This is a genomic window from Paracerasibacillus soli, from assembly GCF_042432965.1.
GTDB classification, from domain to species: domain Bacteria; phylum Bacillota; class Bacilli; order Bacillales; family Amphibacillaceae; genus Paracerasibacillus; species Paracerasibacillus soli.
The window spans coordinates 1-57,671 of the sequence record NZ_JBHLWL010000065.1 but is presented as its reverse complement, the minus strand read 5'-3'; the positions used below and the strand labels follow the sequence as shown (position 1 = coordinate 57,671).

At 36.1% G+C, this 57,671-nt stretch carries 54 protein-coding genes and 1 pseudogene (1 of these 55 running past the window's edge); 33 read left to right on the top strand and 22 right to left on the bottom strand.

The window, feature by feature from the left end; all coding sequences use genetic code 11:
- A protein-coding gene (locus ACFFIS_RS16435) for a GNAT family N-acetyltransferase (RefSeq protein WP_390188404.1) crosses the window boundary here: on the top strand, positions 1-212 show its 3' end. 235 nt of this gene lie to the left of the window's left edge; 212 of the gene's 447 nt are visible here — the last part of the coding sequence; its start codon lies off the left edge, out of view; it ends in the stop codon at positions 210-212.
- A gap of 93 nt (positions 213-305) precedes the next feature.
- Positions 306-989 (top strand): TraR/DksA C4-type zinc finger protein, encoded by a 684-nt coding sequence (locus ACFFIS_RS16430; RefSeq protein WP_320381304.1) that lies wholly within the window; start codon positions 306-308, stop codon positions 987-989.
- A 74-nt stretch (positions 990-1,063) separates the two neighbouring features.
- Here ACFFIS_RS16430 and ACFFIS_RS16425 read toward each other — a convergent pair whose 3' ends face one another.
- Positions 1,064-1,900, bottom strand: a complete 837-nt coding sequence (locus ACFFIS_RS16425) for a zinc ribbon domain-containing protein (RefSeq protein WP_320381306.1) — start codon at positions 1,898-1,900, stop codon at positions 1,064-1,066.
- Between the two features lie 219 nt (positions 1,901-2,119).
- A complete protein-coding gene (locus tag ACFFIS_RS16420; RefSeq protein ID WP_390188403.1) occupies positions 2,120-3,529 on the bottom strand; it encodes a S1C family serine protease in 1,410 nt (469 codons plus the stop codon).
- A 984-nt stretch (positions 3,530-4,513) separates the two neighbouring features.
- Between ACFFIS_RS16420 and ACFFIS_RS16415 the strand changes: the two genes are divergently transcribed.
- The 3 genes from ACFFIS_RS16415 (at position 4,514) to typA (ending at position 8,448) form a co-directional block, all read left to right on the top strand.
- Positions 4,514-5,197, top strand: coding sequence for a response regulator transcription factor (locus tag ACFFIS_RS16415; RefSeq protein ID WP_390188402.1), 684 nt, complete (start codon positions 4,514-4,516; stop codon positions 5,195-5,197).
- Between the two features lie 2 nt (positions 5,198-5,199).
- Complete coding sequence (locus ACFFIS_RS16410) at positions 5,200-6,528, top strand: sensor histidine kinase (protein WP_390188401.1); 1,329 nt, start codon at positions 5,200-5,202, stop codon at positions 6,526-6,528.
- A 96-nt stretch (positions 6,529-6,624) separates the two neighbouring features.
- Positions 6,625-8,448 carry a translational GTPase TypA gene (gene typA / locus ACFFIS_RS16405; RefSeq protein ID WP_320381312.1) on the top strand — a complete coding sequence of 608 codons (1,824 nt, stop codon included), beginning with the start codon at positions 6,625-6,627 and terminating at the stop codon, positions 8,446-8,448.
- Between the two features lie 25 nt (positions 8,449-8,473).
- On the opposite strand, the gene ACFFIS_RS16400 is transcribed toward typA, so the two are convergent.
- From ACFFIS_RS16400 to ACFFIS_RS16390, 3 genes are all read right to left on the bottom strand, one after another.
- Complete coding sequence (locus tag ACFFIS_RS16400; RefSeq protein ID WP_320381313.1) at positions 8,474-8,665, bottom strand: hypothetical protein; 192 nt, start codon at positions 8,663-8,665, stop codon at positions 8,474-8,476.
- A 299-nt stretch (positions 8,666-8,964) separates the two neighbouring features.
- Positions 8,965-9,909, bottom strand: coding sequence for an ABC transporter permease (locus ACFFIS_RS16395; protein ID WP_390188451.1), 945 nt, complete (start codon positions 9,907-9,909; stop codon positions 8,965-8,967).
- A gap of 1 nt (position 9,910) precedes the next feature.
- Entirely contained in the window at positions 9,911-10,846 is a 936-nt protein-coding gene (locus ACFFIS_RS16390) for an ABC transporter ATP-binding protein (RefSeq protein WP_320381315.1), read from the bottom strand.
- A gap of 222 nt (positions 10,847-11,068) precedes the next feature.
- Between ACFFIS_RS16390 and ACFFIS_RS16385 the strand changes: the two genes are divergently transcribed.
- The 4 genes from ACFFIS_RS16385 (at position 11,069) to ACFFIS_RS16370 (ending at position 16,444) form a co-directional block, all read left to right on the top strand.
- Positions 11,069-12,205, top strand: a complete 1,137-nt coding sequence (locus ACFFIS_RS16385) for a thiolase family protein (RefSeq protein WP_320381316.1) — start codon at positions 11,069-11,071, stop codon at positions 12,203-12,205.
- Positions 12,206-12,514: 309 nt separating this feature from the next.
- Positions 12,515-13,678 (top strand): CapA family protein, encoded by a 1,164-nt coding sequence (locus ACFFIS_RS16380; protein ID WP_390188400.1) that lies wholly within the window; start codon positions 12,515-12,517, stop codon positions 13,676-13,678.
- 1,556 nt (positions 13,679-15,234) lie between these two features.
- Complete coding sequence (locus ACFFIS_RS16375; protein WP_320381318.1) at positions 15,235-16,050, top strand: DUF368 domain-containing protein; 816 nt, start codon at positions 15,235-15,237, stop codon at positions 16,048-16,050.
- Between the two features lie 73 nt (positions 16,051-16,123).
- Entirely contained in the window at positions 16,124-16,444 is a 321-nt protein-coding gene (locus ACFFIS_RS16370) for a thioredoxin family protein (protein ID WP_320381319.1), read from the top strand.
- A 101-nt stretch (positions 16,445-16,545) separates the two neighbouring features.
- Here the strand turns inward: ACFFIS_RS16370 and ACFFIS_RS16365 are convergent, their stop codons facing one another.
- The gene (locus tag ACFFIS_RS16365; protein ID WP_320381320.1) at positions 16,546-17,187 is read right to left on the bottom strand and encodes a VOC family protein; all 642 of its coding nucleotides are present in this window, start codon (positions 17,185-17,187) and stop codon (positions 16,546-16,548) included.
- A 256-nt stretch (positions 17,188-17,443) separates the two neighbouring features.
- Here ACFFIS_RS16365 and ACFFIS_RS16360 point away from each other — a divergent pair, with 256 nt between their 5' ends.
- The 5 genes from ACFFIS_RS16360 (at position 17,444) to ACFFIS_RS16340 (ending at position 22,137) form a co-directional block, all read left to right on the top strand.
- On the top strand, positions 17,444-18,148 hold the full coding sequence (locus tag ACFFIS_RS16360) for a response regulator transcription factor (RefSeq protein ID WP_320381321.1): 705 nt from the start codon (positions 17,444-17,446) through the stop codon (positions 18,146-18,148).
- On the top strand, positions 18,145-19,494 hold the full coding sequence (locus ACFFIS_RS16355) for a sensor histidine kinase (protein WP_390188399.1): 1,350 nt from the start codon (positions 18,145-18,147) through the stop codon (positions 19,492-19,494). Before ACFFIS_RS16360 ends, ACFFIS_RS16355 begins: the two co-directional genes overlap by 4 nt.
- A 99-nt stretch (positions 19,495-19,593) precedes the next feature.
- Positions 19,594-20,313, top strand: a complete 720-nt coding sequence (locus tag ACFFIS_RS16350; protein ID WP_320381326.1) for a PepSY domain-containing protein — start codon at positions 19,594-19,596, stop codon at positions 20,311-20,313.
- Positions 20,314-20,661: 348 nt separating this feature from the next.
- Complete coding sequence (locus tag ACFFIS_RS16345; RefSeq protein WP_320381327.1) at positions 20,662-21,336, top strand: hypothetical protein; 675 nt, start codon at positions 20,662-20,664, stop codon at positions 21,334-21,336.
- A gap of 111 nt (positions 21,337-21,447) precedes the next feature.
- On the top strand, positions 21,448-22,137 hold the full coding sequence (locus ACFFIS_RS16340; RefSeq protein ID WP_390188398.1) for an alpha/beta hydrolase: 690 nt from the start codon (positions 21,448-21,450) through the stop codon (positions 22,135-22,137).
- A gap of 47 nt (positions 22,138-22,184) precedes the next feature.
- On the opposite strand, the gene ACFFIS_RS16335 is transcribed toward ACFFIS_RS16340, so the two are convergent.
- On the bottom strand, positions 22,185-23,039 hold the full coding sequence (locus tag ACFFIS_RS16335; RefSeq protein ID WP_390188396.1) for a DegV family protein: 855 nt from the start codon (positions 23,037-23,039) through the stop codon (positions 22,185-22,187).
- A 73-nt stretch (positions 23,040-23,112) separates the two neighbouring features.
- Positions 23,113-24,024, bottom strand: coding sequence for a DMT family transporter (locus tag ACFFIS_RS16330; RefSeq protein WP_320381330.1), 912 nt, complete (start codon positions 24,022-24,024; stop codon positions 23,113-23,115).
- A 389-nt stretch (positions 24,025-24,413) separates the two neighbouring features.
- Between ACFFIS_RS16330 and cshA the strand changes: the two genes are divergently transcribed.
- Positions 24,414-25,877, top strand: coding sequence for a degradosome RNA helicase CshA (gene cshA, locus ACFFIS_RS16325; RefSeq protein ID WP_390188395.1), 1,464 nt, complete (start codon positions 24,414-24,416; stop codon positions 25,875-25,877).
- Positions 25,878-26,116: 239 nt separating this feature from the next.
- Here the strand turns inward: cshA and ACFFIS_RS16320 are convergent, their stop codons facing one another.
- Entirely contained in the window at positions 26,117-26,896 is a 780-nt protein-coding gene (locus ACFFIS_RS16320; protein ID WP_390188393.1) for a rhomboid family intramembrane serine protease, read from the bottom strand.
- 232 nt (positions 26,897-27,128) lie between these two features.
- On the opposite strand from ACFFIS_RS16320, the gene acpS reads away from it, so the two are divergent.
- The 16 genes from acpS to ACFFIS_RS16240 all read left to right on the top strand — a co-directional run bounded on the left by acpS (position 27,129) and on the right by ACFFIS_RS16240 (position 41,500).
- On the top strand, positions 27,129-27,491 hold the full coding sequence (gene acpS, locus ACFFIS_RS16315; protein ID WP_390188392.1) for a holo-ACP synthase: 363 nt from the start codon (positions 27,129-27,131) through the stop codon (positions 27,489-27,491).
- A gap of 114 nt (positions 27,492-27,605) precedes the next feature.
- On the top strand, positions 27,606-29,123 hold the full coding sequence (locus ACFFIS_RS16310; RefSeq protein WP_390188391.1) for an NAD(P)H-hydrate dehydratase: 1,518 nt from the start codon (positions 27,606-27,608) through the stop codon (positions 29,121-29,123).
- A gap of 158 nt (positions 29,124-29,281) precedes the next feature.
- Positions 29,282-30,307 (top strand): LolA family protein, encoded by a 1,026-nt coding sequence (locus ACFFIS_RS16305; protein WP_390188390.1) that lies wholly within the window; start codon positions 29,282-29,284, stop codon positions 30,305-30,307.
- A gap of 829 nt (positions 30,308-31,136) precedes the next feature.
- Complete coding sequence (tnpA, locus tag ACFFIS_RS16300) at positions 31,137-31,535, top strand: IS200/IS605 family transposase (RefSeq protein ID WP_390188389.1); 399 nt, start codon at positions 31,137-31,139, stop codon at positions 31,533-31,535.
- 260 nt (positions 31,536-31,795) lie between these two features.
- The gene (alr, locus tag ACFFIS_RS16295; RefSeq protein WP_320381337.1) at positions 31,796-32,932 is read left to right on the top strand and encodes an alanine racemase; all 1,137 of its coding nucleotides are present in this window, start codon (positions 31,796-31,798) and stop codon (positions 32,930-32,932) included.
- A 260-nt stretch (positions 32,933-33,192) separates the two neighbouring features.
- Complete coding sequence (locus ACFFIS_RS16290; protein WP_320381341.1) at positions 33,193-33,477, top strand: CopG family ribbon-helix-helix protein; 285 nt, start codon at positions 33,193-33,195, stop codon at positions 33,475-33,477.
- 3 nt (positions 33,478-33,480) lie between these two features.
- A complete protein-coding gene (locus ACFFIS_RS16285; RefSeq protein ID WP_320381342.1) occupies positions 33,481-33,849 on the top strand; it encodes a type II toxin-antitoxin system PemK/MazF family toxin in 369 nt (122 codons plus the stop codon).
- 174 nt (positions 33,850-34,023) lie between these two features.
- A complete protein-coding gene (gene rsbRA / locus ACFFIS_RS16280; RefSeq protein ID WP_320381343.1) occupies positions 34,024-34,899 on the top strand; it encodes an RsbT co-antagonist protein RsbRA in 876 nt (291 codons plus the stop codon).
- Positions 34,900-35,256, top strand: a complete 357-nt coding sequence (rsbS, locus tag ACFFIS_RS16275; RefSeq protein ID WP_320381345.1) for an STAS domain-containing protein — start codon at positions 34,900-34,902, stop codon at positions 35,254-35,256.
- A 3-nt stretch (positions 35,257-35,259) separates the two neighbouring features.
- Positions 35,260-35,661 (top strand): anti-sigma regulatory factor, encoded by a 402-nt coding sequence (locus ACFFIS_RS16270; RefSeq protein WP_390188387.1) that lies wholly within the window; start codon positions 35,260-35,262, stop codon positions 35,659-35,661.
- A 138-nt stretch (positions 35,662-35,799) separates the two neighbouring features.
- Positions 35,800-36,810, top strand: a complete 1,011-nt coding sequence (locus ACFFIS_RS16265) for a PP2C family protein-serine/threonine phosphatase (protein ID WP_390188386.1) — start codon at positions 35,800-35,802, stop codon at positions 36,808-36,810.
- Between the two features lie 212 nt (positions 36,811-37,022).
- Complete coding sequence (locus ACFFIS_RS16260; RefSeq protein ID WP_320381347.1) at positions 37,023-37,367, top strand: STAS domain-containing protein; 345 nt, start codon at positions 37,023-37,025, stop codon at positions 37,365-37,367.
- Positions 37,354-37,830, top strand: coding sequence for an anti-sigma B factor RsbW (rsbW, locus tag ACFFIS_RS16255; RefSeq protein WP_320381348.1), 477 nt, complete (start codon positions 37,354-37,356; stop codon positions 37,828-37,830). Before ACFFIS_RS16260 ends, rsbW begins: the two co-directional genes overlap by 14 nt.
- Entirely contained in the window at positions 37,802-38,593 is a 792-nt protein-coding gene (gene sigB / locus ACFFIS_RS16250) for an RNA polymerase sigma factor SigB (protein WP_320381349.1), read from the top strand. The genes rsbW and sigB overlap by 29 nt, the downstream gene beginning before the upstream one ends.
- Positions 38,590-39,207: a PP2C family serine/threonine-protein phosphatase gene (locus ACFFIS_RS16245; protein ID WP_320381350.1), complete on the top strand. Its 618-nt coding sequence runs from the start codon at positions 38,590-38,592 to the stop codon at positions 39,205-39,207. The genes sigB and ACFFIS_RS16245 overlap by 4 nt, the downstream gene beginning before the upstream one ends.
- 121 nt (positions 39,208-39,328) lie before the next feature.
- On the top strand, positions 39,329-41,500 hold the full coding sequence (locus tag ACFFIS_RS16240) for a Tex family protein (RefSeq protein ID WP_390188385.1): 2,172 nt from the start codon (positions 39,329-39,331) through the stop codon (positions 41,498-41,500).
- Between the two features lie 55 nt (positions 41,501-41,555).
- Here the strand turns inward: ACFFIS_RS16240 and ACFFIS_RS16235 are convergent, their stop codons facing one another.
- The gene (locus ACFFIS_RS16235; RefSeq protein ID WP_390188384.1) at positions 41,556-43,073 is read right to left on the bottom strand and encodes a catalase; all 1,518 of its coding nucleotides are present in this window, start codon (positions 43,071-43,073) and stop codon (positions 41,556-41,558) included.
- Positions 43,074-43,465: 392 nt separating this feature from the next.
- On the opposite strand from ACFFIS_RS16235, the pseudogene ACFFIS_RS16230 reads away from it, so the two are divergent.
- Positions 43,466-43,681, top strand: a pseudogene (locus ACFFIS_RS16230) (SprT-like domain-containing protein); the annotation flags it as partial.
- 170 nt (positions 43,682-43,851) lie between these two features.
- A complete protein-coding gene (locus ACFFIS_RS16225) occupies positions 43,852-44,235 on the top strand; it encodes a SprT-like domain-containing protein (RefSeq protein WP_390188383.1) in 384 nt (127 codons plus the stop codon).
- A gap of 555 nt (positions 44,236-44,790) precedes the next feature.
- Here ACFFIS_RS16225 and ACFFIS_RS16220 read toward each other — a convergent pair.
- From ACFFIS_RS16220 to ACFFIS_RS16165, 12 genes are all read right to left on the bottom strand, one after another.
- Positions 44,791-45,498 (bottom strand): Crp/Fnr family transcriptional regulator, encoded by a 708-nt coding sequence (locus ACFFIS_RS16220; protein ID WP_033827380.1) that lies wholly within the window; start codon positions 45,496-45,498, stop codon positions 44,791-44,793.
- A 64-nt stretch (positions 45,499-45,562) separates the two neighbouring features.
- On the bottom strand, positions 45,563-45,796 hold the full coding sequence (locus ACFFIS_RS16215; RefSeq protein WP_320381355.1) for a heavy-metal-associated domain-containing protein: 234 nt from the start codon (positions 45,794-45,796) through the stop codon (positions 45,563-45,565).
- Between the two features lie 66 nt (positions 45,797-45,862).
- Complete coding sequence (locus tag ACFFIS_RS16210) at positions 45,863-46,162, bottom strand: iron-sulfur cluster repair di-iron protein, ric (RefSeq protein ID WP_320381356.1); 300 nt, start codon at positions 46,160-46,162, stop codon at positions 45,863-45,865.
- A 47-nt stretch (positions 46,163-46,209) separates the two neighbouring features.
- The gene (locus ACFFIS_RS16205; RefSeq protein WP_033827363.1) at positions 46,210-46,443 is read right to left on the bottom strand and encodes a heavy-metal-associated domain-containing protein; all 234 of its coding nucleotides are present in this window, start codon (positions 46,441-46,443) and stop codon (positions 46,210-46,212) included.
- Positions 46,444-46,636: 193 nt separating this feature from the next.
- Positions 46,637-48,490, bottom strand: coding sequence for a heavy metal translocating P-type ATPase (locus tag ACFFIS_RS16200; RefSeq protein ID WP_390188382.1), 1,854 nt, complete (start codon positions 48,488-48,490; stop codon positions 46,637-46,639).
- Positions 48,491-48,949: 459 nt separating this feature from the next.
- Entirely contained in the window at positions 48,950-49,513 is a 564-nt protein-coding gene (locus ACFFIS_RS16195; protein ID WP_033827366.1) for a Dps family protein, read from the bottom strand.
- 84 nt (positions 49,514-49,597) lie between these two features.
- On the bottom strand, positions 49,598-49,831 hold the full coding sequence (locus ACFFIS_RS16190; protein ID WP_033827365.1) for a heavy-metal-associated domain-containing protein: 234 nt from the start codon (positions 49,829-49,831) through the stop codon (positions 49,598-49,600).
- Positions 49,832-50,022: 191 nt separating this feature from the next.
- Entirely contained in the window at positions 50,023-51,876 is a 1,854-nt protein-coding gene (locus tag ACFFIS_RS16185) for a heavy metal translocating P-type ATPase (RefSeq protein WP_390188380.1), read from the bottom strand.
- Between the two features lie 514 nt (positions 51,877-52,390).
- Positions 52,391-52,975 carry a hypothetical protein gene (locus ACFFIS_RS16180; protein WP_320381359.1) on the bottom strand — a complete coding sequence of 195 codons (585 nt, stop codon included), beginning with the start codon at positions 52,973-52,975 and terminating at the stop codon, positions 52,391-52,393.
- Position 52,976: 1 nt separating this feature from the next.
- Positions 52,977-54,677, bottom strand: coding sequence for a site-specific integrase (locus ACFFIS_RS16175; protein ID WP_320381360.1), 1,701 nt, complete (start codon positions 54,675-54,677; stop codon positions 52,977-52,979).
- A gap of 5 nt (positions 54,678-54,682) precedes the next feature.
- On the bottom strand, positions 54,683-57,022 hold the full coding sequence (locus ACFFIS_RS16170; RefSeq protein WP_390188379.1) for a hypothetical protein: 2,340 nt from the start codon (positions 57,020-57,022) through the stop codon (positions 54,683-54,685).
- A 12-nt stretch (positions 57,023-57,034) separates the two neighbouring features.
- Entirely contained in the window at positions 57,035-57,607 is a 573-nt protein-coding gene (locus tag ACFFIS_RS16165) for a site-specific integrase (RefSeq protein ID WP_390188378.1), read from the bottom strand.
- Between the last annotated feature and the right edge of the window lie 64 nt (positions 57,608-57,671).

The following is a 57,671-nucleotide window of genomic DNA, read 5'->3' as shown; positions in this document are numbered from 1 at the left end:
TTACGAAATCATTTCGGAATAGTGGTTATGCCAGAGAATTGATGCAAAAAGCAATGGGTTATATCATAGAAGATATGGGGGAAACGAAAATTAGACTACAAGCACAACTTTATCTTGAAAAGTTTTATTCTTCATTAGGATTTACAAGAATCTCAAAAGAATACGTAGAAGACGGTATTCCGCATGTTGACATGATTTGGGAGCAATTGTAAGGAATCAAGTTCAGCCGTTTACACATATTATTAGTAGCAAACCTATTCAGAAGGAAAAAGCAAGTATGGTTCTGAAAAAAGGAGGCTATATGTATGGTTACAGGACAACAAGCTTACGAATTGAAACAAGGCTTATTACAGAGGCAAGCGGAATTAATAAAGCAGGTCCAAGATCATTTTGGTCTGAAGTTTGAAATGATTAAGGAATCAATGAGTGAGTTATCTAATTATGATAACCATCCAGGTGACCACGGAACAGAACTTTACGAACGTGGAAAAGATCTCGCTTTAAATGAACACGCTGAAAAGGAACTTCAGGAAATAAATGAAGCGCTTCATGCACTAGATGAAGGAACATACGGGTTTTGCTCAGTATGTGGAAAAGATATTCCGTTTGAACGCCTCCAAGCTGTTCCGACTACTGATCGTTGTATTGACCATGCAAATAACGATACGTTTGAGCACAATCGGCCAATTGAGGAGCAAGTATTCAGCCCAAATATTAATCCAGATGAAGTAACCGCAGAAACACAAGTTGGCTATGACGCCGAAGATGCTTGGCAGGAAGTAAGTCGTTATGGTTCAAGTGATTCACCGTCTGATTTTTTTGGCGATGAAGAGCATTACAATGGTACATTTGCGAATAGTGATGAAGAAATTGGTAGCGTAGAAAATATTGAAAGTTATTTGGCGGCAGACCAGCATGGGAAATATACTGGTGTTATGCCAAATCATAATAAATACGAAAATGAATATAAAGATGATGATATGAAATAACGAAGCTAGGATAAACAAAAAGGTCTGTCCCCATCATATTTGGGGGTCAGACCTTTATGTCCTAGCTTCATTTTTTATCCGAAAATATTATCTAAAAAGCCTTCTGCAGGCGACATAATAATCGTGCTAAGCATGTATCCAGAAGCTATTGTACCAATGATATAAATACCTAATAAAATGTAAACCCTGTCGATTCCTTTTGCTTCCTTTTCAAACAATATAAATGTCGGGATGAAGTATGATAGGCCCGAAATTCCAATTGTTATTAATGCTGCAGCAGAGAATACTTCTAATACAATAGCAAGCTGACCGATAATAGTTAAGAGCAAAAAGGAAATAGAATACGCTGTATACTTTGCAAATACTTCCTTAAAGTTTGCTGTATTACCTGTTAGCTTAATCGCGCCAAAGATAACTGCTACCATTAATGCAAGGAAAAGTAACAGCAAGCATAGCGGTTTTAAGAAGCCTCCGACAAATGGATTAGAATCAGTTCCTAAAAAGGACGAAATAGCAAACGTATCTTTTACATTAAAATACGTTAATAGGGCTGTAATTAACGAAAAGATTACCATTAAAATAATTGCCGGTATAAATTCCGCCGCAGTAGCATGTCTAGCACTGTTTGGGCTTTTTAAGTACTTAAGGAAAAAATGGCCGAAGTCTTTCGTCGTTGCTTTTAACTTTTCAACTGCTTCATTTTGCTGCGCTTGACTATTTGTAGGAGTAGATTGTATATCTTGCTGCACTTGCTGTATTTGTTCAGGTTCGCTATTTCCTGTATTGACTTGTAATGTTGGCTCTCTTGATGGTTCAGCAGTTGCAGCTGGTTCATCTACCATAATGTTGGCACCACAATGGGTACAAAATTTTCTTTGTGCTGTTTCCTTTCCACAATTTGAACAAATCATGTTAGGAATCCCTCCTTCGTTATTTGAATGTATTCATTATGTTTAATTCGACAAAAATTTTATAAATCCTCTATTTTTTATCGAATAATCCAAAAGGGGTAAATAGTCCTATAATGTTGTAGTATTGAAATACAAGCTCTATAGGAGTATATGTAGGGTAATTTGAAAAAAGAAGCAAGACAAAAAAATCGCCCCGTAAATTTGGGGCGATTAAATTTATTAATCAGCTTTTTTCTTTGTTAATTTTAGGTCGATTGTATGTTGCTTGCCATTCCTATATATTTCAATGTGCAATGTGTCATTGATGGATGCTTCCGTGTATAAAAACTTCCTAAGCTCGAGTATCGAGGTAATGTCATTTCCGTTAATTTTTGTAATGACATCATATTGCTTTAACCCAGCTTGTTCAGCGGGAGATCCTGGTTCAACACTTGCAATCACCATTCCGCCTTTTACTTCATCAGGCAACGAGATTTGTTGACGATATTGTGTTGGTACCTGACTTAGCGGAGCAGAGGCAATCCCGATAAATGGACGTTCCACTTCACCATTTGTTTCCAATTGTTCCATAAGTGGCATTGCAGCATCAATTGGAATTGCAAAACCAATTCCCTCTACTTCACTACGGGCGATTTTCATAGAATTAATACCGATAACATTTCCATTTTTATTTACGAGAGCACCACCACTATTTCCTGGGTTAATTGCCGCATCAGTTTGAATTACTTCAGTAATCCAATCGGGTTGCCCATCACCGGTAGTGTCAACGCTAATAGAACGATTTAAACCACTAACAATTCCTTTTGTAAGGGAGTTAGCAAATTCCATTCCAAGTGGATTCCCTATTGCGTAAACCGTTTCTCCAACATTTAATTGATCGGATGAACCTAATTTAGCTACAGCATTTATTTTCTTACTATCGACTTGTAGGACTGCTAAATCCGATAAACTATCGGAGCCTAATACTTTCGCTTGTATGCGTTCGTCATTATTCAATACGACTTCAACTTCTTGTGCATCTTCTACAACGTGTGCATTTGTTACAATATATGCTTTTCCATTTTCCTTTTTATAAATAATTCCGGAACCTGTACCTGCCTCTTCACTTGCTTCCCAAATACTTCTTTGTTGTAAGTTAATTACGCCAACAACAGCGGAAGAAGCATGGGTCAATCCATTTTCAGATATGTCGTTATCTTCCTCATCAGTGGCAATCGTCGTAACGGCATGCTGGCCATCCTGTTGCTGTGAAGTTGGTGTGTCTTGCTTTACTTGTATTGGAATCAAATTAAATAGGAGAAGAACGACAATAATGACGGCGGCCATTGCTCCGCCAATTATGCCACCAAAAAGTGCACTTTTTACATTGCCAGATCGTTTCTTATTAGAGTGCTGTTTCTGCTGAATTGACTCAGCTTTATCTTCTTGCTGTGTTTGATAAGGCGTATCCTGTGTTTCCTCAGTAAAAGAACTCCCCGAAGAAGTGACAGTTTGGTCTATCGTCTCTTGTACATTTTGCTTTTCTTTTTGTTCTATTTGCTCATTCTCAATATGCTCTTTTTCTATATGATCTTTTTCTAAACTATCTTGTTGATTAAACTGTGGATGTTGTTTGTTATCTTCGTTCATGTGTTATCCTCCTAACATGCTATGATATTATCATTATAACTATTGTGTTTGGAGCACCTTTGGTATAATTGTGGAATAAATGTGTAAAAAATATAACTTATTGTTTCTAACCCATTCTATATGTCATGATATATTTAGAAGAAGTAGAATTCAAGTGACCAGTATTATACAAATACTTTTTGAAACACCAGACACTATCTAATCATTCATACATAGTTGACCTAAACTGTTCAGTAGTGAAAACTTGTCTTTAAACTTAATTAGCTCGCTAACATCGCTACGGAAAAACACTACACCAGTGTTTTATATAGAGTCGTTTTATACCTGCTATTTTTCTGATACAGCGGTGTTTTCCGCTGCGGACCGTTGCTTTCCGCGGGCAACGCCTTGCCCCAACACTGGGGTATGCCGACGTTGGCCGCAAAGGCCGTATTTAGTCGGCCCACCTTAAATTGCTTCCTGTGGGGTTTCCGACGCACAGGACGTGCTAGCGCAGGCGTTACCACAGGACGTGGTGAACATAGCCCTGCGTTCATCTCGTGCTGTTACCGCAGGACACTACGACAGCGAAGCATCGCACGATAAAATGCAGTTTTTATCGCATTTTTGAGGAGTCTACGTATTCTGCCTACGCTAAGTGACATTATTTAATAAAGGGTAAATTCCCTACCAATGCATGAAAATCAATTGTGCACAAGTATTTTCCCTTTGAAGTATGTTTCTTAAAAGACTTACAAAGATTGACTAGCATAATCACGGCGGTTGTTTGGAGCGGAGGACCGTTGACTCCTGCGGGAAAAGCAACAGCTGAAAATCCCACAGGAAGCGTCCTTTTGCTTCCGAGGAAGTTGAAGCGTTGCCCGCGGAAAGCAACGGTCCGTAGCGGAAAACAACCTAGCACGTTACGAGACAGTTTGGTTTTATTATGTGAACTTCATAACCTTTTATAAAAGCAGCCTATGATAAAGGAACGGGGTGTGGTAAATGGATAATCATATTGCGATTGTGGAAGATGACCCAAATATACAAAATATAGTTTCTGCCTTTTTAAAAAAAGAAGGATATCAAGTTTCAATATTAGGCTCAGCCGAGGAAGGCTTGGCATTATGGAAAACCAATCCACCAGACATGTGGATATTAGATATCATGTTACCAGGCATGGACGGATATGAGTTTTGCAAAAAGATCCGTAATCAAAGTGAAGTACCAATTATTATTATTTCTGCAAAAGACGAGGAAATAGATAAAATACTTGGTCTTGAATTAGGCGGAGATGATTACTTAACAAAACCATTTAGTCCGAGAGAATTAGTCGCACGTGTTAAACGATTATTTAAACGAACAACCAAAAATAAAGCGAGTAAAATTTCGTATAACCACATTGTAAAAACAGGTAGCCTAGTTTTAAATACCAAAGAGAGACGTCTTTTTTGGCAAGCAGAAGAACAAGATGTAACGACAAAGGAATTTGATATGCTCCTTATTTTAGCGGAAAATGTGAATCGAGCCTTTTCACGGGAAGAGTTACTTATGAAAGTTTGGGGGACAGACTATTTTGGTAGTGACAGAGCTGTGGATGACCTTGTGAAACGGATACGTAAAAAAATAGCAGACCTCCCGTTAGAAACCGTTTGGGGATACGGGTATCGTTTGCGTAATGAGGAATAACCATGAGACTTCGATCACAATTAACAGTAGCATTTTCAACATTACTTATTGTCATTATGACAGTGACAGGCTATGTGATTTACTCTTTGATTTTAAACCTGCTCATTCAAAATGAACAGCGACAGCTTGAGCAAAAGGGAGAAATTCTCGTCAATGTATTAAATGAGCAATATGAATCACATGTGGAGGCGCAAGGATTCAATCAGTTTCTAAAAGAACAAGAATTGCAATTAATCCTTTACGAAGGTAAGACAAACTCAGTTTTATATTCTACCATGTCTAATCAAGTTGTTCATGGATTATATCAGCAAAACAAATTTTCAAACCGCTCTAAAGAATTATGGGAGTATGGGAATGATAAATTTGTAACATCACGAATTTTATTTTATCCAGAAGATATTGGCCTAGAGTTAATTTTACTTACCCCTTTAAAAGATTTACAAGCAGTGCAACATACATTTTTTATGCGTTTATTACTTGTGTTTTTTATAGGCATTGTCATTACGGTATTACTTAGCTATTTTTTAACAAATAAACTTGTGACACCTTTAACGAGGTTGAAACATCAACTGAAGAACATTGAGCAACGAAAATTTAAAGATATTCAACCTATTCAAGCAACAGGAGAAATAAAAGAAGTAGCCCAAAGTGTATATGATATGGCAAATGAATTACAACGATATATTAATTCGCAGCAAACTTTTTTTCAAAATGCAAGTCATGAACTAAAAACACCATTGATGACGATACAAGGCTACGCAGAGGGGATTAAGGAGCATGTCTTTGATGAAGCTGAAGAAGAAAAAGGCCTAGAAGTAATGGTTCATGAAGTGAATCGTTTAAAAAAGATTATTAACGAAATGATTTTATTAGCCAAATTAGAGAGTGAGAAACAAATATATCGAAAAAGTAATGTAGACATTACCTATTTATTGCAACAAATTAAAGAAAGAGTACTTCCAATAGTAACAGAAAAACAAATTGCATTTCATTATGAAAGTGAACCACTTATGTTGGTGGTAGATGAGGAAAAGTTGTTACGTGCTTTATTAAATTTAACATTTAATGCAATTCGGCACGCGAATACAACAGTTGTCTTAAAAGCATGGAAACATAATAGTGAGCTATATTTGACTGTGGAAGATGATGGCGAGGGGATTGAAGATGAATTAATGCCACATATTTTTCACCGATTTGTGAAAGGTAAGAATGGAGAAACTGGACTTGGTTTAGCAATTGCAAGAGCAATTGTTGAACAATCTAATGGTAAAATTACCGTTGGAAGGTCACCTTTAGGTGGCGCGATGTTTACGATTGTTTTTCAAATTTGAAAAGAATAATGTGATGTAGTACTATGAATGGTTACTTGAATGTGATATAATATAAAAGTTTTAATTCGGTTGTATGAAAGAGGAGCGACAAATAATATGTCAGTTAGAGAAGATTTAAGAAATATTGCAATCATTGCCCACGTTGACCATGGAAAAACGACGTTAGTTGACCAGCTATTAAAGTATTCTGGAACATTCCGCGAAAATGAGCAAGTTGATGAGCGTGCAATGGATTCAGGTGATATTGAACGTGAACGTGGTATTACGATATTAGCTAAAAATACGGCTGTTCAATACAAAGATACAACGATAAATATTTTAGATACACCGGGTCACGCAGACTTTGGTGGAGAAGTAGAACGCATTATGAAAATGGTGGACGGTGTTATTCTCGTTGTTGATGCGTATGAAGGTACAATGCCGCAGACACGTTTTGTATTGAAGAAAGCATTAGAACAAAAGTTAACGCCGATTGTAGTTTTAAATAAAATTGATCGCCCGAACACTAAGCCTGATGAAGTAGTAGATGAGGTACTTGATTTATTCATTGAATTAGGTGCAGATGATGAACAGTTAGAATTCCCTGTCGTGTATGCTTCGGCGTTAAATGGTATGTCTGGCTATGAACCGGATACAATTGAGGAAACAATGGATCCGATATTCAAGACAATTTTAGAGCATATTCCAGCACCAAAAGACACTGGTGAGGAACCATTACAATTCCAAGTTGCATTATTAGACTATAATGATTATGTTGGAAGAATCGGGATTGGCCGTGTATTTAGAGGGAAAATCCATGTTGGACAACAAGTAACGGTAATGAAACAAGATGGAACAACAAAATCGTTTCGTGTTACCAAGCTCTTTGGATTTAGTGGTTTAAAACGCATTGAAATTGAAGAAGCAAAATCTGGTGATATTGTTGCAGTATCAGGTATGGAAGATATTAACGTTGGAGAAACAATTTGTCCGCAAAATCATTTAGAAGCATTGCCAATTTTACGGATTGATGAACCAACATTGCAAATGACGTTTGTTGTTAATAACAGTCCATTTGCTGGTACTGAAGGAAAATGGATTACGGCTAGGAAAATTGAGGAGCGCTTAACAAAACAACTTGAAACAGATGTTAGTTTGCGGGTTACTCCTACAGAATCTCCAGATGCTTGGGTTGTTTCAGGACGCGGTGAATTACATTTATCTATTTTAGTTGAAAATATGCGCCGTGAAGGATTTGAATTACAGCTATCAAAACCTAAAGTTATTACAAAGGAAATTGATGGTGTACTATGTGAACCTGTAGAACGTGTTCAAATTGATGTTCCAGAAGAACATACAGGTGCGGTTATGGAAGCACTTGGAATACGTAAAGGTGAAATGCTTGATATGATTAACTATGGAAATGGACAAGTTCGTCTTGAATTTAAAGTGCCATCCCGTGGATTAATCGGTTATCCAACAGAGTTTATGACTCAAACACATGGTTATGGTATTTTGAATCATACATTTGAGGCATACGAACCGATGGTAAAAGGAAATATCGGTGGACGACGTCAAGGTGTGCTAGTTGCCCTAGAAAATGGAAGAGCTTCTGCGTATGGTATTACACAACTTGAAGACCGTGGTGTTATTTTCGTAGAACCAGGTACGCAAGTGTATGCAGGAATGATTGTTGGCGAGCATAATCGAGAAAATGACTTAACAGTAAACATTACAAAAGAAAAGCATTTAACAAACATGCGTACATCAACGAAAGATTCAACGGTTACAATTCGTAAATCAAGAAAAATGTCATTAGAAGAATCCATTGAATACTTGAGTGATGATGAGTACTGTGAAGTTACACCAACATCTATTCGCTTACGTAAAAAAATCTTAAATAAAAATGAACGTGAAAAAGCGGCAAAACGTAATAAATAAATCACAAAAGGGAATGAGCATATGCTCATTCCCTTTTACTTGTAGATTTTTGCTTTGATTCATTTGGAATATATTTTGTATAGTATGCTGCAAGCAATAAAGTAATAGCCGCTAATCCCCATGTAACGATACCGCTCCAGGGAACAGTTAAACGGAGTCCAACGACGATTATAATCGCTGTAAATAAGATAAATAGTGATGTTAGATAGCGCTTCATACTGAACACTCCAGGTTCGTATTATAAAACTAAAATCGCGTGTTCAATTGTAAGGTATTGGTCAACGCAATGAATAGATAATCCATTTAAACAGTAGTGATTCCATATAGACTGGGATTTAGTGAGTATATGGAAAAAGTAATTGTAGACTTGGCGTTTGTATAATCAATTACGACGATCATGCATAAAGTTTGAACACTCTCTTTATTATATACCACAAATAGTGCTTCGTATAAACGAAAAGCCAAGCCCATTTTTTAAAAAATTTACAAAGGGAAGAAAAAGGGAAATAGACTCCCTTATTGTCCCGCAACATCACGTTTTGTAAATACAATCCACGACAATGCCATGAATGCAGTATAATAAATCGCTAGTATTGTTAATGATAATGGTAACGTCATGCCTTCCAGCCACATTGTTCCATTTGCAACAGATTTTAAATCTGTGTTGGCAAACAAAATATACTTTGCCCAACTACGTTCTGCAAAAAACGCCACAATGGTATTTCCGGCCATCATTAGAAAAATTGCCAACCCGATTGCAAGTGTACTATTACGAAATAGAACGGAAATCATAAAGGCAAATGTTGTCATCATGACTAGATTCACTAAATTATATGCGTAATCACTTATTGCTTCATTGGCAATGGAAACTCCTATTAATTGTCCATCTCTTTCAACAGCCGCAATTGGATTGATGCTGTCAAAGCCAAACAATATACTTCCAATCAGAAGTGAGATAATAAATGTAAAAATGGTAGCAGTTAGTGCAAATAATAATACAGAAATATATTTAGACAATAAATTCTTTGAGCGAGATATTGGGCGAATGAGTAATAATTTGATGGTTCCCCACCTAAATTCGTTAGCGACAATACTAGAGCCGATGATGATGGTAAATAAACTTACAAGTGATAATAATCCTGCACTTTCCCTTAAAAAATACCATGTGTCTTCATTTGGTGGTTTTATATCATGTTCTAAATAATAGTTGTTCTCTGCCATTATCTCCATATTATATTCAATTAAAAACTCCTCTGTTTCTTTTGCATTTTCTGCAAGTAATTGTTCGTTTTCCTTCTGGAGTTCTGCTTGCCAATTCTCCTCTGTATATTTCACGGTCTCGTCAGCTGTCTGCATTAAAAAGGCAAAGCCGACGATGATAACGGCTAATAATATATACATGATCCAAGTTGACTTTCGAATATACATTTTCATTTGCTCATTATAAATTAATTTTAACATTTCACCCAATTTCACTCTCTCCAATCAAATCAAAGAATTTATCCTCTAACGTTTCTTTTGGAATGGTTACTTGATAAACCGAAATTTCCTTTTGTTCCGCGAGCGTTCCTATAATCTGAGGTATATTTTCCTTCTCGCACTGAAAGGAGATGAATTCTTCTAGTTGTTTAGATTTTAGGTTATGCTTTTTCTCTAATAGTTCTATTACTTTGTCGATTGGGGTAGCCTCAATCATAACTTGTCTCTGTTTCGTTTTTTGCTTATCATCTGTTGGCGTTTCATGGACTGTTTGTAATGCAATAAGTTCCCCATGTTTGATAATACCTATTCGGTCACACATCTGCTCTATTTCAGATAATAAATGACTAGAGATGATAACTGCAACATTCTCTTCAATAGCAATCTTTCGTATGTATTGTCGAATTTCCCTAATTCCCGCGGGATCAAGGCCATTAGTAGGCTCGTCTAGTATTAATATGGACGGCTGATGTAATAAAGCTTGTGCGATACCTAGTCTCTGACGCATCCCGAGAGAATATCGACCTACTTTTTCGTGTATTGGTTTTTCCATTCCAACGAGTTTGATTACTTCATTCACACGTTCCTTTGTTACACCGGGAGTCATTCGTGCAAAATGCATGAGATTTTGCCAACCGGTCATAAATGGATATAATTCCGGATTTTCCACGATTGCGCCAACTTCACGAATAGCTTGTTTATAATTTGTTTTGATACTATTACCAAGAATTTTAACATCGCCACTTGTTATACCAATTAGTCCGACCATCATTCGTATTGTTGTCGTTTTTCCTGCACCATTTGGTCCGATAAAGCCAAAGACTTCCCCCTTCTGAATTGAAAAGGATAATCCTTTAATTATTTCCCTTCGACCAATTGATTTGTGTACATTCACTAATTCCATCGCTGTTTCACTCAAACATATAACCTCCATTTCCTTTCAGCTTATGCATACGGATAACAAGTAAAATTTGTTTCAGATTTCCTATAAAATGTGACAACTATTTAAAAAAATGCTTATATGTAAATATTCTATCGGGTTTTATCAATTGTTTTTGCTATACTGGAGAAGAAGTGCTTGTATGCGTTTACAGAACATATATTATATGTGAGATGTTTATAATACGAGGGGTGTATAGAGATGCGGGAAGTTGTTATTGTTGAAGGGTGTCGTACAGCGATAGGAAGACGCAAGGGAGCATTGTCACATTACCGATCAGATGAACTTGCTGCAATTGTATTAGATGATGTCATGAAACGTTCCGGCCTGGATAAAGCGCTAGTCGAAGATGTGATTGTAGGTTGTGTCACGCAATCTAGCGAACAAGGTGGAAATATTGCACGGACAGCAGCTTTAATTGCTGGTTTTCCAATACATGTGCCAGGGGTTACAATTGACCGTCAATGTGGTTCAAGCCAACAAGCAATTCACTTTGCTTCACAAGCCATTGCTTCCGGGGATATGGATGTCGTGATTGCTGGTGGTGTTGAAAACATGACGAGAGTTCCAATGTTTTCTAATATGGAAGGTTATAAGCCTAGTGAACAGTTGACGAATAAGTATGAGATTGTAAATCAAGGAATTTCAGCAGAGAAGATTGCCGATATATGGGGATTCACACGTGAACAACTTGATGTTTTTTCGCTGCAGAGTCATCAAAAGGCATTGAAAGCATTAGAATATGGTGTGTTTAACGATGAAATTGTTCCAGTAAAATTAAGTGATGGGGAAGTATTTCGAGAAGATGAGGGACCTAGGACGGATACCTCTTTAGTAGCTTTGGCGGCTTTAAAACCAGTATTTATTGATGAGGGAAAAATTACTGCCGGAAATGCGAGCCAAATGAGCGATGGTGCAAGTGCTGTTTTGCTCATGTCTCGCGAAAAGGCAGAAGAACTAGGTTTAAAACCGAAAGCAAAAATTATCGCCCGCACTGTAGTGGGGTCAGACCCCACATTAATGTTAACAGGTCCAATTGATGCAACGCAAAATGTACTTGCCAAGGCGGGATTAACGATTGATGAGATGGATTTATACGAAGTAAATGAGGCATTCGCTTCTGTTCCTTTAGCATGGCTTGAAGAAACAGGTGCGAATCCCGACAAGTTAAATGTAAATGGTGGTGCTATTGCATTAGGGCATCCATTAGGTGCAACTGGGACAAAATTACTTATTTCATTAGTCAATGAGCTGGAAAGAATGAACGGAAAGTATGGATTGTTAGCTATTTGTGAGGGGATGGGAATGGCAAACGCAACGATAATTGAGAAAATTTAAGGTTAGAGTTTACTAGTTATAACTTGCTATATGAACCGCTATACGTGATTAATACGTCATGTATAGCGGTCTTTTACATTGCTGGAATGCATAGTTAACACAATAAAAGAACCTTTTGCGATGACAAATCAAATGCAAAGTATTCTGAAGTTATGAAGTGGATAAGAATATGTTAGATGTGTTGAAAATAGTTACTTTTTACTATAGCTTATAAGTAGTGTAAATTGTAATAAACTCTAGATCTTTTCGATTCATCCGTATTTTAAACAGCGCGTGAATCGCAAATCTTTACTTTTAAGGGGAAATTTTATGAGAATGAAAAAGTTTTTCGCCTTCAGTATTTTAACTATATGCCTAATTGTAGCATTGGTTTCATGCGAGAATGCAAAGAATGACCGCACTGAAGTAGTTTCTAACAATCACAAGACAATGACAACACATGAGTTAAAGCAAAAGGAAATGAGAAAGCTTAATCAGACAATCACACTAACCGCTATAGGAGATATACTTATTCACGCTAGGGTATATGATGTTGCGAAAACGGAACATGGTTATGATTTTACACCATTTTTTTCTCATGTAAAGTCATACTTGAATGATACGACAATCACATTTGCCAATCAAGAGACGATGATAGGTGGAACCGATCTTGGCCTGTCCACGTATCCTGCATTTAACAGTCCTTATGAAGTAGGTGATGCATTAAAGGATGCTGGAGTAAATATTGTATCGATTGCCAATAACCATACGCTTGATCGTGGTGAGAAAGCAATTCAAAATGCAATTAAGCATTGGGAAGCAATCGATATGATGTACACAGGTGCATATAAGAATAAGACAGATCAGGAACGTATACGAGTAATGGAAACAGAGGAAGGTGTGTCTGTTGCCTTTTTGGCATATACGTATGGAACGAATGGTATACCCGTTCCAAAGGGGAAGGACTATTTAGTTAACTTTATCAATAAAGAAATAATTGCTGGTGAGATTGCAAAAGCAAAAGAAATGGCAGATGTGATTGTACTAAGCTTGCACTTTGGAAATGAATATGAACGCTTTCCAAATAATGAACAAAAAGACCTTGTTCAATTTGCTGCCGACCAAGGGGTTGATATAGTATTAGGCCATCATCCTCATGTGCTACAGCCAATCACGTGGGTAGAAGGTAAAGAAGGAAATCAGATGTTAGCTGTTTATTCTTTAGGAAACTTCTTATCGGGTCAAAAGGGAATGTATCGCCAAATTGGTGGCGTATTTAAATGTACGATTACGAAAACATACAAAAACGGAAAGCCCAAAATTGAAGTGACAGCACCAAAGTTTATGCCAACATACGTGAAGGAAAATGAATGGAAACCGAAACCGATGTTTCAACTTACAGAAAGGGATTTACCTGGGGTGAGGCAAAAGTACAAAGACATCAAGAAACATATGTCCCAATGGTTACCGGAACTTGAATTCATTGAAGAATAAAGCCTGTGAAAAACGAAATGAACTGACCAGACCGATTTTAACTATTATACATTTATTATGTAATGCATGTGGAATCCGCAGATAGCGCGTCATTCACGGTAGATTCCTGAATAAAAGCATGTGGAATCTCCCGAGAGCGCGTCTATCACGGTAGATTCCTGAATAAAAGCGTGCGTAATCGCCCGAGAGAGCTGTTATCACGGTAGATTCTCAAGCAAAAGCATGTGGAATCCCCCGAGAGGGCGTCACTCACGGTAGATTCCTGAATAAAAGCGTGAGGAATCTCCCGAGAGAGCTGTTATCACGGTAGATACCGAAGCAAAAGCATGCGTAATCACCCGATAGCGCGTCATTCACGGTAGATACCGAAGCAAAAGTGTGAGTAATCGCCCGAGAGCGCTGCTATCACGGTAGATTCTCGAATAAAAGCGTGAGTAATCGCCCGAGAGCGCTGCTATCACGGTAGATTCTCGAATAAAAGTGTGAGGAATCCCCCGAGAGAGCTGTTATCACGGTAGATACCGAAGCAAAAGCATGAGTAATCGCCCGAGAGAGCTGCTATCACGGTAGATTCCTGAATAAAGCGTGCGTAATCCCCCGAGAGAGCGTCTATCACGGTAGATACCTGAATAAAAGCATGCGTAATCCCCCGATAGCGCTGTTATCACGGTAGATACCGAAGCAAAAGTGTGAGTAATCCCCCGAGAGAGCTGTTATCACGGTAGATACCTGAATAAAAGCGTGAGGAATCTCCCGAGAGAGCTGTTATCACGGTAGATACCTGAATAAAAGCGTGCGTAATCGCCCGATAGCGCGTCTATCACGGTAGATTCTCGAATGAAAGCATGTGAAATCCCCCGAGAGAGCTGTTATCACGGTAGATTCTCGAACAAAAGCGTGCGTAATCGCCCGAGAGCGCGTCTATCACGGTAGATACCGAAGCAAAAGCATGCGTAATCACCCGATAGCGCGTCATTCACGGTAGATACCGAAGCAAAAGTGTGAGTAATCGCCCGAGAGAGCTGCTATCACGGTAGATTCTCGAATAAAAGCATGCTAAATCCCCCGAGAGAGCTGTTATCAAGGTAGATCCTCGAATAAAAGCGTGTGAAATCCCCCGAGAGAGCTGTTATCACGGTAGATACCGAAGAAAAAGCATGCTTAATCCCCCGAGAGCGCTGTTATCACGGTAGATTCCTGAATAAAAGCGTGCGTAATCACCCAAGAAAGCGTCTATCACGGTAGATACCCAAGCAAAAGCATGTGGAATCGCCCGAGAAAGCGTCATTCACGGCGTTTAGATATTGGAATGGAAAGAATACGACCCTCTAGACCCCTCGAAAATGCCTTAGTAATTGACTTTGTAAAGACTTGTTCATCAATCTATCTTGTATAGCGGGAAATTAATTTGTAATTATCTACCTTGTTATAGAAAGTGGAACAATTAATTACAGTGATTAAATTAATGCTATTAAATGTAACCTATTTTTGGTATGATAACTCTATGCTTACATACAATTGGTAATAGAGGACAGGCATGAAGGAGTCAAAAGACAATGGATTGGAAAAATATTTATCGTGGATTTTTGATGGGGGCAAGCGATGTGATCCCTGGAGTGAGTGGGGGTACAATCGCATTATTACTCGGAATTTATGATCAACTTATTGCAGCTATAAATGGATTTTTAAGTAAGGAGTGGAAGAAGCATTTAAGTTTTTTAATTCCACTCGCTATAGGTGTTGGTGGAGCAATACTATCTTTAAGTAAGATAATTAATTGGTTGTTAGCAAATTATCCAGGTCCACTTAAATTTTTCTTTTTAGGACTTATTCTCGGGGTATTACCTTATTTATTCTATCAGGCTGAAGTAAAAACGACATTTAGAATGCAACATTATCTGCTGCTCATTATTGGCACAGTGCTTATTGCTTCAATTGCCTTTTTGGATACATCAAGTGGGGCAATCATTGAAAGTAGATCATTCTCAACTTATATCTTTTTATTCTTTTCGGGAATCTTAGGAAGTGCAGCAATGATATTACCTGGTATAAGTGGGTCGATGATTTTATTAGTAATTGGTGTGTACAGTACTGTTATAGACGCGGTGGATCATTTATATTTTGATGTTCTATTTGTTACGGGAGCAGGTATTGTCATTGGCCTACTCGTCATGAGTCGCCTCATACGCTTCTTCTTGGAAAGATTTCATACAGGTACATTTGCCTGTGTTATTGGTTTTGTTATTGGCTCTTTATTTATTGTGTATCCTGGTTGGCCAACATCGACAACATATGTGATGATAAGTGTTGTTACATTTGCACTTGGGCTACTTGTTGCCTATATTCTTGGTAAAGTAGAATATAAAGAGTAGAGCATAATAAAAGAAAAGCTGGACAGAACTTGTTACAATGAAGAAGATTAGCTAACAAGGGGTGTTATATCATATGGAACATATACAAACAGAAGAAAAGTTTAATGAGATTATTAAAAGTGAAGAGCCAGTTATTATTAAGTTTTTTGCAAATTGGTGTCCGGATTGTAAAAGGATGGACATGTTTATTGATAGTATTTTAGAAGAGTTCTCCCAATATAAATGGTATGAAGTGAATACTGATGAAATTGAGGGGATTGCACAAAAGTATGAAGTAATGGGAATTCCGAGTATTCTTATTTTCCAAGAAGGGGAAAAGAAAGCCCATCAGCATAGCGCATATACAAAAACACCTGAATCGGTGACGGAGTTTTTACACCAACAACTAGGGTAATAAAACGGCAAAAGTCAAAGGTGTGGGACAAAAGGGGTCAGACCCCAACTACAATAATTAGTAGTTGGGGGTCTGACCCTTTTGTTTTGTCCAATCACTTTTTATTCCAATTTAAAGGATAGGGGACCATTTTCTGTAAAACGTATCTTTGTATTGTGCAAGCGAATATAATTTTTATTTCTCAATCTAGCATGAAGTTGAAAAATATGTGTAAATCTTTCTTTTGTTGTTCCACTATATGTTACGCTTGTAATTGCTTGTGGGTTTTGCAGACCAGCAGGATTTAGTGGTTGCTCCCACTCAATAAGAAACGGCAATGATTCGATACGAAAATCAAAGGTTGGGAAAAGCATACGCCATTTTAAGATAGTTCCGTCTGGTTTTTTTCGCTCACCATGGAAAGGGCCTGTAAAAGGAATGTTTTCTTTCTTAAAGTGCTGTATATATTGCTCCATTTGGTTTGTACGTAATGCCATTTGAAATGGAATTGGACTTACTTCTTGCTCCAACGTATAGACGAGATGCTGAATTAATGGATTCTCCGCGCTGGATGCTTGTTGTAGATCGTTCACGCCTAACCATTCGATATAACTATCATTTGAAAAATATGCCAAGTAATTATAGGTTCCCCAATCTGCATGTTCTCCACCTCGCACAGCTTTGATGGAAAACTGTTCACCATATGTAGCACTTACTTCCTCAGCGTTTTTACCTGATATAATAATATGGTCTAAAGCTAACATAGTGTCCCTCCATTATATAATCATTCCCTTGTGCAAAAGTAGGAAATAAGATTAAAATAAATATATGATTGTATATTTTTAATAAGAGAGGACAAAAAGGCAGTGAATTTCGATACGGAATTTTCACTGGACATTTGAACGTCCTCTTTGTTGCGTAGATTATTTCTTAATTATTACGTATATACATATTCTTTTCAACCATAGTATCGCGCATGATGAAATATGTGAGTTTTAAAAAGAGGAACGGAGTGATGAAGTGAGTAAACCGGCAATCTTAATTGTAGAAGATGAGCAAAAGTTAAGTAGGGTCCTACAACTAGAGTTGGAATATGAGGACTATGAAACGGAAGTGGCTGATAATGGAAAAGATGCACTCGAACTAATTGAAAGCAGGGAATGGGATTTAGTTTTACTTGATATTATGCTTCCGAAATTGAGTGGGCTAGAAGTATTACGCCGTGTGCGCCGTACAGATGAAGCAACACCTATTATATTACTTACAGCTCGAGATCAGGTGTTTGATAAAGTGAGTGGTTTAGACTTAGGTGCAAATGATTATATTACGAAACCTTTCGAAATTGAGGAGTTACTAGCTCGGATACGGGCTCATCTACGTAACCGGCAGACGCTGCAGTCAGAAGATGTTGCGGAAGAACAAAGTCTTACTGTAGGGGATTTGTACGTAAATTTAAATAGCCGTGAAGTCCTTCGAGAGGATGTAGCAATAGAATTAACTCCTCGAGAATATGATTTATTAATCTATTTATTAAAAAACAAAAATATTGTTTTGACGAGAGACCAACTCATTGAAAATGTGTGGGGTTATGATTATTATGGAGAAACAAACGTTGTAGATGTATACGTTCGGTACCTCAGACAAAAGATTGATAAACCATTTACAGTAGCGTATATCCAGACAGTTAGGGGCGTTGGTTATACGATAAAGGATCATGATAGATGAAGCTGCAAACAAAAATTCAGTTATTTGCTAGTTTGTTTATGTTAATTTTTATATTAGCCGTTAATACATCCATTTATTTTATGTTCTATAAAATATCTTCTGATACAGAATTAAATTGGTTAGCAACAAGTACCGAAGACTTAGTGGAGGCATTGAATAAAAAATCAGACATTCCAAAGTCTGAATTATTAGAGGCCTATATGCCGAATAATGGTATGGTACGCATTATTAATGACAACTCGAAAGCACTTATAACAAAAACAAAAAAGTATGAATACACAAAGCTTACCAGTGACTTTTCAACGAAAGAAAATAATTATATTATTAGGGAAAAGTCTGAAGCACCCGTAGCTGTTATTGCAAAGCCAATTATATGGGAAAACGGCGATATTGTGATGTTACAGGTCTCTCAACAGTTAATGGCGTTAAAGGAAAATATGAGAACTTTGTTTTATGTACTCTTTTTTGCATCTTTACTCATATTGATTCCAGCTGTACTGGCTGGTGGAATTCTTAGTAAGTTTGTCCTACGTCCGATTACAGAGCTTATCCATGCGATGAAGGAAAATAAACAAACGAAAACATGGAAGAAGATTGAACTAGGGAAAAGGAAAAAGTCTCGTGATGAACTATATATCATGGAGGAAACATTTAATGAAATGATTGATTATTTGGAGGAAAACTTTGAAAGACAAGAGATTTTTGTGTCAGATGCTTCACACGAATTAAAAACTCCAATTTCTATTGTAAAAAGTTATGCACAATTATTAAGGCGTCGCGGCGTAGAAAACAAGGAAATATTTACGGAAGCTGTTGGCGCGATTGAATCAGAAGCAGACCGCATGCAAAAGCTTGTAGAGCAAATGCTATTATTGGCCAAAAGTGAGGTCGAATTTGAAAAGGAAAAGTTCAATTTGTTAGGGTTATGTCAAATGGCTATAAAAAGATTCACTGGTGCATATCATCGTGAGATTATATTTCACCCACAAGTTAAAGAGGCGCATATTTTAGGTAATAAAGAACAACTCCAGCAAGTAATTTATATTTTAATTGATAATGCTTTAAAATATAGTGATCGGGAAGTTAAATTAGAATTATTAACGGATGGAACGATGATAATTTTTAAAGTAATCGACTATGGACAAGGTATACCGGAGAAGGACCTCAAATATATCTTTGATCGCTTTTATCGTGTAGATAAAGCGCGTAGTCGTGAAACGGGTGGTACAGGGTTAGGGTTACCAATTGCTAAGGCTATTGCACAAGTACATCGAGGTGAACTGCTAGTTGAGAGTAAACCAGGTGAGGGAACGACATTTACATTAGAATTACCTCGCTCCCAGTAAAATCTTTACTAAATTCTCATGGTTTTCTAATCTAACTCACATTGGTTCTTCATTGTTTGTGTATATGATATAAGTAACAAATGAAATGGAGGGAACAAAGTGAAGAAGAAATTAATTTTAACGATTAGCATCTCTGCAATAGCACTCGTACTAGGATTTGGACTTTATCATACAAATGCATCACAACAGGATCCTAAATTATCATTTGATGACATAAAAGAACTTGTAAAGCAGCAATATCCTGGAGAGTTAACAGAAATTGAGTTAGAGAAGGATTATAATCGAGTTGTTTATGAAGTAGAATTAGAAGGCAATGGAAAAAAATATTCTATAAAACTTGATGGAAATACCGGTGAAGTTCTAAAAATGAAAGAAAAGCAAATTAGTCAAAAGACACCGGTTCAACAAGTTGAAATAGAGGAACACGAGGATACGCAAGATACACAAATCGCACAAAACAATGACAGTACAAATACTAAAAGTAATCAATCTAATAAAGAAGTGAAAAAAGAAAAGTCCGAGGAAAATTCGAATCATCATGAAAATAAATCAGATGATAAAGAAAAGCATAAATCAAATCATAAAGAAAAGCACAAATCAAAAGAAAAGAAAAAGGTCGATAAAAAGGCAGTTATTTCTGTCGCAGAAGCTACAGAGATTGCACTGAAGGAATTCCCTGGATACGTAACAGAAGTTGAACTAGATGAAGATGATGGTCGATTAATTTACGAAATTGAAATTAAATCTGGTGACAAAGAAGCTGAATTTGAGATTGACGCGATTACTGGTAAAATATTGGTCATCGATATTGATGATTAAGTATGAGAAATAGTAAGGTTAAGTCATGGCTAACAAAATAAGAGGCTAGGACATCAGGGTCTACCCCCCTCGTTTAACTCTGTCATTAGTAAGAAGGTTCCGTAGTTCATACTAAAATGTAGTAGTTAAGGGGGGCTACACTTTGGTTTTGTCCTGGCCCTTTTTTTATTTCATTTTAAAATCCTTCCTTTATAACATCACATCATTTGCAGGAGAAATAACTCGCTAAATTCGTAAATAAGTCATTGAAAAGTGGGCTTACCAGCTTAGCTGGGGCTTATATTTTTTTAACAAAATTTCGTGAATCTCATAAGATGTAACAAGTATGTTGTTAAAGGATGTGAAATAATGTATGAAAGACCGAATGATATAGCACACCAAAGGAACTTTACTACAAATCCATATGCAAACTATCATCAAATTAATCACTTCTCCCCTTATGGAAATCCAAGTTTCCAACGTATGCCAAATTATAATCATATACAGCCTCCCACATATCCTGAGACAAACTTAATTCAAAATGCCCCAAATTATCGAGTGAACGATGATAGATTGAATCTAAACTATCCATATGCTTATGATGCTGCTCAGCCTTATCATCCACTACATGATTTTAATCAGAGTACACCAGTGCCACTACACCAAAATGGGAGTATGAACCAGAACAATGCATATGTGACTCCATTTGAGCAGTTTTCTAAACCAAAACTTCCAGAGAACTGGCACGAATCGACAATGAATATGCAACAGGATACACCCCAGCCTATGTTTGGCCAACAGCAAAATATGCAACAGCAAAATATGCAACAGCAAAATATGCAACAACAAACAATAGAACACCAAACACCACAACAACAAAATATGCAAATGCAATCATCAAATGAAATGTATCCAAATCAAAAAGGGCAGTTTGACTTGGATAAAGTTCTTACAACAGTGGGCCAATTGGCGAATACGTATCACCAAGTTTCTCCAATCGTAAAGCAGGTAGGCTCATTACTCAAAACCTTTAATCCAAGGTAAGGAAATTAATAATTATTGAAAAGAAGGGCAAAAGAAGAACAGACCTAATCTGTGCTATGCACCCTAAACCTGTTGATAGGTCATGCTAAATTAAAATGAGGAGCGCATAATATGATCGGATGCTTAGTAATCCATGGATATACAGGTGGACCTTATGAATTGGAGCCGTTGACAGACTTTCTGAAGGAAAAAACAAATTGGATCATTCAAGTCCCGATATTACCTGGACATGGGAAAAACCTTTCTCTTGAGGATAAAACGTATGATGAGTGGTTGGATGCAGCTGAACATGCACTTCACCAAATGAGAGAGAAATGTAACGAAATATATGTAATTGGATTTTCTATGGGTGGGATGATTGCCGCATATTTAGCTGCAAAACATCATGTTGATAAGTTAGTTTTATTAGCCCCAGCTGGAAAGTATTTATCATTTAAGCATTTGTTTGCGGAAGTAACGGATATGCTGAAAGATGCTGTTCGTGGGAAAATAAATAAAAATCGATTTTACTTACACTATAAGCGAAAGTGGGGTACGATTCCACTGCGTGCAAATATTGAATTTATGAAATTGATTCATGCAACAAAAAAGTACTTAAAAAGTGTACAGTCGCCAGTTCTCATCGCACAAGGGCAGTTGGATAGCATGGTACCCTATAAAACTGCTTATTACTTAGATAAGGAAATAGCTTCAAATGAAAAGGAAGTTATTTTCTTTGAAAAATCAAAGCACCTCATATGTCACGGTAGCGATCAAGAGGTTTTAATTAAAATGGTACATCAGTTTTTAACGAAAACTTAAAAAGGAATCTGCATATTAACCATGCAGATTCCTTTGTAATTTTAGCGTTAATTATTAAAAAAGGAAATAACGAGAGCGCCTTCTCCACCGTATGTTGAAATTAAAGGACCCGTTTCAGATAAAAGTGAATCAGCAAATGGATATGTTTGATTAATTTCATCCAGTACTGTTTGTGCACGTTTTTCATCAACACAATGCGTCATGGCAATCACTTTGCCTTCAGCGTTTTTAGTATGCTCTCCAATTAATTCGATAAAGCGACGTACTGCTTTTTTATCTCCGCGGACTTTTTCAATTACTTCAATATCTCCTTTGTCTTCACTTGCTTTCATAATGAGTTTAACATTTAAGGTTTTAGCGATTGCGCCACGAACTTTATCCAAACGCCCACCAAGAATTAAGTTTTCTAATGTTTTAAGAACGAACAAAGTCGTCGTTTGTTCCACACGTTCTTTTAAGTGTTCCACTAATTGTTCGAATGTATAATTTTCCGCTAGTTTTTTCGATGATTCATACATTAAAAGTGCAATTCCGCAAGAAGCTGTTTTGGTATTAATGACTTCAATCTTTCGATTAGGTTCATCTTCTAAAAGCATGTTTTTTGCAGTTACAGCGTTTTCATAAGTACTACTGAGTCCTTTTGTTAAGCTTAACATTAAGATAGGACGTTCTGGATCAACCGATTTATACGCCTCATAAAAATCATGCGGACTAGGTGCAGCAGATCGAGGCAACTCATTTGTTTCCTTAATTTTATTAAAAAAGCTTGTCATGTCCAATTCACCAGTTTTATATTGCCCATCTTTAAAATGTAGGTAAAGGGGAACAATTTTAATATCCAACGTATTCATAAGCTTTTGTGGAATATCTGCCCCGCCATCAGTCATTAGTTGAACGTTCATCATCTCACCTACTTCTATTATAATACATCTAGTATAACAGGTAATGTACAGAACTGCTATTTCTAAATTGCTGTTAGGAGTGTGCTTTTTTGGAAATAGTTACTTTAGACTTTCGCGTTGTACTCATAATAAATAAGAATAAACCAAAGATAATAATTGTACCACCTAACCACTGCGACCAAGTAATTGTTTCATCTAATATAATGTAAGCAAGGATAGATGCCCCGACAGGCTCAAAAACAATACCCATGGAAATGGTTGCAGTGCTTAGCCATTTTAAGGCCCAATTAAATAAGGAATGGCCCAAAAAGGTAGGAACAATAGCTAGGATTAAGAATATCCACCATTGTGTAGTGGAATAACCTGTGAAGGAATGTTGGAAAATAAGATTATAGATAATCAATGTAATCGAGCTTATTCCGTATACGACAAAAGTATATGTCATTAATGACAAGCGCCTACGAATATTTTGTCCAAGTAGGAAATAAACAGTAATCATCACAGCACCAATTAAAGCAAGAATATCCCCAAAAAGGGCCATGCCACTAATTTGAAAATCGCCCCAACTAATGATAACACTACCGAAAATGGCGATAATCATACTAATAACTGCTCCATAGGAAAAGCGCTCTTTAAAGAATATGTATGTGCCAATAAAGGCAAAAATTGGTTGTAGTGTCACAAGCACAACGGAACTTGCAACAGATGTATAGTTTAAGGATTCAAACCAGAAAATAAAGTGAAAGGCTAGAAATACACCTGCAGCCGTTGACAGTAACCAATCTTTTTTTTGAATCAGTTTTAGTTCATGCCGATATTTAGTAAAAATAATCGGAGCCATTAATAGGACTGCAAAAAGTAATCGATAATTTGCAATAATAGCAGCTGGTGCACCACTTGCAAGTTTTACTAAAACAGCAGATGTGGAGACGGATATAACACCGATAACAATCGCTACATATGGATTAAAAGGTGGAAGTCGCATGAATTGAAACACTCCCTTAAATCTTTATATATATAAATTTTATTTAAAAAACTAATATTATTTACCATGCCATATCTATACAAAGATAGCAACTACTAGATATCACACATATGTATATGTTATCATTAAAAGGCTGTAAGAAGTTGTTTAAAAATGTGGTTCGGACGGAATATATACTATAGGAAATCATTTTCTGGCAGAATATAAAGGTATCCTCAACTTTCTTTCTGTTTACGTGCACATACGAAAATGCGCTAACGGAGAGTTTTTTATAAAATGGCTCATTATCGTACGATATAACCTATATCATAACTTTTGACTGAAAAGAATAATAAACAATTAGATGACAGTACAACAGGAAACTATTTTCAACAAAGGAGAATAAGAACGTGACAACATTTAACGAACTGGGTATTTCTAGCCCAATATTGAAAGCCTTAGAAAGAATGGGGTTTGAAGAGGCGACACCGATTCAAGCTGAAACCATTCCAATCGCTTTATCAGGTCATGATGTCATTGGACAAGCACAGACAGGTACAGGAAAAACAGCTGCTTTTGGGATTCCAATGATTGAAAAGATTAACCCGAAAGAAAGAACAATACAAGGTTTAGTAGTTGCCCCAACAAGGGAATTAGCTATTCAAGTTGCCGAAGAACTCAATCGTCTTGGCCGCTTTAAGAACGTTCGTGCGTTATCTGTTTATGGCGGACAACATATGGATCGACAAATACGCTCTTTAAAAGACCGTCCACAAATTGTCGTTGCGACGCCAGGAAGATTAATGGATCATATGCGCCGAAAAACTATTCGGACTGATCATGTACAATTAACAGTCTTGGATGAAGCGGATGAAATGTTAAACATGGGCTTTATTGACGACATTCGTGAAATTTTAAAGGGTATCCCGGAAACAAGACAAACATTACTATTTTCAGCTACAATGCCGAAAGAAATTAGAGAAATTGCTACAAATTTAATGAAACAACCACACGAAGTAAAAATAAAGGCGAAAGAATTAACAGTTGAAAATATTGATCAATATTTTATCGAAATACCAGAGAAGTTTAAGTTTGAAACATTATCAAACCACCTTGATATTCATGATCCAGATTTAGCAATTGTGTTTAGTAGAACAAAAAGACGTGTAGATGAAATTGCTGAAGGATTACAAGCGAGAGGCTTTCGTGCTGAAGGGATTCATGGTGATTTAACACAAGGAAAACGTATGTCTGTTTTAAATAAATTTAAACATGGACGTATTGATGTACTAGTTGCAACAGACGTAGCTGCAAGAGGATTAGATATATCTGGTGTTACACATGTATATAACTTTGATATTCCACAGGATCCAGAAAGCTATGTGCATAGAATTGGCCGGACAGGTAGAGCTGGACGTACTGGTGAAGCAATTTCATTTATTACACCGCGTGAAATGGCACAGTTAAAATTAATTGAACAGTTAACGAAGAGCAAGATGAAGCGTCTAACACCACCATCAAATCAAGAAGCGGCTCGTGGTCAACAACAAGCAACTGCAGAAAAGATTCTGAAGCTTATTGAGAAAAATGATTTGAAATCTTATCATGAAACTGCCAATGAATTATTAGAAGACCATGATTCGATTACGATTATATCTGCAGCATTAAAAATGCTTACAAAAGAACGCAAAGATGTTCCTGTACAGATATCTTCCATTGCGCCAGTAAGTGTTAAAAAGGCAGAGAATATGCGTGATAATAAACGCCGTTCAAATAATAAACGATTCCACGGTAAAAGAGGCCAATCAGGACGCTATAAAGGAAATCGTAACCGTAAAGACAATTTCCAAAATCGTCGTAATAGAGGAAAGTAAATATTGGCATGTTAAAAGCTCCTTCGCAGTGAAAAGGGGCTTTTTTTGTGTATTCATAGTGGTTCGGTTCACACTCATTTTAGTGTTTGACATGTTCGACGAAGAGAAAAGGCGAGAACTGGTCACATAGGAGCGAGCGTTTAATAGAACCCATATGGAAGAAACGAAAAAGAGACATTGAAAAAATCAATGTCTCAACCTCAGCATGTGAGTGGGAAGATGATTACTAAATGATATGCTTAAAATAAACCAATTCTACTCAATAAGCCGAATGCGATGAGGATGACTAATATAATCCAAATTACGTTTCCTCGAATTTGGAACGGAATTCGCCTCTTTTTATTCCAACGGTTTGGATCAAACTTTATTTCTGATTCATCACCTGGATCCCGATAACGCCGCACATTTCTCCATGGTGAATATGACCGTACATTTTTTAATACGAGAGGCGCTAATGCGAAGCCTCCAATAAAACCAAAAATATGTGCATAAATATTAATGTTCGATCTTAAAAATGTCATGACAAGACCGATAACAAAGATGATAGTCACAACTTGTGCGCTTTGGGCATCGATTAGATCCTTCCGCAAAGCAACCATATATACGTACATACCAAACAACCCGAATATCGCTCCAGAAGCACCTACGTGTAAATACAATGGAGAGGCGAGGAAGTAAGTACCTATATTTCCGATGATACCTGCTCCTAAATACGCAATTGGAAATTTAACTTTCCCTAACATTTGTTCCAATGCTGGCCCGAAGAGAACGAGTGAAAAAGAGTTAAACAACATATGCATGAGGTCACCATGGAGAAAAATAGGCGTAATAAGCCGCCAATATTCTCCCTGCATGATGCCATAGTTACTACCAACTCCAAAACGATAAAACTCAACAGCAAAAGGGAGGTTTAATACATTTATTGTGAGCCACAATGCAATATGAATGATCACTATCGTTGAAACAATGGGATAATATTGCATAAATTCTTTTACACTTTTTTCATGTCGTATAAACATCATAAACACCTTCAATCTAAATTACTTTTAACGCATGTAATAAAGGATAAAAATTTAAACTGTTATTTATCGCAGATTAACCTGCTATAAGCCCCCAACTTGATGCGTTCACTTTATCTTTATGAGGGCTGTTGAACAAACTTTTAAAAAATCATACATACTATATGATAAGCTTTGCTTTATTATAGTATGATTAAACATAATAAAACAACTTCGTATACTTAAGAGAGGGATGGACGTTTTGATTAAGGGAATTGGTATTGACCTTGTAGAAATGAAGCGGATTGAAAAACAATTAAATCAGGAACGTTTTTTACAACGGATTTTAACAGATAAAGAAAAACAGTTATTTTTAGAGTTGCCCACAGATAGAAGGAAACTGGAGTTTTTAGCGGGACGCTATGCTGGAAAAGAAGCATGTTCAAAAGCATTTGGTACAGGAATAGGTAAGCTCAGTTTTCAACATATTGAAATTTTACGAAACGAACTAGGTGCTCCTGCTATAACAGTGAAGGATTATAAACAAAGTAAAATATTTATTTCAATCAGTCATAGTGAAAACTATGCTATAGCACAAGTAGTTTTAACAGACTAGAGAAATGGCGTGAACATCGAACATTAATGCTTAAAATACATATATGGAATATATTTAATCATCATAATTGTAAAGGTTGTCTCATATATTTTAGTGCGGGTAGGAGGGAACAAAGTGTTTATCGTTACCGCAAAGGAAATGTACGATATCGATCATTATACAATGCAAACAATTGGATACGGAAATTTATTAATGGAAAATGCAGGCAGGGCTGTTGCTGAAAAGATTACCAAAATAATATCGAAGGAAGAACCCATCTCAGTATTTGTAGGAACAGGTCATAATGGTGGGGATGGTTATGTTGTAGCTAGGACATTATGGAATATAGGTTATGATATAGAAGTTATCCAGGTTGGTGAAAACGAAAAGCTTAAACCTGAAGTAAGGTTCCATAAACAATTATTTATAAATTGCCGTGGGACTGTCCATGTTGCAGTAGATGATGAAACATTGCAGCATGTTTTTACGAATAAAAAGGTTGTAATAGATGCACTAATTGGAATCGGGTTAACAGAAAATATTCGAGAACCAATCGCCACAGCTATTTCGCTTATAAACAAAGAAGCAGAGATGATTGTCTCAGTTGATATTCCATCAGGTCTACCGTCAGATGAAGGAAATCTTTCATCAATTGCTATACAAGCCCATCATACAATTACGATTGGTGCTCCTAAAATGAGCATGTTTATTCCTTCTACCGAAGATTTTTACGGCAACTGGGATGTTGTATCGATCGGGCACTCGCCATTCGTTTTTGAAAAATATACGAATCGTATCATGATAACAAAAGAACTATTTCAGCAAACAATGCCACGAAGAAAGAAATCAGCTCATAAAGGGGACCATGGGCGAGGGCTTATAATCGGTGGTTGTGATAACATGCCAGGGGCATTGGCGATGGCTGTGAAGGCTGCGTTAAAAACTGGGGCGGGATTGATGACAGCACGGTCTACAAAACAAGTAATCAATCGTATTAGCAGTCAATGTCTTGAAGCGATGTATGAGGAGTACCCTGATCAAGACGGATATTTAGTAGTGCAAAATAAACCAGCCTTTTCAGACAAGCTACAAGCAGTCGCAATCGGTGTAGGAATTGGAAGAAATCCTAATACAGCTAAAGTAATAAAAGAAGCCATCGAACATGTTTCATGTCCACTTATTGTGGATGCTGACGGATTGTACCATCTAAGTCAAATGCAACATGTATTAAAACAGCGGAGTAGCCCGACAATCATTACACCACATACTGGTGAAATGGCAAGATTACTTGGGGTTTCTATAGAAAAGTTAATGCAACGACCATTCCATTATGCTCGTGAATATGCTACTACGTATCAAACATATGTCATATTAAAAGGACGTCACACGATTATTACATCCCCAACAGGAGAACAGGCTGTGAATATGACTGGTAATCCTGGTCTAGCAAAGGGTGGTTCAGGTGATGTGCTAACTGGAATAATAACAGCAATGGTCATGCAAAAAATGAGTATTTTTCAAGCATTGTGTAATGCATGCTTTGTGCACGGCATGTCAGCAGATATTTTAGTTGCGGACAATCATACGTATTATGATTTGTTAGCGACAGATGTTATTGAAGGAATTGCAAATGTGTATCGTACATTTCTTTAACAGATGCTTATAGTAGTGCATGTTCAAATATAGAAGTTGTGTCATATTTACTATGAGTTTTGAACATCCAATCGCATACTGTTAACGGTAATTGTTCCCTTTGTCCAAATCCAAGAGTGTAACTTGAGGAATCGTTTATAGGCATTGAGACAAGGGAGATGTTCATAATTAGAAAACTATTTATTTATTTAGTGACAGCGATAAGTTTAACAATTATACTTTCGGCTTGTGGTGAAAAGTCACAAGAAGATGTAATAAAGCAAATGGATAAACAGTTGGATGAAATGTCAGGATATAAAGCAAAGGCAGAAATGAAAATGTATACCGGCAAGGAAGATCAAGTATATAACATTGATATTTGGCATAAAAAGAAAGACTTCTATCGGGTTGCTTTATCGAATAATGAAGACGAAAAGGGTAATCAAATAATTTTGAAAAACGATGACGGTGTGTTTGTTTTGACACCTGCGTTAGATAAAAGCTTTAAATTTCAAACAGAGTGGCCACAAAATAGTAGCCAACCTTACTTGTTTCAATCATTATATCAAGATATTAAAGATGACAAAGATGCAACATTTAAAGTGACAGATTCTCACTATGTATTCCATACGAAGACGAATTATCAAAGTAATAACAATCTGCCATTTCAGGAAGTCTATATTGATAAGAAGACGTATGTACCAGTTCTTGTAAAAGTATTAGATAAAGATAATCAAGCGATAGTGGAAGTGAAGTTTGCTAACTTTGATACAAAACCAAGTTTTGAGGATAAAGATTTTGCTTTGGAAGAAAATATGAGTAGTAGTGCAGTAGCGGAAAAACCTGTGTCAAAAGATGTAATGGATGAGGCGTTTACAGTGCTATTTCCAGAACATACTGCGGGGGCTGAATTAGTAGAACAAAAAGATGTTGATTTAGAAAATGGGCAGCGTGTCATCATGTCTTATTCTGGTGATAAAAGTTTTACACTTATTCAGGAAAAACCTGCTTCAGTTGAAACTTTAAGCTCTCCAAAAGAGGTGCCAGGAGATATCGTTAATTTAGGACATTCAATTGGGGCATTAACTGAAAGTGGAATTGAGTGGGAGTATAATGGTTCAACCTTTTATTTAGCGAGTGATCAATTAACGAAGGAAGAATTAGTTGATATTGCGAAATCTGTCACAGGTAAAGTAGTGAAGTAGATGGGAAAGTAAAAGAGCAGACTCTTCATTTACAAAGAGTCTGCTTTCGCTTTGTGGTCTCTTAATTATTTATAAAATATTGTTGTGATTACACAATAGAACCAAACTGTCTCGTAACGTGCCTGTTAATTTACTTATATTTATTGAAGATACTGCTGACTCCTCCGCTTCGGCAGAATACTTCGCTTTCCGCGGGCACGGCCTTGCCCCAACACTGGGGTATGCCGACGTTGGCCGCAAAGGCCGTATTTAGTCGGCGCTCCTTAAATTGTTTCCTGTGGGGTTTCCGACGCACAGGACGTGCTAGCGCAGGCGTTACCACAGGACGTGGTGAACTTAGCCCTGCGTTCACCTGTTGCTATTCCCGCAGGATAAGGAAGGCCACGACAGCGAAGCATCGCACGATAAAATGCATTTTTTTTTGCATTTTTGAGGAGTCTACGTATTCTGCCTACGCTAGTCTAGGTCATCTAATATAAATAATAGACAATCAATTCGCAATGAAAGATACCTACACCAGCGGAGGAAAAACACGGAGACTCCTGCGGGAGCAGAGGCCTAGGTGAGACCCCGCAGTGCGTAGCACGAGGAGGCTCATCAGCCGCCCGCGGAAAGCGCAGTGTTTTTCCGGAGCGATATTAGTGAGGTAAGTTTTCACTACTGAACAGTTTAGGTCAATTAGGAAATTAGTAAGCAACTGATATGAAAAGAGCCTATTCTTTACAGATTTCCCGAGCGAGAAAGCCCACTACGGTGCGATAGCATCCTGTTTAGAAAGTTTCACACTGTATTTGTTGCAGTCTATATAAAACGCTAATACAATGAATATATGAATAAATACAGAAAAACAAACACAACCGTATCGTTAATCAATTATCATTTCGTTTTCTGTCCTCGATACAGAAGGAAGATATTTCTTCGTACGGATGTGGAGGAACGATTCAAACAATTAGTCCAAGAAATATGTAAAGAATTAAAGATTGTTGTTGTTGCTTTGGAATGTGACAAAGACCATACCCACATGTTTCTGAATGCACTGCCAACATCTAGCCCTGCAAGTATAATGGCAAAAATCAAAGGAGTGACTTCTAAAAAGTTAAGGGAAGAATTTTCTCATCTTGAACACCTGCCCAGCCTTTGGACACGTTCCTATTTTGTGTCTACCGCACGAAATGTACCAAGTGAAACAATTAAACGCTATGTCGAACAACAAAAAACAAGGGGGTGAACAGTATATCCCAAAAAATAACCGTCAAAATAAAACTGCTTCCAGCAAAAGAATAAGCAACTATTTTGCAGGAAATGAGTAAGGAATATATATCTACTATCAATATGATTGTGTTTGAAGGTTTGAAATGGTTGCAGAAAAGAAGAATAGCAAAAAACAAGCAAGGATGTTTTTGTCTCTTTGCCATTAAGGATAACAAAGATAAATAATAGGATATAAAACAATGGATACTAGAAAAGGTATGTAAGGGGAAATACGTTATGAAACGTTTTCGTAATACGTGGGTTGAAATAAATTTGGATGCAATAGGATATAATATTAGACAAATGAAGCATAAACTGCCAACACATACAGAAGTCATTGCAGTCGTGAAAGCTGATGCATATGGACATGGCAGTATTGAAGTGGCGAAAAAAGCCCTTGAATCAGGTGCGAAGGCTCTTGCTGTAGCGCTTTTGGAAGAAGCAATAGAATTAAGAAGAGCATCTATTACAGCACCAATATTAGTGTTAGGTTGGGTTGCTCCGGAACTCGCACCGATTGCAGCAACACATGAGATTACATTAACAGTCTTTCAAAAAGATTGGGTACTTCTAGTTCAACAAGAAAGACTACCGAAGCCATTGCATGTCCATATGAAATGGGATACTGGAATGGGGCGGATTGGTATCCGTACAGAGCAAGAGCTTCATGAACTATTACAAATCTTAAAGGTTTCGAAACAATTAAAGTTGACAGGTGTGTTTACACATTTTGCTACAGCTGATGAACAAGATTTAAGCTATTTTCAAGAACAACTACAACAATTCAATCAATTTTTAAACCTATTTAAAAAAGAGTGGCCGGAGCAGATAGCTATTCATATTGGAAATAGTGCGGCTGCAATAAGATTTCCAGATGAGATGTATAATTACATCCGTTTTGGCATATCCATGTATGGGTTATATCCTTCAAATGTTATCAAGGAAAATGAGTATGATTTAGCTTTAAAACCAGCTTTTTCACTGAAGTCTAGCCTTATACATGTTAAAAAGGTTCAGAAAGGCACTTCTATTAGTTATGGCAAAACATATACGACAACAGCAGATGAGTGGATTGGAACGCTTCCTATAGGTTATGGAGATGGTTGGGCGCGAAAGTTACAAGGTATCCACGTACTTGTTAATGGAAAACGCATGCCAATCGTTGGAAGAATTTGCATGGATCAAACGATGATTCTTTTAGATAAATGCTATCCAGTGGGAACGAATGTCACATTAATAGGTAAACAAAAAGGTGAAGAGATTGCATTAGACGATGTTGCACAATATATGGATACCATTAATTATGAAGTAGCTTGTATGATCAATAAGCGAGTTCCAAGAGAATATGTTTTTTCACAGGTAAGGACAGAATGAAATATTGACCATTGATAAATCTGTTCGCCGAGATAGCAATATGCAAGCCCAACGCACAGAATATACTCGTGCGGGCTCTCCTATTGGAGTGGTAAAATGATTGTATGTTGCTGAACAGAAGCTGACCCTTTTCTATATCCAACGATATTTTTTCCTGAAGGCTTTGCAAATCGGGCCAATGAATGGTATGATTAGAATGAATTTATATAAATAATTATAACTTAAATAGGTCGTTCAATTGTTGGTGGAGGTGCATGGTTTTGTCAGAAGGCTTGCAAGAGATTTTGGTGAAAATGCCAAAAAACCTGTTGAATGAGGTGGATGGAATAATGAGACAAGAAAATAAGGACCTAAGCGATTTCATCTGTCAAGCAACACGAAATTATTTAGAGACGAAGAAACAGGAACATTTACAAAATATGTATGATTCCATGCAAAAAGGCTATGAAGAGATGGCAAGAATTAATCTCAAGATTGCATCCGAGGCTTTCCAAGCTGAAGAGGAGGCTGAGCTAACCCTAGAACGTACTGTGATCGGGGTGTAGTCATTGAAAGTGCATAGAGGAGAAGTATATTTCGCCGATCTATCTCCTGTAGTTGGATCAGAACAGGGAGGAGTGCGTCCAGTACTGATCCTTCAAAATGATATTGGAAATCGCTTTAGCCCAACAGTTATTGTTGCTGCGATTACCGCGCAAATTCAAAAGGCAAAATTACCTACTCATGTTGAGATTGATGCGAAAAGGTATGGTTTTGATCGCGATTCGGTTATTTTACTAGAGCAAATTCGCACACTTGATAAGCAACGTCTTACTGATAAAATCACAAAACTGGATAGTGGTATGATGAAAAAAATAAATCATGCATTAGAAATAAGCTTAGGGCTTAAAGATATGTATGGCCACCATCATCCGTAAAAACTCCCCGCTAGTTTCGACTAAGGGGTTTTTTGTTTTTAAATGGAGTTGTTATCTGGCTTTAATATTCTGATTATAGGTAATTACATATAAAATTCCTGTAATAGATTTGCATTATACGTTTATACATGTGACAATAATGATAAAATTTATTGTAAAAAAGTGGGGGATAATATGGATCGGCATCTTCGTGAAATTGTTATAAACCAAAGTGATGTAATTGTGAAAATGTGGTTGGAAGAAATAGAAACATTAAAACAAGCAAACTATACATCAAATATCTCTGATGAATTATTTGAAAGTACAAATGAGGAGTTTGTTGGAGTCATATTTGAGAGTATTAAAGAACAAGGATCAATGAAATATGTAGAGAATTTTTCCGAGAAGATTATACAACTAGGCTGGCCATTAAGTTATATAACGGATGGCTTGCAAGTATTTCGTCGGATGACCATAGAATATATCTTAAGTCAGACAGAAAAGGTAGATTCGACTTATTTCTCAAACGTATTAACGAGTGTTGATAAGTGGGTCGAGCCTATTATTCGCCAACTGGTAAACGAGTATACTGGTAATTGGGAAAACATCGTATCTCTACAACGATTAGCATTGCAAGAGTTATCGGCACCGTTAATACCGGTTTTAGATGGTATTACAATTATGCCCCTAGTTGGGACGGTTGACACTGAGCGCGCAAAGTTAATTATGGAAAATTTACTTGAAGGTGTGATCAAGCATAACTCTGAAGTTGTCCTAATTGATATCACAGGTGTTCCTGTTGTTGATACGATGGTGGCCCATCATATTATTCAGGCCGCGGAAGCAGTACATTTAATAGGAGCAAGTTGTATTTTAGTGGGAATTCGCCCAGAAATAGCACAAACAATTGTAAACCTAGGAATTGACCTTGAAAAGTTCCCTACAAAGAGCTCTTTACAAAAAGGCTTTCTTAGTGCATTAAAATATACGAATCGAAAGATATTAAATGTTGAGGACAAGGTAGAGGCAATTGAGAAAATGATTGAATCGTTAAAAGGAGGGGATAAGTAATTGCGAATCCCTATTTTAAAGCTACATAACTATTTGTTAATATCGATTCAAACGGATTTAGATGATCAAACAGCTATTCAATTTCAAGAAGATGTTTTGAAAAAAATCCACACAACTGGGGCAACAGGTGTTGTTATTGATTTGACGTCTGTTGAAATTATTGATTCTTTTATAGCAAAGGTACTTGGAGATGTCGTAAGCATGTCTGACTTAATGGGGGCTAAGGTTGTGTTGACAGGAATTCAGCCAGCAGTTGCGATTACATTAATTGATCTAGGTATACACTTAAGTAAAGTTCCAACAGCATTAGACTTAGAACAGGGGTTGTTGAAGCTCCATTCGGAATTGGGGGAGTAGACAATGGCCCATCATTCCTGTGTGAATATCCATAAAGAATGGGATATTGTTGGTGCAAGGCAAATGGGGCGTGATATCGCCAAAAAGCTTGGATTTGGTACGGTTGATCAAGCTAGGATTGCAACCGCAATATCTGAAATTGCTCGCAACATATATTTATATGCAAAAAGTGGTAAAGTTTGTTATGAGATAATTGACAACATCGATCAAAAAGGATTGTGCATTACTGCTATTGATACGGGTCCAGGAATTAAAAATCTTAGTTTAGTAATGCAAGATGGATATTCTACATCTGGAGGACTTGGAGCTGGTCTTCCTGGTGTAAAACGTTTGATGGATGAATTTGTGATTCGATCGGAGGAAGGGAAAGGAACTGAGATTAAGACAATTAAATGGGTAAGATAACGTTAAAATGTAAAGAAATGTAACGAAAAAAATGATACGAATTGCATTACAAGAACGGATATAAGTATCTTGTAATGCAATTTGTTTATATTTTTATTCATATTATGATAGTTACGATTCATTGGGAGGATTTGCTAAATGGGCGATATGCAAATTGATGTAAATCATTACAAGCAGTTGTTAAAACATTATATTACATCACAAAATGAAAAAGCGCTGTACAGTGCTGAACAACTAACGAAAACATTTATACAAAATAGTATCTTTCCTGAGGAAATCGTTAATATTCATATGCAATCCATTGCGGAATTATATCCGAATATGTATCAAGAAATGGAACACGCTATGAATTTTTTACTTGAAACAATGATTTCATACGGATTGGCATTTCAGGAAAATCAAGCATTACGGGAAAAGCAAATGGAAATTGACTCGGAATTATCTGTTGCGGCGAGTATGCAGCAAACACTTTTAGCAACAAAAATTCCGAAAGTGAGTAATTTGGATATTGGGGTAATAAGCGTTCCAGCTCATCAAATGAATGGTGATTATTATCACTTTGTAACAGGAAAAGACGATAAGATTGGTATAGCAATAGCAGATGTGATTGGTAAGGGTATTCCAGCTGCACTTTGTATGTCTATGATCAAATACGCCATGGACAGTTTTCCAGAGCAATCGATGAGCCCAAGGCAAATATTACAAAGCCTTAATCGCGTAGTAGAACTAAATGTTGATGCAGGTATGTTTATTACGATGTTTTATGCACAATATAATCCAAATAGAAGTACGTTTGTCTATGCATCTGCAGGACATGAGCCAGGGTTTTTCTATCATGCAAAAACTGACACGTTTACAGAAATTACAACGAAAGGTCTTGTTTTGGGGGTTTCTCCAGAGGTAACGTATAAGGAATATGAGCAAGTAATTGAAAAAGGAGACATGATTGTTTTATTAACGGACGGTGTTACAGAATGCCGCGTTGGTGGAGAGTTTATAGAGAGAGAAGCAATATTAGAAGTATTGAAACAAAATAAACATTTAGCAGCTCAAGATCTCGTCATGCATGTTTATAAGTATTTTGAGAGATTGCAAAACTTTCAACTAAGAGATGACTTCACATTAATTGTTTTAAAAAAACAAGTTTAATATGTAATGAATCTGGGAATCTATAGTTAACTGAACAAATAGGAACTTAGTAGTGTTGGCAGAAGAATAGGCTAGTAGTAAAGTCTGTCCATCACGATACATCGTATTACTAGACATATAATAATAATTAACTTGTTAAACAGCAAAAATAGAAATGAGAAATGTATCGGCTAACGAGTTCGTACATAAAACATAAATGGGAGGGGTCATTTATGAATTTAGAAATAGAAGTGTCTGAAGGGCAAGTAGAAACAATTGTAAAGCTTTCTGGAGAGATTGATGCTTACACAGCTACAAAGCTTAAAGAGACTCTTTTAACATTAACAAATCAATTGGATAAGTTGGTTATCGTTGATTTAGAACATGTTAACTATATGGATAGTACAGGATTAGGCGTTTTCGTAAGTGCATTAAAAGCATCAAAAGAAAATGATAGTCACTTAAAACTTATTCAAATACAAAAGCGGGTATTTCGTTTATTTAAAATTACTGGTTTAGATGAAATTATTGATGTTCATGCGATAGTAAGAGGTGAAAATAAAAATGGAATCATTTGACTTTGTAGAAATGAAGATTCCAGCGAAGGCGGAGTACGTAGGTGTGCTAAGACTAACCTTATCAGGCATAGCGAACCGAATGGGTTTTTCATATGAGGATATTGAAGATTTAAAGGTAGCTGTTTCAGAAGCAATTACAAACGCGGTAACCCACGCTTATGATGATACGGAGCTTGGAGAAATAACAATATGCTTTGGCATTTATCCAAATCGATTAGAAATAATGGTGGCAGACCATGGCGGAAGTTTTAATTTAAAAGATATTAAAAATAAAATTGGACCTTATCATCCAAAGGAGCCAATTGAAAACCTACGCGAAGGAGGCTTTGGGTTATTTTTGATCGACACACTAATGGATAAAGTACAGATTAACAATGAATACGGTGTAATCGTTTTAATGACTAAGTACCTAAACGAAACTGAGGTGGACTTTAGTGACGATCAAATCTCAACAACACAATAAAGATAGTGATGAAATTTATCACTTGATTAAACGTGTGCAAGAAGATCCCTCAGATGAAAAAGCTAGAGAAGAAATTATTCTTTATTATACTGGTTTAGTCGAATCTCTTGCACGCAAATATTCAAAAAATAGTATGATCCATGAGGACTTTGTGCAGGTTGGTATGATAGGTTTATTAGCGGCTGTAAATCGTTTTGATCAAACATATGGAAAATCATTTGAGTCCTTTGCAATTCCAACGATAATCGGAGAGATTAAACGGTTTATTCGAGATAAGACATGGAGTGTGCACGTTCCAAGACGCATTAAAGAATTGGGTCCTAAAATAAAAAGGGCTGTCGATGAACTGACTACTCAGAACCAAGATTCTCCATCCATTAAAGAAATTGCAGCATATCTACAAGTGTCGGAAGAAGAAGTGTTAGAAGCGATGGAAATGAGTAAGAGCTATACAGCACTTTCTGTAGATCGCAAAATTGAAGCGGACCCAAGTGGAAATACGGTAGCAATTCTTGATCTTGTAGGAGACAATGAACAAGGATATCAAGATACGGATTTGAAAATGCTGCTAGAAAAGATTTTCCCCATATTAACTGAACGAGAACAAATGATTTTACGTTGTACATATTTTGAAAACTTGAGTCAAAAGGAAACCGGGGAGTTATTAGGTATCTCACAAATGCACGTATCTAGATTACAACGTCGCTCGTTAAAAAAACTACGGGAAGCGCTGCAAACGGATAGTTCGGAGGTATTTGATTGAAAAAGTATAATGAAAGTCACATTGAAGTGGCAGTGTACCAACAGGCAAAAGATGAAAATGTATATTGTGGCGATAGCTATTTTTACGTGGAAACGAAGGATAGATTCTTTTGTGCACTCGCAGATGGATTAGGTAGTGGAAAACCAGCTTATGAATCAGCGCAAGCTGCTATTGAAACCATTAAAAGTAACTTAGATTGTTCTATCGATGAAATAATTAAAAAATGCAGTGAACAATTAGTCGGAAAACGAGGCGTAGTATTAGGCATTTTCATACTTGATTATCACACGAAACAATATAACTTTTATTCAATTGGGAATATCAGTATGATGTCAAGTGTGGCGGGAAAAAGAAAAAAACGACATATCCCGAATGCAGGTTATTTGGCAGGTTATACACGTTCTTATAAAGTGACGAATGATATATTAGAAGATAACATGAATATTATTATTTTCTCTGATGGAATTGAGGATCACAACGTTGTAAAAAAGAGTTTGATTTGTACAAATGTCCAAGATATAACACGGGCTTTTGAAAACAAAGAAAAGAATGATGATGCAACACTAATTGCAATTCGATATGAGGAAAAGGAAATGTTGCCGAATTATCTCTAAGTACCAAGAGAAGTTTGGCAACATTTTTAATTTGTCTTCTAAAAAAGCTGTATGATATAGGTGATTCGTGAAACTATATGCGTTGTTTGGTAAAATAGGAAGGTATGAAGGAGGTAACCTCATGGATGCAGAATTAAAGCAAGTGTTAAGTGAGTGGGTTGCAAAAGAAGCGAAAGTAAAAACAAATACTGTAAATAAAGTAATAGAGCTTTTACAAGGTGGAAATACTGTACCATTTATTGCTCGTTACCGTAAGGAAATGACTGGTGGACTTGATGAAGTTCAAATTAAGTCCATACAGGAATTATGGGATTATGCAGTTCAGTTAGCAGAAAGAAAACAAGAAGTAATACGTCTAATAGATGAACAAGGTAAATTAACCGATGAATTGGAAAAGCAAATTTTAGCTGCTACACAATTACAACGTGTTGAGGATTTATACCGTCCTTATCGTCAGAAGCGGCGGACAAAAGCAACGATTGCGAAGGAAAAAGGATTAGAGCCTCTCGCACTAAAAATCTGGAATGGTGAACAAATTGATTTACATACGGAAGCACAAAACTATATTTCAGAAGAACACGAACTATTACAAGTTGAAGATGTATTAGCTGGTGTGAATGATATTATTGCAGAGTTGATTTCGGATAACGCTGAATATCGCGAATATATCCGTAAGGAAACATTTACACGAGGAACGGTTTTATCAAACGTGAAAAATAAAGAGCTAGACGAAAAAAATGTGTATGAAATGTATTATGAGTACAGTGAACATGTTCGTTCTATCGTATCACATCGTATATTAGCGTTAAATCGAGGAGAAAAAGAAGATGTTCTACGTGTAATGATTGAGCCGCCTGTAGAACGAATTATCCAGTTTTTGCAAAAGAATATCGTGCAACTAGGAACTGGAAAGGAAATTACCGAATTATTACATAGCGCAATAGAGGATAGTTATAAACGACTTATTCAGCCATCAATTGAAAGAGAAATACGTAATCAATTAACTGAAAAAGCAGGAGAACAAGCAATTGATATATTCGCTAAAAACTTAAAGAGTCTTTTATTACAACCACCGTTAAAAGGAAAAACTGTATTAGGAGTTGATCCAGCATATCGAACTGGTTGTAAACTCGCCGTTGTGGACGAAACTGGAAAAGTCCACAAAGTCGGTGTCATGTACCCGACCGCACCTCGTCATGACATAGAAGGAGCGGAAAAAGTAGTGATGCAAATCATGAGTGATTTCAGCATCGAGTTGATTGCAATTGGAAATGGAACAGCCTCAAGGGAAACGGAACAATTTATATCAGATTTTATAACAAAGCATGGACTAGACATTCCATATATTATTGTAAATGAAGCTGGGGCAAGTGTTTATTCTGCTTCAGAGCTAGCACGTGAGGAATTTCCAGATTTACATGTTGAAGAAAGAAGTGCGGCATCTATCGCACGGCGAGTCCAAGATCCGCTAGCTGAACTTGTAAAGATTGATCCAAAATCAATTGGAGTTGGACAATATCAGCATGATGTGAGTCAAAAGGCATTAAACGAAGCACTATCATTCGTAGTTGAAACTGCTGTTAACCAAGTAGGTGTAAATGTCAATACAGCATCTTCTTCTTTATTACAATATGTTTCAGGATTAAATAAAACAGTTGCCAATAATATTGTTGCATTTCGTAATGAAAATGGAAAAATAAAAAACCGTAAGCAATTAAAGAAAATACCACGATTAGGTGCGAAAACTTACGAACAGGGGATTGGATTTTTACGAATAATCGATGGGGAAAATCCACTAGACCGGACACCAATACACCCGGAAAGCTATAAACATACAGAAGAAATATTGAAAATGATAGATTGTACTGTAAATGATATTGGAACAGAAAAGTTGAGAGATGCATTAAAAGCGATAGATAAGGCGGATATATCAGAACAACTTCAAATTGGTATCCCAACGTTGGAAGATATTTTAACGGCATTAAGTCGACCAGAGCGAGATCCGCGTGACGAATTTCCGATGCCGCTTTTAAAGAAAAACGTCATGACGTTAGAAGATTTAAAACCTGGTATGGAAATGCAAGGTACAGTACGAAATGTTGTGGACTTTGGTGTATTTGTTGACATTGGAGTAAAGCAGGATGGACTTGTTCACATATCAAAAATGTCGAATAGCTATGTGAAGCACCCAATGGATATCGCATCTGTAGGTGATGTTGTGACAGTATGGGTAGAACAAGTGGATGCAGAGAAAGGAAGAATTGCACTTTCAATGATTCAAAATACGAAATGAAATAAAAAAAGGAACGGTCCATTAAATTGGACAGTTCCTTTTTAGTTTCAAATTATTATTTTACTGCTTCTTCAATTTTTACTTCACTCATTGAAATACCGAGTGCTTTTGCTACACCTTCACCATATGCTGGATCAGCTTTGTAGCAGTTTGTAATATGTCTAATCTGAACTTCTTTCGTTGTCCCCTGCATTTCATTTGCAGTGTTTTCGAATAATCTTTGTTGTTCCTCAGCAGACATAAGACGGAAGAGTTTTCCAGGTTGCTCATAGTATACATCATCATCTTCACGGAAGTTCCAGTAATCAGCACCACCGCCAAGTTCTAATGCTGGCTCTTGATGTTCTTTGGAGTCTTCCCATTCACCGTAGCTGTTAGGGCTATAAGAAACTGTACCCTCAGCTGGATTATGAATACGCATAGCACCATCACGATGATATGGATGGAAGTTTTTAGCGTTTTTAGGATAGTTAACTGGAATTTGCCAGTGGTTTACTCCTAGGCGGTAACGTTGTGTATCACCGTATGAGAATAAACGTCCTTGTAACATTTTATCTGGTGAAAAACCAATACCAGGTACAATATTCGTTGGAGCAAAAGCAGCTTGTTCAACTTCTGCAAAATAGTTTTCAGGATTACGATTTAATTCAACTTCCCCAACTTCGATGAGAGGGAAATCACTCTTATACCAAACTTTAGTTAGGTCAAATGGATTGTAAGGCATATTCTTTGCTTCTTCTTCAGTCATAACTTGAATATACATTTTCCATTTAGGGAAATTGCCATTTTCAATTGCTTCGTAAAGGTCACGTTGATGACTTTCGCGATCTTTACCAATTATTGCGCCAGCTTCTTCAGATGTTAAGTTTTTAATTCCTTGTTGTGTTTTAAAATGGAACTTCACCCAAACACGTTCATTGTTTGCGTTAATCATGCTATATGCATGACTTCCAAACATGTGCATATTACGGTAACTTGCTGGAATTCCACGGTCACTCATAACGACCGTTACTTGGTGTAAGGCTTCAGGAAGTGAAGACCAGAAATCCCAGTTTGCTTGAGCGCTATGCATATTAGTTCTTGGATCACGTTTAACAACGTGGTTTAAATCTGGGAATCTCTTAGGATCTCTCATGAAAAATACAGGTGTGTTGTTACCTACAAGGTCCCAGTTTCCATCTTCTGTATAGAATTTCATCGCTGTTCCACGGATATCACGTTCAGCATCAGCAGCACCACGTTCACCCGCAACTGTAGAGAAACGGATAAACATATCAGTTTTCTTCCCAACTTCAGAGAATAAATCAGCTTTTGTATATTTTGTAATATCATGTGTTACTGTGAAAGTTCCATATGCACCAGATCCTTTTGCGTGCATGCGGCGTTCCGGAATAACCTCTCTATCAAAATGAGCCATCTTTTCAAGGAACCAAAAGTCTTCCATAAGTAAGGGGCCACGAGGACCAGCAGTTTTTGAATCATCATCATTTGGTACTGGAGCACCAAAAGCGGTAGTTAATTTCTTTTTGTTTTCGTTTGACACGATAAATCCCTCCTGCAATATTAATAACATTATATTATTATAGTAATTTGTTAGATTACTAATAAACAAGTATGATTGATTCAACGGTAAGTATTACATTACAGATTTAATACAGTGTTAGATTATTAGCTTCCGCATCAATCTTTCTCAATTGCAATTACTTAAGTGAGAATCTTTTCTAAAAAATCTCTCAATAGAAAAAATGGTTATAAAAATCTATTCATCTCTCCTTTTTAAGAGTAATGCCAATAGCTATTTATGCTACCAACACTTATTATATATGAAATCAAATAAAAATCAATCTTTACTTACAATAATTTTAATTAACAACATCTCAATAGTGCAAAGAAAACATGCTGGTGTTGCTTATATTGTGATAAAGTAATAGAAAAAGGTAGATATGGAAAGGGATATTATTCAAAATGAATCCAATAAATGAGAAAGAATTGTATGAACTAGTAAATAATATATCATTAAAATATTTTCACAAACCGTTCAATCACGATGTGAAGTTTAACCATCGTCTTCGAACTACTGGGGGACGATACATTTTATCGAATCATACAATCGAATTAAATCCTAAGTATATGATAGAAATGGATTTAGATGAATTTATAGGAATTATTAAACACGAACTGGTACAATCTATGATATGAATTTTTGTGGTTTTAATAATAAGTGCTGTAAAATCAAAGGGATTAGACATAATGTATTTTGGTTTTAACTTTACTTCTGGTTTTAACCATTTTATAATGTGTTTTTTGCTGAAGGTAATTGTGTTGTAACGAAGAGAGGAGGTTGTTCTTAATTGTCTTGCCATTTTACAGAAGAGGATTTAGTTAATTATGCCATGCGATTTGCAAAAGAGCATTGGGATCGAGAGTTTGATATACGAATTGAACTTGTTAATAGGGATTGGGGTAGAAAACTAGCGAGTTATCATTTTAATTCGAAAACAGGTGATCAGTTTATCAGAATGAGCAAGGTTGTTAATGAAAGATATTCTAATGAGGAGTTTTTAAATAGCCTTTTGCATGAAATGGTACATTGGGTATTACATACAACAGGAAAGCCTTTTAGAGACGACACGAAAGAGTTTGTTGAAGAATGTATTAGAGTTGGTGCTTCTTTCAGTAAAACCAAAACTGCTCAAAGGGCATTTAAGAATTATTCTAAGAGTTTAAATAAGTAATAATATCGTGTTAATATTCCTATTAAAGAAAGGGTTGAAACATAGAGCTATAGGTTTAAATTAGAGTTCGATTAAAGGTACATCGCAACCCTGTGTAATACTGTAACTAGACGAATCCATTTTGATCATTCTTTTTTCAAAATGGATTCGTCTCTTTTAAATATAGCAAGAGTTTTTATAATAAAGAATGAATATTTTAAGGATTTCTTATTCAACTAACGCACCCGTTACTTTAAGTACACTAATTCACAATCCAAATTATAATTTTAACATAAGTTGCCAATTCCTTAGTTATTTATCAGAGGAATTAGCTTAGTTATTAGGGGGTGTTTTGCTAATGAATTATGCAGTTGACACAAATTTATGTCATCTTGGTAAAATAAGTGCCAAATAAGTAGCCATTTCTCTTTCTTTTTGTAGATAAACATTGTTAAACCAACAAAAATTAGCAATCCATTTTATATGCTAATTGGATTGCTAAAAGGTTTGTTATTTTATGTTTTGTACTATTAAACCGAACCCGGTTAGTATGATGGCACGCTGCTCTGCTTATATTTATTCAGTATGAAGTAACAATTGATCTAAATCCATTATTTTAATTTTCTTTTTCGGTAACTGTTTAATCAATCCAAGTTCTTCTAGAGTAGTAAATTTACGGCTGATTGTTTCTGGTGTGGTACCAAGATACGAGGCTAAATCCTTTTTGGACATTGGTAAGGCAACCGTTGGACTATTGCCACTTCCCTTTTCAACATTTTCAGCTAAAAAGGATATAATGCGGGATTCTACATTTTCAATCGCTACTTGTGTGGTTTGTTTTTCAGAATCCTTCAAACGTATCGTTACTTCTGAGAGTATTTTTAATGAGATCTGCGGATATTCCACCAAATACTTCTGTAAATCCTCTCGTTTAATTAAACAAATGGATGTATTTTGTAGTGCTTCCGCATAATTTTCATGAACACTTCCAGGTTGGAAAATGGCCACTTCACCTGTAAAATCACCAGGATTTAAAATGCGAACAAGTTGTTCTTTTCCGGAATCCGATAAGCGGTAAATCCGAGCCTTACCTGAATTGATAATATATAAGGTGTCATCTTCCTCACCTGCACGGAATAACATTTCCCCTTTTTGTAGATGAAGTGTCTTGGCAGATTCCGCAATCAAATCCATTTGTGAGTCTTCCAGATGGTTGAAAATGGGAACGATACGAATACATTCTGTATGTCCATGTTGGTGATGACAACATTGGTTTTGTTCCAAAATAACCTCTCCTTTTTATAAAAAGCCTAAGAGGGCATCTTAGGCTTCCATTCTATTTACTCGATTAAGCAGGTTTTACCTTTGATTTGACAACAGGATATCCTAAGTCTTCAATTGCCTTTTCGATATCGTTAATAGCGACTGCTTCTGAATCAAAGTCTACTTTTACTTTACTTGCATTGAATAATACTTTCAAGCTACCTTGATAAACACCGTTTATTCCTTTCACCGCATTTTCAATCTTTTGCATACAAGATGGGCAAGATAAGGTTTCTAATTGAATGGTTGCTTTTTGCATAAATCATTTCCCCTTTCTTATTTTAACGACCGTAAACCAAGTTCATTCTTTTGGTTTTGAGTTATTTTAAGCCTGATATGCATTATCTACTTCTGATAACATTTCGAAGGTGCCTGCATATGTTTCACAAACATCTCCAGGAATGGTGTAGTTGTCTGTGATTTTTCGTAATTGAGCAAATTCAGCATCTAAGTCAGGTTTGTTCGTACCTGCGTCTTTTACCTTTTTACTGATTTTTTCGAATAGTTCACGTACTTCAAAGGCTTCTGGATGGTTCTTACCATGGGCCCGTGTAATCGCAGTAGTGTATAAATCCAGTTTTTCAAAATGGTTTGTTATTACTTCGTTAAATGTTTGTTCAGACATTATTATTTCCCTCTTTCTATAAATAATTTTTGTTATGTGTGTTTGTCTTAGGCAGATTTTACTTTTGATTTAACGACGGGATATCCTAAGTCTTCAATTGCCTTTTTGATATCATTAATGGTGATCGTTTCTGAATCAAAATCTACTTTTACTTTACTGGCATTGAATAATACTTTTAAGCTATCTTGATTAACCCCGTTTAATCCTTTCACCGCATTTTCAATCTTTTGCATACAAGATGGACAAGATAATGTTTCTAATTGAATAACTGCTTTTTGCATGAATTATTTCTCCTTTCGTCTTATCTTTGATTTTTTTGTTTTCCCTCTTCTTCTTTACAATTTAAGTATAGCTCAGGTTCAACGAAATGAAATTGACGCAAATCAAGTTTTAAGAAAAAAGTAGGGGAGTATTTTGTTCTTCCTACCTGAATACTTCCCCTTTATCATTCATCAAGACCGCTTTCTATTAAAATTATCCTCTCAACCGGTATCGAAGCAATCTCATACCATTCAAGATGACTACTAAGATACTTGCTTCGTGAACCAACATCCCGATTGACATATTCATCCATTCACTAAATAGTAGGCTGGCAAGTAAGACTAATACCACACCAACTGCTATGGTAATGTTCTGTTTCATGTTTCTTGAAGTTGATTTTGTTAAGCCTAATGCGTGTGGTAAACGACTAAAGTCAGAATTCATTAAAACGACATCCGATGTTTCAATTGCAACATCTGTTCCACTTCCCATGGCGATTCCGATATCCGCTAAGGCTAATGAAGGACTATCATTCACTCCGTCACCGACAAAGGCAATGATTTGGCCTTTTGCTTGCATTTTTTCAATATATGTGGATTTTCCTTCTGGAAGCATATGACCGTGTGCTTCTGTTAATCCAAGTTCTCGAGCAACTAAATCTACGGTTCCCTGATTATCACCGGAAAGGACGACAAGATTTTTCACACCAAGTTTTTTCAAGTTTTGTAAGTCTTGTTTCACACCTGGGCGAATTTGATCTCGAATGCCCATCAGAACGTGTAATACCCCGTCAACTGCTGTAAGGACAAGGGAGTTCCCATTTTGTTCAAAGCGTTCCACATCTTTTTTGACCTTTTCATTTAATACGACATTTTCTTTTTCCATTAAAGCTACATTACCAACTGCGATACGGTGACCATCTACTGTTGCGACAATCCCGCCACCTTTCACCACTTCCGTTTCTTCTACAGTGGAAAAGTTCGTCTCACCAATATCTTGTAGGACTGCTTTTGCTAATGGGTGATCTGATTCACGTTCAACACTTGCCAAAAACCTTAGAACTTCTTTTGTATTCTCTCCATAAAATTCCTTTTCTGCTACTTCTGGGTTTCCTATTGTCAATGTTCCTGTTTTATCAAAAACAATCGTGTCTACTTTACTGAAATCATTGATGACTTCACTTCCCTTTAAAAGGACGCCATTTCGTGCACCATTTCCAATTCCGGAAACGTTGGATACAGGGACACCGATGACTAATGCTCCTGGACATCCTAAAACAAGAACAGTGATAGCGAGTTCCACATTTTGCGAAAACAGCCAAACAATAATACCAAGGACTAAAACGGCTGGTGTATAGTATTTGGAAAATCGATCAATGAAACGTTCTGCTTCTGATTTCGAATCCTGCGCCTCTTCTACCAATTCGATAATGCGACCAAATGTCGTATCTTCCCCAACACGGTCAGCTTGGATTTGAATCGTTCCATTTTCCAAAATGGTTCCAGCGAAAACTTCCGAACCCTTTAATTTACTTACTGGTAGAGCCTCACCTGTTATACTTGCTTCATTAATATGACCAACACCCTCCAGTACCGTTCCATCTACAGGCACTTTTGCACCAGTTTTCACTAATAATATGTCGCCTTCATCTACATCATCCACTTCAACTTCTTCAAATTCCCCATTGTCCATTTGTTTCAAAGCACTTTCTGGTGCCAATTCTATTAATTCTTTAATGGCAGATCGTGTTTTGTTTAAGGTACGTTGTTCTAAATAAGAACCAAATAAGAACAAGAAAGTAACGATGGCTGATTCTTCATAGTTTTGAATTAACACAGCACTAATTACAGCAATAGTGACTAAAACATCAATACTGACGACCTTCACTTTTAATGCTTGATACGCTTGTATTGCAATCGGTGCGATTCCAAGAATGGACGCAATAATGAGCGACCAGTTGAAAATGAACATACTTTCTAAACCAAAATGACCAAAGAATCCAAGAACAATTAAAATGGCACTGATTAATGTAATCTGATTTTTTTTGCCTAATATAAATCTCTGCATGTTGTTTCCCTCCACATTTCACCTTTTCTTTTGTTGTTGACTCTAGTATAGGATAATTATTGATAATGGTAATTGACTGTGGTCAAGTTTTAAAAATCATTTTTTAAAAGAGTGGATCATAACAAAACTAGTGGGGCAGAATTAACCGAAGAGTGACCAGGCACCAAGAAACTAAATAAATATAGACTTTGTGAACGATTATACTTAAACTAACTGGCAGGATTATTGAATTAGATTATTGAATATATTGTAAAAGAGGAGATATTGTAAAAATACTCAGAACAAGCTGTAGTTGAATGTGCGGAAATCATAGCTGAATTAATATTTTATTTTTTTGGAGGATAAAAATGAAATTAGAGAAGTATCAAAAAGCAGCCCCTCTCATCATGAGAGGGGCTGCAAAAAATTATTGTTGATGTCTAACACAATGACTGGTACCCCCGGCTACGAAAGGAAGATTTACTCTTCGTCGTCATCCTCGTCAAAATCATCGTCGTCTTCTAATGCTTCTTTGCCAAGATAGGCCTGCAGCATCCAGATATTTTCATCCAAATAACTTTTGAAAACAATCAGTGTATCTTCAAATGCATCATCGCCTTCTTCTTGTGCCAAATGGATCGCGCGAACGGTTAAGCCGCGGGTGCTTCTGAAATCTTCAATTACATTTTCAACCATTTCTTCCGCTTTCAAATACTTGTCAGCAGGGTCTTCCGAAAGCATAGAATACTTTTCAAATTCAGTAGTTGTAGAAGCTGGCTTATGACCGGAAGCAATTAGGCGTTCTGCAATTTTATCGAACCACTCTTCATTTGTGTTGTACAGTTCATTCAATTTGTCATGGATACTGAAGAAATGCGGTCCTTTCACATACCAATGATACTGATGTAACTTTACATGCATTGTATGGATATTGCCTAAAATATGATCTGCGATGGCTGCTGCATTAATTTTTGTATGGTGCACGTGTTCTTTGTGTTTTTGCTCTTCTTGCAGTCTTTCTTGTGGTGTTTTGTCTTGTACCATGTTTCTTTTCCTCCCTATTATTTTAACTATTTGTTGCCATTATTACTAAACATACATTGGATCAACTTCAATATTAATTGTACCTTAGGCTACTTTTACCTTTGATTTGATGACTGGGTAGCCTAGGTCTTTAATTGCCTTTTCAATCTTTTCGATGTCTATCGTTTCGGAATCAAAATCTACTTTCACTTTACTTGCATTGAATAATACTTTTAAGCTATCTTGATTAACCCCGTTTAATCCTTTCACCGCATTTTCAATCTTTTGCATACAAGATGGACAAGATAATGTTTCTAATTGAATAACTGCTTTTTGCATGAATTATTTCTCCTTTCATCTTATCTTTGATTTTTTTGTTTTCCCTCTTCTTCTTTACAATTTAAGTATAGCTCAGGTTCAACGAAATGAAATTGACGGAAATCAAGTTTCGGAAAAAATAAGGGAAGTATTTTGTTTTTCAGAAAGAATACTTCCCGTTTATCGTTCGTAGAGACCACTTTCTAATAAAATTATCCTCTCAAACGATATCTTAACAATCTCATACCATTTAAAATAACTACTAAGATACTTAATTCGTGAACCAACATCCCAATGGACATGTTCATCCACTCACTAAAGAGTAAGCTAGCAAGTAAGATCAATACCACACCCACTGCAATGATGATGTTTTGTTTCATGTTGCTTGATGTTGATTTTGTCAGGCCTAGTGCGTGTGGCAAACGGCTAAAGTCAGAGTTCATTAAAACAACATCTGATGTTTCAATTGCAACATCTGTTCCACTTCCCATGGCGATTCCGATATCTGCTAAGGCTAGTGAAGGACTATCATTCACTCCGTCACCGACAAAGGCAATGATTTGACCTTCTGCTTGCATTTTTTCGATATAAGCAGATTTTCCTTCCGGTAGCATATGACCATGTGCTTCTGTTAACCCAAGTTCTCGAGCAACTAAATCTACGGTTCCTTGGTTGTCCCCAGAAAGAACGACAAGGTTTTTGACCCCTAGTTTTTTCAGTTTTTGAAGATCTTGTTTCACACCCGGGCGGATTTGATCTCGAATACCCATTAGAACGTTTAATTCTCCGTCGACCGCAGTTAACACAAGAGAATTCCCATTTTTCTCAAAGCGTTCGACATCTTTTTTAGCTTTTTCACTTAATTTCACATTTTCTTTTTCCATTAAAGCTACGTTACCAACGGCTATACGATGAACACCTATTTTTGCTACAATTCCGCCACCTTTAACGACTTCGGTTTCTTCAACAGTAGATAAAGTTGTCTCGCCAATATCCTGTAGGACTGCTTTTGCTAATGGGTGTTCCGATTCACGTTCCACACTAGCTAAGTATCCTAGAACTTCCTCGGTATTATTTCCGTAAAATTCTTTTTCGGCAACTTCAGGGTTTCCTACTGTCAATGTTCCTGTTTTATCAAATACGATGGTATCCACTCTGCTAAAGTCATTGATAACTTCACTACCTTTTAGAAGTACACCATTACGTGCGCCGTTTCCGATACCAGCGACGTTAGATACAGGTACACCGATCACTAATGCTCCAGGACATCCTAATACAAGGATGGTGATTGCCAATTCAATATCTTTTGAGAACAACCAAACAATAAAACCAAGGACTAAAACAGCTGGTGTATAGTATTTTGAGAATCGGTCAATGAAACGTTCTGCTTCTGATTTGGAATCCTGTGCCTCTTCAACTAATTCGATAATTCTACCAAATGTTGTATCTTCCCCTACACGATCAGTTTGAATTTGAATCGTTCCATTTTCTAAGATAGATCCAGCAAATACTTCAGAATCAACCTTTTTACTTACAGGTAGAGATTCTCCAGTAATACTTGCTTCATTAATGTGACCTTCACCAGTTAACACTGTTCCATCTACCGGAACTTTTGCACCCGTTTTAACTAATAAAATGTCACCTTCGTCTACATCATCGACATCTACTTCTTCAAATTCGCCATTTTCCATTTGCTTTAAAGCACTTTCTGGTGCGAGCTCTGTTAATTCTTTAATGGCAGAACGTGTTTTGTTCAAGGTACGCTGTTCTAAATAAGAACCAAATAAGAATAGGAAAGTCACAATAGCAGACTCTTCATAGTTTTTAATTAATACTGCTCCAACAACAGCAATCGTAACTAATACATCAATACTAACAACTTTTACTTTTAATGCTTGATAGGCTTGGATTGCAATCGGCGCCACACCAAGAATGGATGCAATGATGAGCGACCAATTGAATAACACCATGTTGTCTAAGGAAAATCGTCCGAAGAATGCAAGTGCAATCAAAATTGCACTGATCAGTGTAATGGAATTCTTTTTACTTAATATATATCTTTGCATGTTGATTCCCTCCAATTTCATTTTCATTTGTATTCCTTGTCGATGACTCTAGTATAGGATGTTTCTATGAAATAAAAATTGATTCGGATCAAGTTCTATTGTAAAAGTGAAAAATTACAAAAGAACAGCAAAACAAAACCAACTGTGTTACGGAATAACTCTTATATATTATCGAACATACAATCAAAAAAATTCATTATATTGTACATTCTTTATTCAGCAGGCTTTAGAAAAGCATTTAAAACAGCAAACTAAAACGCTCATAAATTTATTCTGAGCGTTTTTATCTTAATATTTAATTTTTCTTCTTCAACTAAACTGCCCCATTAGTTTAAGTGCATATTTTCACAAAATCCACCATCATTTCAATTATTTCTATAAATTCAGTTTACACCGAATTACTTCGTTTTGTAAGTTCTTTTAAGACGAAAAACTTCATAAATTTAAATGGATTTCTTCACAAACCATAAGAAAGGGAGCGAAGGGATACATGTTATTAAGTTTTTACTTTGAATTAGTCAAATAAATCTCTGTTCCTGCCGATAAAGTCAACTATTTCTACATTTTCTTTCCTATCCAGAGAGAGTGGCTCTTTGGTTTCTCTTGTTCTGTACTGCTCTCTATATGTGCTTTGTCCAATTGTTTCTAGATATTCCTTTTCGAAATGGTCACGTTCTTCTTTTAGAAGAGACACTTTTTCTTCTAATATTTGAATTTTTTCTTTCGAAGCACTTTCTTTTTTTCGAAGTGTTACTTCAAGTCCACTCACTTTAGAAGCCATTTTTAAAATATTATTTACAAATATGTCATATGACTTCAATTTTGTTAGAAGTACTTTTTCATTATATTTGTATTTCTCATAAATAGTTAATACATTATCTAAGGGAAGGGGATTAATGTCCCTAGAATCGTTGTAGGGGTTATTGAAAGCCTGATTTAACTGTTCGATCTTCTTTGCCATACGTGTTCGCCATACTGTCTTAGATACCCCTGTATGCTTCTCTAATAGGTATGGCGTTAAATCTTCAGTTATCTCACTACGAGTTTGTCTTAAAAGTTCTAGCAAGTCTTCGTTAGTGTATTTTTTAGGTCTTGCCACTTCAATTCTCCTCATTTCCCTGATTTTTTTCTGATACTTGCATAATTAATGCTTCAGTTCTCGCTATGTCTTCAATTGTCTTATTAATGGATTTTGTTACGCTGTTTACTTGTTCGTTTAAATCAATAGGTGTGTTCAGGTGTTCCTTGTTTTGATTCATGTTGTTCATTAATTTTTGGAAAACAATATAGTATGTGTCCAGTTGATCTTTATATTGCTTATTAAGCCGTACTGAAGTCTCATCAAGTAGTCTTAATGTGTTTTCCCTGTTCTCCACATCTAATAGGAAAAACGGGCATAATAAGCAATTTGGAACACAGTTACTAGGAAATTCTTTATCTGTACAATATCCACCCTCAATTTGTCGGAAATAACTTCTATTCGTCCTATTTAAAACACTTTCAGTTTTAAGGTTTTGAACAACAGGAAGGTTCTCAACTTCTTCCTTTGTATAGAAATCAGTAATTTTCATTTGCTTATTTTTTATCTGTTCACTTAATAATCTTACTTTACTTTCTAGAAAAGTTTCTAAATGATTTGCATAGTGGTTTTGTGTGTATAAACTAGCATGCCCTGCCATTTGGCTAATAGTTAGAGGGTCAATGCCCTGCATTCTCATGTTGCATATTGCTAAGTGCCGTGTTGAATTCGCACTTAATTGTTCAATATCACTGGATTGAATTACTTCTTTGTAAAAGAATTTCAGCAATGAATTGAACATGTCAGTTGTAGTATGAATATTTTTTCCATGTGAAATAATTTTAGAAACTTTCTTGTTATGTTTGGTGTAGTATCTCGCTCGCATGTATATAGGGAATAAATAGGAACGTTCCTCTGCTGATATATCAACAGTGCAATAATGTTCACTTAAGTTAATATATGACTCTATTAATTCACCTATATCTTGTGTAATGTGAAATTCCGTTTGGGGTGGGATGTGGTTTGGATACTTTGGTTTGCTTCTCTTAACTGTTAATTGATATTGACCATTTACTTTTTTTAAATTGCTTTTCTGTAACCGCACAAACTCATGTGGTCGCATTGGAATGAACATAGTTAGTTGCCACCAAATAAATATAGGAAGATATTTCTCTTTCAGTACAGAGGAGGTTTCTTCGTTTAAGAAAAAATTATATAGTTCATTACTAAATGTTAAAATATCTTCAAATGGAGGTAGTGTTTTAGTTTTTGATTGATAGGGTTTAATATCGCTCTCCATTAAACGAGAAATAAATTTTTCACCATGTTCAGGCATGAAGAAATTAAAAAACTCTAGATTATAGGTAATATGGCTATACTTAAAGGACTCAGGTACTTCCAATAAAACATACTCATAGAAGTCCTCCACTTTTTCTTCGCTATACAAGTTTGTCTTAAAAATAGAATCTTTAATAATTTTCAATTTGCGAATAATGGTTCTTACTGTAAGCCCATTATCCATTAAGAGTAGAGTGTAGCATTTAAGGGCGACATTAACATTGGAAAACATATCTAGATCAAATGATAGTCTTAACCTAGTGCCTCTTGTTCCCAATGTCCATAAGAACCAACTTTTATCATTATACTGACATCCTTCAATAATTCCATTTCTTTTGTAGAATTTAAAACGTTCTTTATAATGGTCAGCCATTTTTATCGAAAATTTCTCGTCATTTTCAATATGAAGGGTGTGGTTGTCAAATATATGAACTTCATCCGCCATTATTATCACTCCAACATTTTAGTTTGAACAGAAGACAATTTCATTTTCAAGTCATCGAAGTCAAAATATTCATTAGCATATTCCTTGCTAAATGTTTTAACTGATTGATTTACAACAGCTAACAAATTTAAAATAAGATAAGTCAATTTCATTCGTCTATTGTAATTTTGGTTCTCAGTAATCCTTAAATCCTCAATTAAGTCGTCAATTTCTTTCTTTGCACTTAACAAAAATGACACTTTAGGAATTAAGTACTTACAAGAACTACAGTTGCGTCCGGGTTGATTACATTCCCCACTAACGAAGCATTGACCTTCTAATCGGTAGGAGGGCATATTCCCATTATGAATACCTATTAATTTTTGATCCAGTTTCTCTTTTGAGAGTTGAATGACTTGTTGTGAAACACTTAGTAGTTTTTTTCTTTGGTCAAAGTAAAAAGCACTAGAATTCTCTAAGTCTTCTGGTGAAAATACTTTGATAAGTGCTTCAATTGATTCCGTTTTTTCTTCCTTACTCAATTCCTTTTCACTTTGTTTTATGGATAAATCCACCATTAAAGAATACAGAAAGCCAAAATGTCCTCTTCGGTACAAATGTCTGAAAATATCATCGAAATCGTCACCTGTAGGTAGCACATAGTGCTGTATAGTGTCAACATTTTTGTGACCACGTAATCTAGTGGAAATTGCATTGGCAGCACCTGCGTGTTTGTCCATATTTCTTGCTGTGACATAACTATATGTCAATAAAGATTTAGTTGTCTTTTTAAAAGAAAATGAAGGCACATCTCCTTCAAACATGTAATTAAAATAATTCACGTCTTTTGAAGGTTTTATATAGTTAGGGAATAGTGTGTCTGTATCATAATCCCTTTCTCTTCTAAACAACTCTAACAACGATATTGCTGTTGCAAATGTTATAGTCATGTCAGTAGGAACAAATAACTCGTTTAATGCATTGGTTTTATTTATGATGAAACGGTTATTTTTCTGTAAGTCGTTAATCAACTTTATGCTTTTCTCGGGTGGCAATATATTTTTCTTAAACCAGTTGAAACTTAAATGTTGAGTATTAAGTATGTTTAGGTTTGGGCTTGGCATTTTAATAATGTCTGGAAATCTCCATGCATTACTAAATGTCATTATTAGTAAAAACCAATCTTGACAATAGGTTTGACTGTTAATGGCTTTTTCAAGATGTCTATTTATATCATTCACTTGTCGATACATATTGTAAAATTCTTCTCTAGAATATGTTTCAATTTTGTTTTTTTGGTATACTCTAGTCCTAACTACTGGGACAGTGGAGTAATTGGTTTCCGTTTTTGTCATAATGAATTTCAAAAACTTTCCCAACACTTCCTTGTACTTTTTCAGTAACGATTCATTTAAAAATAGCATTTCAAGTTCCTTATTGCTGTACAGATATATCTCTTTTGTTAGTAAGGGTTTAATGTTCATATACGTCTTAGACAAACTTGTAACATAATTGTACACATATAGAGTTCTTGTATTGGCAATGTAGTCACTAACAAAGTCGTAATACAGATTGTGAGTAGCTGGAAAGCCATCTTTAAAACTGTAATTCCTTAGCATATTGTTAAAACGATCAATTGGCTCTTTTTCCTCACTGAAATCAGAAAGAGAGTTTCTATCGCCAAATACTACCTTTTTGGAGTATAAATCTAGTAAAATAGGATAGTCGTTAATATGGACATAAGTATGGGAGTTAGAACTATCTGTAGTTGAGAAGTCTGCTGAATTAGGTAATTGTTTATATTTAATAAGATGCTTAACGTACCACTTAGGACAACCTAATTTTTTAACTACTTTCATATACAGGATGTAGTCTTTGTTATGCATTACATTATTCAAGGTTAACGCTGTTCCGTTTAATGTTGTAAAAGTTCTTTCATTATTTATAGGTTTAACGGAGGCAATTTCCTCCTCAATTTTATCTCTACGATATTTTATTTTATTAACCAAACCTGACATAGAGATTCTAGTATCTTTGTTTTTCTTCAGGATATGTTGAATTTGGCTAATAGTTAATATGGACCCAAACTGCTCTTCTAATTCTTTAGAACTTACATATTCAGGTGAGTCTTTCAACAGGTAATGGTAGTTTTCATGTTTTGTAATATAATTCAGGACACTCTCTCTATCCCAGTAATAGTTATTTTTTTCTTTAGTGACCCTAATTAAATTTACAGGTTTTAAATAATCAATTACCGTTTTAGTTGATATGCCTAATAAATTACTAACTTCCATAGTACCTAAAGGTCTATTTCCGTTTTCTAATTCTTTTATTTTCAAATAAAGTTGTTCCTGTGTCCAAATCATGTATAACGCCCCTTATTCATATTCCCAAGCATTTTCATACATTTTATTTAACACTTCATTAACTCCATTCAAGAAGGTTTCACTTTGCTCCATATAAGATAAAGAAGACTCAATATTGCTATCTCCCCGTGCAATTGCCACATCTAGTGGATTACCAGTACTTTCTGCGATCCAATTGGAAAAAGTGCCACGTCCAATATGAGTACTCCACCTTCTATTGCTTAAATAAAGCCCGTAACTACTTGCCTCTAGATTATCGCTTTGCAATAACTTTTCTATGAATATCTTTTTCAATCTATTAAATTGTTGTTGATATGTGCGTCCACTCATAGGAAAACCATTTTTATCCACAAATAAAGCATCCTGACCAGTTATATCGTCATATGTCTTTGAGTGCTGTTCATATATTAAAGGTAGTAATCTATTAGCAAACACCACCTGTATTCTTGGTTTTTTAACCCCATCTGTTCCGTCGAAATCCTTCAAGTCAGTTCTCAAAGTCCTCTCTCGGATATCAAGTTCTAATCCAAATTCACCATATGAACCTTTTGTATATGGTACTCTAAAATTGAACCACCATCGCACTTGAAAACTGAACCACTTCAGTAGAAAATATCCTTAGCAACTGTCGCTAAGGGGGAAGCTGGAG

Bases quoted from the DNA above. Each gene is read 5' to 3' on its own strand.
- acpS (WP_390188392.1), top strand. From the start codon at position 27,129: ATGGACGTTTTGATTAAGGGAATTGGTATTGACCTTGTAGAAATGAAG.
- ACFFIS_RS16320 (WP_390188393.1), bottom strand. From the start codon at position 26,896: ATGTTTATACGACATGAAAAAAGTGTAAAAGAATTTATGCAATATTAT.
- ACFFIS_RS16370 (WP_320381319.1), top strand. From the start codon at position 16,124: ATGGAACATATACAAACAGAAGAAAAGTTTAATGAGATTATTAAAAGT.
- ACFFIS_RS16385 (WP_320381316.1), top strand. From the start codon at position 11,069: ATGCGGGAAGTTGTTATTGTTGAAGGGTGTCGTACAGCGATAGGAAGA.
- ACFFIS_RS16330 (WP_320381330.1), bottom strand. From the start codon at position 24,024: ATGCGACTTCCACCTTTTAATCCATATGTAGCGATTGTTATCGGTGTT.
- ACFFIS_RS16175 (WP_320381360.1), bottom strand. From the start codon at position 54,677: ATGGCGGATGAAGTTCATATATTTGACAACCACACCCTTCATATTGAA.
- ACFFIS_RS16420 (WP_390188403.1), bottom strand. From the start codon at position 3,529: ATGAACGAAGATAACAAACAACATCCACAGTTTAATCAACAAGATAGT.
- ACFFIS_RS16190 (WP_033827365.1), bottom strand. From the start codon at position 49,831: ATGCAAAAAGCAGTTATTCAATTAGAAACATTATCTTGTCCATCTTGT.
- ACFFIS_RS16215 (WP_320381355.1), bottom strand. From the start codon at position 45,796: ATGCAAAAAGCAACCATTCAATTAGAAACCTTATCTTGCCCATCTTGT.
- ACFFIS_RS16415 (WP_390188402.1), top strand. From the start codon at position 4,514: ATGGATAATCATATTGCGATTGTGGAAGATGACCCAAATATACAAAAT.
- ACFFIS_RS16380 (WP_390188400.1), top strand. From the start codon at position 12,515: ATGAGAATGAAAAAGTTTTTCGCCTTCAGTATTTTAACTATATGCCTA.
- ACFFIS_RS16200 (WP_390188382.1), bottom strand. From the start codon at position 48,490: ATGCAGAGATTTATATTAGGCAAAAAAAATCAGATTACATTAATCAGT.
- ACFFIS_RS16260 (WP_320381347.1), top strand. From the start codon at position 37,023: ATGAATTTAGAAATAGAAGTGTCTGAAGGGCAAGTAGAAACAATTGTA.
- ACFFIS_RS16395 (WP_390188451.1), bottom strand. From the start codon at position 9,909: ATGTTAAAATTAATTTATAATGAGCAAATGAAAATGTATATTCGAAAG.
- ACFFIS_RS16365 (WP_320381320.1), bottom strand. From the start codon at position 17,187: ATGTTAGCTTTAGACCATATTATTATATCAGGTAAAAACGCTGAGGAA.
- ACFFIS_RS16375 (WP_320381318.1), top strand. From the start codon at position 15,235: ATGGATTGGAAAAATATTTATCGTGGATTTTTGATGGGGGCAAGCGAT.
- alr (WP_320381337.1), top strand. From the start codon at position 31,796: ATGAAACGTTTTCGTAATACGTGGGTTGAAATAAATTTGGATGCAATA.
- ACFFIS_RS16235 (WP_390188384.1), bottom strand. From the start codon at position 43,073: ATGTTATTAATATTGCAGGAGGGATTTATCGTGTCAAACGAAAACAAA.
- ACFFIS_RS16305 (WP_390188390.1), top strand. From the start codon at position 29,282: ATGTTCATAATTAGAAAACTATTTATTTATTTAGTGACAGCGATAAGT.
- ACFFIS_RS16265 (WP_390188386.1), top strand. From the start codon at position 35,800: ATGGGCGATATGCAAATTGATGTAAATCATTACAAGCAGTTGTTAAAA.
- ACFFIS_RS16345 (WP_320381327.1), top strand. From the start codon at position 20,662: ATGTATGAAAGACCGAATGATATAGCACACCAAAGGAACTTTACTACA.
- rsbW (WP_320381348.1), top strand. From the start codon at position 37,354: ATGGAATCATTTGACTTTGTAGAAATGAAGATTCCAGCGAAGGCGGAG.
- ACFFIS_RS16340 (WP_390188398.1), top strand. From the start codon at position 21,448: ATGATCGGATGCTTAGTAATCCATGGATATACAGGTGGACCTTATGAA.
- ACFFIS_RS16270 (WP_390188387.1), top strand. From the start codon at position 35,260: ATGGCCCATCATTCCTGTGTGAATATCCATAAAGAATGGGATATTGTT.
- ACFFIS_RS16170 (WP_390188379.1), bottom strand. From the start codon at position 57,022: ATGATTTGGACACAGGAACAACTTTATTTGAAAATAAAAGAATTAGAA.
- ACFFIS_RS16195 (WP_033827366.1), bottom strand. From the start codon at position 49,513: ATGGTACAAGACAAAACACCACAAGAAAGACTGCAAGAAGAGCAAAAA.
- ACFFIS_RS16400 (WP_320381313.1), bottom strand. From the start codon at position 8,665: ATGAAGCGCTATCTAACATCACTATTTATCTTATTTACAGCGATTATA.
- ACFFIS_RS16425 (WP_320381306.1), bottom strand. From the start codon at position 1,900: ATGATTTGTTCAAATTGTGGAAAGGAAACAGCACAAAGAAAATTTTGT.
- tnpA (WP_390188389.1), top strand. From the start codon at position 31,137: ATGAATAAATACAGAAAAACAAACACAACCGTATCGTTAATCAATTAT.
- ACFFIS_RS16430 (WP_320381304.1), top strand. From the start codon at position 306: ATGGTTACAGGACAACAAGCTTACGAATTGAAACAAGGCTTATTACAG.
- ACFFIS_RS16185 (WP_390188380.1), bottom strand. From the start codon at position 51,876: ATGCAAAGATATATATTAAGTAAAAAGAATTCCATTACACTGATCAGT.
- ACFFIS_RS16335 (WP_390188396.1), bottom strand. From the start codon at position 23,039: ATGAACGTTCAACTAATGACTGATGGCGGGGCAGATATTCCACAAAAG.
- typA (WP_320381312.1), top strand. From the start codon at position 6,625: ATGTCAGTTAGAGAAGATTTAAGAAATATTGCAATCATTGCCCACGTT.
- ACFFIS_RS16240 (WP_390188385.1), top strand. From the start codon at position 39,329: ATGGATGCAGAATTAAAGCAAGTGTTAAGTGAGTGGGTTGCAAAAGAA.
- ACFFIS_RS16410 (WP_390188401.1), top strand. From the start codon at position 5,200: ATGAGACTTCGATCACAATTAACAGTAGCATTTTCAACATTACTTATT.
- ACFFIS_RS16210 (WP_320381356.1), bottom strand. From the start codon at position 46,162: ATGTCTGAACAAACATTTAACGAAGTAATAACAAACCATTTTGAAAAA.
- ACFFIS_RS16355 (WP_390188399.1), top strand. From the start codon at position 18,145: ATGAAGCTGCAAACAAAAATTCAGTTATTTGCTAGTTTGTTTATGTTA.
- rsbRA (WP_320381343.1), top strand. From the start codon at position 34,024: ATGGATCGGCATCTTCGTGAAATTGTTATAAACCAAAGTGATGTAATT.
- ACFFIS_RS16205 (WP_033827363.1), bottom strand. From the start codon at position 46,443: ATGCAAAAAGCAGTTATTCAATTAGAAACATTATCTTGTCCATCTTGT.